This is a genomic window from Anaerococcus urinomassiliensis (assembly GCF_900128425.1).
Taxonomy (GTDB): domain Bacteria; phylum Bacillota; class Clostridia; order Tissierellales; family Peptoniphilaceae; genus Anaerococcus; species Anaerococcus urinomassiliensis.
On sequence record NZ_LT635782.1, the window covers coordinates 865,074 to 922,744 of the forward strand.

Consider the following 57,671-nt stretch of genomic DNA (forward strand, 5'->3'; position numbering starts at 1 on the left):
GTATTAGTTAATGGCGAAGCTCTTGATCCAAACAAAACATACTCAGTTGCAACAAACGACTTTATGGCAATTGGTGGAGATGGATACGAAATGTTTAAAGGTAAAACAAGAAGCGAAGAAAGAGGACTTATCTCTGATATCTTCGAAGAAGCTATCAAGGCAAATGGTACTATAAAGCCTGGCACAGATGGCAGAATGACAGATATAAGCAAATAGTTAGTAAAAGCTCTTATGAAAATAGGAGCTTTTTTGTTTTATTTATGATTTATATATAACTTTGACATTTGACCTTTTTAGAAATATAATTATCATCACAAAGGAAGAAAGGAGATTACGATGAATAAAAAACTATTAGCATTAGCTTTAGCAGGTACATTCGCATTTGCAGGTTGTGGAAACAACGCTGAAGAAAAACCAGCAGAAACAAAAACAGAACCAGCAGTAGAAGAACCAGCAAAAGACGAAGCTGACAAAGCAGCTGACGATGCAGCTGAAAAAGCTGATGACGCAGCAAAAGAAGCTGACGATGCAGCTGAAAAAGCTGATGATGCAGCAAAAGATGCAACAGACGCTGACGATGCAGCTGATGACGCAAACGGAAATAACTAATTTAAATAATAAATCAAAAACAAAGAGCTAGCAAGTTTTGCTAGCTCCTTTATTTTGTCCTTATCTTACAATTGTATGCATTGTATCATAGTTCATGGATTCTGCTATTCCCATCAGATACCTATCATCTTCTGAAATATCATCCTTTTGCCCATATAGGTATTCATCTATCACATAGGCCCTATTAAGCAGGCCATAATCATCAAAAATCGTACCTACCCAGGTGGTGTGATAAGTAGTATTTAAGATCTTTGCTTTTGTATCATTTTCTCCTTTATAGATTATTGTATCAACCAAAAGACCGTGCTCTACCCTATAGTCACCATCAAAATTATTGTGATTTTGATTAGAAACAAGATTACCTAGTGAATAATAAATTATTCCCTTTCTACCATCCTTAGCCTCATATTCTTCCCTTGGTTGGATTACGTGGGGATGGTTGCCAATAACCATATCTGCGCCCCAATCAATCATATCGTGGGCAAGTTCGATTTGATACTCTTCAGGGTAGGATTGGTATTCAACTCCCCAGTGAGGATAAATTATTATGAATTCTGCTCCATCCTTGATAGCATTAGAAATATCTCTTCTTATCAGAACACTATCAATCATATTTACTTTTGCTAGTTTATCAGCAGAATCTAGCAAGTATTCAAAACCATTTAATTGTTCGGCATAAGCAAGTATTCCTACCTTAATCCCATTTATATCCTTTATCAAATAGTTTTTATCTGTGCTATTTTTTTGTGTACCAACATTTTCTATACCAGCTTTATTTATTGCTTCAATTGTATAGTCCAAACCATCTAGACCAGTATCCATACAATGGTTATTTGCAGTTGTTATAACATCTACCCCAATATCACTTAAGGCTCTAAAAATATCCTCATTTGAATTAAATGTAGGATATCCTGAAGGTTCTAGGTCTGGATGAGTTGTAAATTCGCAATTTACCATGAAATAATCAGACTTTGCTACATAATCTTTTAACTTTTCAAAAGGCCTATCGTAGTTATATTCACCAGATCCATAGTTTCTAGCGTAATTATCAAAGTTAATGTGAGGTAATACATCACCAGCAAAAAATAAACGAGCCATCTTTACATCTTGACTTTGTGTTTCTAAGCTTTCTGCATTGGCTATGTTTAAATTGGCGAATGAAAATATACTCAGAAAACTTATAATAATGAATTTTTTAATTTTTTTCATAAGTAACCTTCCTAATAGGGTTTTATTTATTATATCACGGTTTTGTGGGAAATAAAAAACTGACCACAATATCTTTCGATATTATAATCAGTTTTATCTTGATTGATTATATACTTATTTTATCTATCTGGATTTTCATATCCTTTTTCTACGATTTGTTCACCATCACAAGTGTTGATTCTTTTACCTTCAAATTCGACAATACCACAGTTTTCGCCGTTGCTCATTGGAACGTCTTCGTTTGATTTTTTCGTTGCTGTTTGATTATCACCAGCTTCAAAAACTTTTTTTTCATTATCTACTGCCATAATATCCTCCTATGAATATTTAATTATTCTCTTATAGTCATTTTACCCATTTTTATGAAAATCACACAAAAAAAGACCCAACCGGGTCCTTTTCTAGTGTGTTGCTCCACCTGTAATATCCAAATCTTTCTTGTCATCGTATTTTACAATTGCTCTAATAGCTGCATTTAAACCTCTTACAATATCATCTAGGCTCATAGATGCTGTGTTAGGCTTGTCTAAAACTTGTTCTGTCAAAAATGGTACGTGGATAAATCCTGCTTTTATATCTCCATATTTTTCTGCTAGGTATAAGTCTTGGTACATAATGTGGTTACATACAAAAGTACCCGCTGAGTTTGATACACTTGCTGGAATGTTTTCCTTTTTAATTTCTTCCACCATAGCCTTGATTGGTAGGCTTGCAAAATATGCTGGAGCACCATCTTCTCTTATTTTTACATCTATTGGTTGGTTGCCTTCGTTATCTTCAATACGAGCATCATCTTCGTTGATTGCAACACGTTCTACTGTTATACCATATCTTCCGCCAGCTTGGCCAACTGAAAGGATTACATCTGGTTTTACTTCTTTGATTTTTGCTTCAACTACATCGCTAGCCTTGTGAAATACTGTTGGTATTTCAAGCTTTATTACCTCTGCTCCTTCGATATTATCATCTATTCTTTTTACAGATTCGATTGCTGGATTTGTTTCTTCTCCACCGAATGGATCAAATCCTGTTACTAATATTTTCATAATTACCTCCTAAAAGGCCCAAAATCTCATCAATAGTATATGAACTACAATCATAAGTATAGAGAATAGTGCCTGTTCTTTTATTACCCCATTTTTATCATCCATCTCTAGCAATCCTACAGGAAGCACATTAAAGTTTCCTGCCATAGGTGTAAGAAGAGTACCACAATAGCCTGCTGTCATAGCTAGGGCTGCTGCTATAGCTGGGTCTGCTCCTTGAGCTATAACAAATGGAACTCCAATTCCTGCTGTAATCACAGTGAAGGCAGCAAAAGCGTTGCCCATGATAGCTGTAAATATAACCATGCCTAGAACATAAGCAATAGACCCAGTCCATGGAGAAATAGTTGGTATCATACCACCGATTATTGATGCTATTACATCACCTACTCCTGCTGCTGCAAAGATCGCTCCAAGAGCTGCAAGTAATTGTGGAAGTATTGCAACTGCTCCAACTTGTTGGACCATCCTATCTGATTGTTTCATCATTCCTGCAAAATTTGTTTTTGTCATAATCATTATAATTACTAGAGCTACAATTGCAGTAAAACCAAGGATTGATGAGCTTGATTCTGGAATAAGTTTTGCTAATATTATAGCAAGAACTGCCATAACAATCACTGGTATGAAAATCTTGTTACCAAGTCTATTTGATCCTTCAACTTCTGTAGCTTCATCATTAGTTATGGCTCCTTTGACTACAATACCATTGATTAGAGAAATAATACCTATTACTACTACAAGTGCACCTGATACCATTGGTGGGATTAGCTTACCAAAGGCAAATAATACACCAAGTATTATCCAGAAAGTCATAGTTGTAGCTTTCTTATCATTGTCCTCTGCTCTAAAAACTCTGTAAGCAGTATAGAAAAATTGTAGGCCAATTAATACATAAATAAATTCCAAAAATTTCGCAAAGAATTCTTCAGCTGGCATTCCAAATATTGTCATTATTTGCCCCCTTTCATTCTCTTGTCATCAATGATGTTTTTGATAACACCGAGTACTAAACAGATTATAGCAATTGGTAGTGACTTGCCTGCAATATCAGCATTTGTCACAGGATATCCCAGGGACTCCATCTGCCCAACTATTAGTAGGACCCCGCCTGCACCAATAAAGGTATTTTGAGCAAAGAAGTTACCAAAGTTTTCCATGGCAGCTGCTCTAGATTTTAACTTCTCGCTGTCTTTTTTCTCTAATTTGCCATTTTGTTTCTCATATGAGGCCTCTGCCATTGGGAAGATGATTGGTCTTACAAATTGAACAAGGCCATAGATTCTCATTGAGAAAAATCCTGCAAGTTCCCTAAATAGTAGGTATACACTATACAAAGCTCCTGGTGAAAGGTTGTCGCGTTGTTTAACTATTTTTTCCGCAGATTGTTTTAGTCCAAATTGTTCTGATAAGCCTATTACCGGCAAGGTAATTATAAATAAGGTTACTATTCTCTGGTTGACAAATTCTTCGCCTAGTATACTAAGAAATTCTCCTATAGAAATGCCTGATACTAAAGCTGTGATAAATCCTGATAAAATAACTGTAAATACAATATTTAACTTAAAAATAAATCCAAGTACAATTATCAGAATACCAATTAGTTTTAAATATTCCATATTAATCCTCCTATAAAATATTTATATAATCTTAAAATGAAAACCAGAAAATGTCAATAATTATAATTTTATTTTAATTGTTTTTCACCATTAACATTATAGAATCTTCTAGGTTTTTTGTTAAGATTTTAACCTCTTGTAGCATATTTAGAAAATAAATACTACAGTATAATTATATTAAATATAAAGTCTAAATACAATAATAAAGAATATTATTTAAGGGAGGGAAAAATGAATTTTAAGGAAATTAGTGGAAGAGACTTAGAAAACAACTTGGATTCTTATATTATTTATGATGTTAGAAGCAAAGAAGAATACAAACTTGGTCATATCAAGGGAGCAATTAACACTCCCTACGATGAAGTTGCAGCTAATATTGATAAGTTCAAAAATTTAGATAAACCAATAGTCCTGCATTGTAGGACCAATAATCGCAGTTCCTATGCTGGATCAATCTTGCAAGCTGCAGGTATTGATGATATAACTATTGCACCAGGAGTTGCAAATTACGATTATAAATTAACAAAATAAGGAGCTGTTGCAAAACTATGAATGACTTTCGTCCCATTGCTAGAGGGTTCTTGTGGGAAATTTTTAGCATAGCCTGCCGGCTCATGGAGGCAAAATTTTCCTCAAGGTTCCTCTAGTGATTTGGGACGATTCATTCATTCTGCAACAGCCCCTCCTTTATCTACATATTAAAAAATTCTAATATATCTTCATAAACTATAGACCTATCTTCCTCATTAAGTATTTCGTGACGCATATGATCATACACTACATTATCAAAATTAGTATAGCCTGCTTTTTTAAGGGTATTAATACTATCTTCAAGGCCCTTATCAGATCCTGTGACTATGTCATCTGAGCCTGTTGCAGATAAAATCGAAAGATCTGGGTTTTTCACCATATATCTTCTAACTTTTGACATCTTATTATTCATATCAATAATTGTAACCACACCACGCTCTAAGAAAGTTTGAACTCTTTGCTTATCATTTCTCTTGTCGATAACATTGTCCATATTATAGGAAATCCAAGTATCATCACCCTTAGAACCTGGCAAAAGTGGGCTTAAAATAGCCGGCTGGTATTTATTGAAATAAAAGGTAATTATATTACCTAGAAACAAGCCAAATGCAGCTACTTTACTATGTTCAACAGTTCCAGTAAGAACAAGCTTATCTATAGTGTCGTCATATTTTTGTAGGTAAAGTCTTGATATCATAGAACCCATAGAGTGCCCAATCATATAAACTTTTAGACCTGGGTGGGTCTCCCTAGCAAATGAATTTACGGCATATACGTCATTTACGACTTCTTCTGTAAGTCTCATATAGCCTGTTGGATACTTTTCAGAAATACTCTTACCATGTCCTCTATGATCGTGGGCTATGACAGTAAATCCATTGGCATTTAGAAATTTTATAAAATCTATGTAATTATAAGAATGTTCTGCCATACCATGGATTATGTGTACTATTGCCTTTGGATCAGCTACTTCATAGAGTCTTATAAAGATATCGTGACCATCGTAATTTGTGAGATAAATCTCTTGGTGATCATCAAAATTTCTCTTATTTCTTATAAAATATTTTCTAGTATTTTTGACCTTTTCAAAGTCTCTAGTAATTTTATAGTAATAAAATTGAGGAAATAGAATCAATAATGCTATTATAATCCAAATTGTTGTTGCACTCATAATTCAACCTCCATCTTTTTAACATTGATAGCTGATGGCCCCCTTGGCCCATCTTCTCGATCAAAACTTACCCTATCACCTTCATCTAGTTTTTTGTAGTCATCATCAGATATAATACTTGTAAAGTGTACAAAATAATCTATATCATCATCTGACTTGATAAAACCATATCCTTTTTTATTATCAAAAAATTTAACTATTCCACTTTCCATATCATTTCCTTACTGCTTGAAATAGGATGCGCATTGTTTCATCATCTACAATGTCCATGTTATCTTCGTCAAACATTTTGACATCAGCAAATCCATTTTGAGCCAAAAGATTTTTAATGTAATATCTTTCATATACTCTCTCTTGTTGATATTCATAAATTCTTTTGTAGGATCCATCTTCATTTTCCACAAAAAAGTTTAGATGCATGTCAACTAAGTCATCTTCCATGAAATTATCCCGGGTATAAAATATATCCTCGTATTCATAGACGTAGCAGTTTGAACCAAAGATTTCTCGCATCTTATACTCGGAATTGATATCTAGAATTAAGAGTCCATTCTCTTTTAGGTTTTTGTAGCAATTTGCTATTAATTTCTCCAAGTCTTTAGGATTTGTCACGTAGTTTATAGAATCTAGGAGTATTACTATCAGGTCGTAGGCTCCAGAATTTTCATATTCTACCATGTCATAGTAAATCAAATTGACATTGTCATTGTCATATTTTTCTGCAAATACATTTAACATATCTGTTGATATGTCTAGGGCATCTATTTCTTTAAATTCATCAAAGAAAAAATTTGTAAGCATGCCAGAGCCTGCTGCAAGCTCTAGCATCTTATCTTTTTTTATATTATGTTTTTCTACCAAGCTTAAGATATTTTGAGCGTATTTCTCATATTCTATATCAAAGCTTAGTTTGTCATATATATAGGAAAAATCTTCATACATTACTTATCTCTAATCTCTTCTAGTGATATCTTAGTTTTTTCTAGTAAATCTTCATAGTTGGCAAGTTTTTCCCTCTCTTCATTTACTACAGCTTCTGGCGCTTTTTTTACGAAGTTTTCGTTATTTAGTTTGCCTCTTGCTCTTTTAATCTCGCTTTCTAATCTCTTGATTTCATCGTTTAGACGAGCTCTTTCTTTATCATAATCCATCAAATCATCAAGACTCATTAAAACTCTAAATTCATTAAATACTAGATTTACCAGGCCATCCTTATCGCTACCATATTCATCTTTTAGTAATACTTTTACATCACTAGAATTAGCTAGGTTTACAAATTGGTCCTTGACTTCATCGAGCAAAGCCTTATAGGAATCATTTTCTGCAAGAATTATTAGATCTTGCTTGGTTTTTGCACCAACATTTAGGGTTGCTCTTTGGTTTCTAATTGCTGTGATAGCTTCAATAGCAGAATTTACAGTTGCTTCTTCGTTAATGAATTCAAATTCTTCATTAAATTGTGGCCATTGTTCGATTATCAGCATATCTTTCTTGTCAGGAAGGGCTGAATAAATCTCTTCTGTTATAAATGGCATAAACGGATGAAGCAAGGCAATCATTTTGTTTAGAACATATAGTAAAACTTTCTTTACATCTGCCTTAGCTTCTTCGTCTTCTCCGTATAATCTTAGCTTAGCAAATTCTATATACCAATCGCAGTATTCTTCCCAGATGAAGTTTTCTATCCTAGAAGCTGCAAGACCTATTTCGTAATTTTCGAGATTTTTTGTAACTTCTTCGATTACATTATTTAGGCGCTTTAGTATCCACTTGTCCTCAAGTTCTAGATTATTAATTGTTGAGAAGGCTAAATCGTCGCCTTCTTCTATGTTCATTAGAACAAAACGACTTGCATTCCAAAGTTTGTTGGCAAAGTTTCTGCTTGCTACAATTCTTTTCTCATCATAGCGCATATCATTACCCGGGCTATTTCCTGTGATTAGAGTAAATCTTAGGGCATCAGCACCATATTGGTCTACTACTTCTATTGGATCAACTCCATTTCCCAAAGATTTACTCATCTTGCGTCCTTGTGGATCACGGATAAGTCCTGTAAATAACACGTGGTCAAAAGGCACTTTGCCTGTTGTGTAAAGGGATGAGAATACCATTCTGATTACCCAGAAAAATATTATGTCATAGCCTGTTACAAGGATATCTGTTGGGAAGAAATAATCTAGCTTCTCATTTTCTTCTGGCCAACCAAGTGTTGCAAATGGCCAAAGAGCAGATGAGAACCAAGTATCTAGTGTATCTTCTTCTTGGGTCACGTGAATTCCATCAAGCATCCCATTTTCATCTGGCTCGTCTTCTGATACTATTATTTCACCATCATCAGTGTAGTATACAGGTAATCTATGTCCCCACCATAGTTGACGAGATATAGTCCAATCGCGAATGTTGTTTAGCCAGTTCATGTAGGTTTTGCCAAGTGATTCTGGTATTAGCTTAAGGTCTTCTTTTTCATAGGCGTCTATTGCCATCTTAGCAAGGCCATCCATTTTTACAAACCATTGTTTGGATATAAGTGGTTCTATAACAACATTTGTCCTCTCACTGTAACCTACTGCATGAGTTAGGGTTTCGATTTTTTCTAAATATCCTTCTTTTTCAAGCTCATCTACTAAAGCCTTACGAGCCTCATATCTTTCTAGTCCAGAATATTTGCCATATCCATCTTTTATATGTCCCTTTGTGTCAATTACAACGCATTGACCAAGATTATGACGTTCTCCAACTTCAAAGTCGTTTGGATCGTGAGATGGGGTTATCTTAACACAACCTGTGCCATATTCCATATCAACATAGGAATCTTCTATTATTGGCAATTTCCTACCTACAATTGGAAGTATTACATTTTTGCCTATTTTATCCTTAAATCTAGGATCTTCTGGGTTTACAGCAACTGCAAGGTCGCCAAACATAGTTTCTGGACGAGTAGTTGCAATTGTTATATATTCATCGCTATCTTCAAAGAAGTATTTGATGTACCAAAGATTTCCTTCTTTTTCCTCATGGTAAACTTCTGCATCTGATATAGCTGTTTCTGCTTCTACATCCCAGTTTACAATCCTGTTACCTTGATATATTAGCCCATCATCGTACATTTTTTTGAAAACTTTTTTGACTGCACGAGTTAGATTTTTATCCATAGTAAAACTATCGTACTCCCAATCGCAAGAAACACCTATGGTTCTAAGCTGCTTTTTGATTGTTCCACCGTATTTATCTGTCCAAGCCCAGGCTTCTTCTAAAAACTTATCACGGCCAAGTTCTTTTTTTGTATGACCTTCGCTCCTAATTTTTCCTACAACTTTTGCTTCTGTAGATATAGAAGCATGGTCTGTACCAGGAATCCACAAGGCTTCAAAACCTGCCATTCTCTTATAACGAATGATTATATCCTGGATAGTGTTGTTTAAGGCATGGCCTAGGTGAAGTTGTCCTGTTACATTTGGTGGTGGCATTACTATTGTAAATGGCTTCTTGTCTTTGTTTACATCGGCCTTAAAATATCCACCATCTTCCCATTTGTGATAAATTTCTTTTTCAAATCCTAAAGGATTATATTTTGTGTCCATAATTTTCTCCTTAAAAAAAGTGGCAAGGCAATAGCTCTAGGACGAGTTATCGCGTTACCACCTAAATTTCTTTTTAATAAAAAAGACTCTCTTATGCACTTATGCGTGCCACATGAAATATGAATAAAAGCAACATTCAAAGGGTCAATTTAAAGATTTGCACCAACCATCTTCTCTCTTAAAAATCTTGCCTTCTACTCCTCTTTTAATATTTCCTATTAACTAAAAATATTATATTTCATTTATCTTTTTTGTCAAAAACTTTTACTTCTATGAAAATATTTGCAAGAATACACATATAAAATCTTTGCATGAAATTCTATTTTATGGTATTTGTTAATTTTTTTGCCAGCAATTGTTTTCATATTTTTATTTTGTGTTATAATATCAATAGGGTTAGAGAAAGGTGAAATTTATGGAATTATTTGTTTACATTATTTCCGATACAGATGGGGTAGGTATTACTCAACTATCCAGAAATGCTATGGAAAAATTTAATGTTACTTATAAAGAAAACTTATATATAAATATCCATGATGAAAACGCTCTTAGAAATATACTCGAAGATGTTGGCAAAGATCGAGGTTTAAAGATTATTTTTAATTCTCTAAACAACCCAGGCCATAACAAAGCCCTAAAAGAATTCTGCAAGGACTATTTAATCTTATCAATCGACTTTACATCCTATTCACTAAATAAAATTAGCAATTATCTAGGTATTAACCCTACTAATGAGGAATATTTGGAAGATGATAAGATGCTACATAGTTCAAAAAGAATTGACGCTATTGATTTTGCTATCAAATATGACGATGGCAAAGATTTTAGAGGGCTAGAATATTGTGATATTTGTATAGTTGGAGTTTCAAGATCATCTAAGACCCCACTTTCAGTATATCTTGCTAGTATAGGCTACAAAGTTTCCAACGTTCCACTTGTTTTAAACTCTAAGGTTCCAAAGGAACTTTTTGAGATCGATTCTAATAAAATCTTTGGTTTAACTATGGATTATAATAGATTGGTTCAAATTAGAGAAGCTAGACTAAATGTTATGCATTTATCAAAAAGCTCAACTTATAGTGACGAAGAATACATCAAGAAAGAACTAGCCTATGCTGAAGAAATAATGAGAGATTTGGATTGTAAAATTATAGATGTAACTAATCAATCAATAGAAGAAACTTCAGATTATATCATCAGTAATATTGAAAAAGTTATTAATTGAAAGGAGATAATATGGCTGATAAATTTGTTTATAATTTTAATGAAGGAAACAAGGAGATGAGAGCCTTACTTGGTGGTAAGGGTGCTAACTTGGCTGAAATGACCAATTTAGGTATACCTGTTCCATACGGATTTACCATCACAACAGAAGCTTGTACAAGATTTTACAAAGAAGATAAGGCTTTATGGGAAAGCTTAAACGAAGAAGTAACAAATCACATCAAAGACTTAGAAGCTGCTAACGAAAAAACATTTGGTTCTACTGAAGATCCACTATTAGTTTCAGTAAGAAGTGGTGCACCAATTTCTATGCCAGGTATGATGGATACAATCCTTAACTTAGGTTTAAACGATCAAGCTGTTATTGGTCTTGCTAAAAAAACTGATAACGAAAGATTTGCTTACGACTCATACAGACGTTTTATCCAAATGTTTTCAGACGTTGCAATGGAACTTGACAAAAACAACTTCGAAAAACTTCTTACAGCTAAGAAAAAAGCAAAAGGTGTAGAACTTGATACAGACCTTGATAGCAATGACCTTAAAGAATTAGTTGAAGAATATAAAGCAAAATATAAAGAATTAAAAGGCGAAGATTTCCCACAAGAACCAAGAGAACAACTAGACCTTGCAATATCAGCTGTATTTAGATCTTGGGGTAACGAACGTGCTATCCTTTATAGAAAATTAAATGACATAGATGATGCAATGGGTACAGCAGTTAACGTTCAAACCATGGTATATGGTAACATGGGCGATACATCTGGTACAGGTGTAGCATTCTCCAGAAACCCAGCTACAGGTGAAAACCGACTATTTGGTGAATACCTAATCAACGCTCAAGGTGAAGACGTAGTTGCTGGTGTTAGAACTCCACAAGAAATTCACACCCTAGAAAAAGCAATGCCTGAAGTTTATGAAGAATTTGCTGCAACAGCTAAAAAACTTGAAGACCACTACCAAGACATGCAAGATATGGAATTTACCATCCAAGAAGGTAAATTATTCCTACTTCAAACTAGAAATGGTAAGAGAACAGCTCAAGCTGCAGTTCAAGTAGCAGTTGACCTTGTAAATGAAGGACTATTAGACAAAAAAGAAGCGGTATTAAGAGTAAACCCAAAAGACTTAGACGGTCTACTCCACCCTACATTTACAAATAAAGCTAAGGATTCAAATGAAGCAGCTGCAACAGGACTTGCTGCATCTCCAGGAGCTGCAGTTGGTAAGATTTCATTTACTGCAAAAGACGCTGCAAAGAGAGCATCTGAAGGTGAACAAGTTATACTAGTTCGTGAAGAAACATCACCAGAAGACCTTGAAGGTATGGTATCTGCTCAAGGTATACTAACAGCTCGTGGTGGTATGACAAGTCACGCTGCAGTAGTAGCTCGTGGTATGGGTAAATGCTGTGTATCTGGAGCAAGCGACATCCACGTTGACGAAGACGAAGGAATCATGAGAATTGGTGAAAATATCTATACTAAAGAAGATACAATCTCTATCGATGGTTCTACAGGTAAGGTTTATATTGGAAATCTTGAAACTCAATCTCCACAATTAGAAGGTAACTTCGAAACATTTATGGGATGGGTTGACGAATATAGAGACATGAAAATTAGAACAAATGCCGATACACCAAGAGATGTAAAACAAGCTCTAGAATTTGGTGCAGAAGGTATTGGTCTATGCCGTACAGAACACATGTTCTTCAAAGAAGACAGAATCTTCCAAGTAAGGAAAATGATTCTTGCAGCAGATATTGAAACTAGAGAAGCAGCACTTGATAAAATCCTTCCAATGCAAGAAGATGACTTCTATCAAATCTACTCACTAATGGGCGAAAGACCAGTTACAGTAAGACTTCTAGATCCACCACTACACGAATTCTTACCAAGAGGAGAAGCAGAAATCAAAGATCTAGCTCATGACTTAGGTATTGAACCAAACCGTGTACGTGAAAGAATTGCTGAACTAGAGGAAGTTAACCCAATGCTAGGATTCAGAGGTCTAAGACTAGGTGTAAGATATCCAGAAATATCTAAAATGCAAGCTCGTGCTATAATCCAAGCTGCTATCCACTGCCATGAAGATGGAATCAAAGTTATACCAGAAATAATGATTCCACTTTCAAATGATGTTCGTGAATTAAAATACGTTATAGACGAAGTAAAAGATGAAATCGAAAAAGTATTTGAAGAAAAGGGTACAAAAATTGACTACCTAGTAGGTACAATGATTGAAATCCCAAGAGCTGCAATAACAGCTGACGAAATAGCTCAAATCACTGACTTCTTCAGCTTCGGTACAAACGACTTGACACAAATGACCTTTGGCCTTTCAAGAGATGATGCTGGTAAGTTCTTGCCACTATATCTAGAAAAAGATATCTATGAAAAAGATCCATTCCAAGTACTAGATCAAAAAGGCGTTGGTTTCTTAGTAGAAACTGCTGTTGAAAAAGGACTAAGCACAAACAAAGACCTACACTTAGGTATTTGTGGTGAGCACGGTGGTGAACCTAACACTGTAAAATACCTATACAATGTTGGACTTGACTACGCTTCATGCTCTCCATTTAGAGTTCCAATAGCAAAACTAGCTGCTGCACAAGCTTCTATAGAAAAAGAAAACAAATAAAAAATAGCCAGTAAATTTTGAAGTGAACCAATAATTTAGGTTCACTTCATTTTTTATGACTATTTTAAATGCTTTCTGTATAGTTTTACTAATAGAGTATTTCCATCTAAATTAATATAAGCATCATCCATCAAGTATCCTATAGTCTTAAATTCCTCCATATCTGCAGTATTCATCAAACCTTCGTAATAATGGTCGTACTCACTTACTCTGGGATTCATAAATACACTTTCTAGCGCCCATGTATCGACATTTCTAGGATTAACTTGGCCTTCTACTACAATCTTTGTCCTTTCTTCATCTATTGAAATATCAACATTTATATGAGAGTATTCGTGGTAAGTATAGTACTGCATTATAAGATCTACTATTCTACGTGCGTTTTCTCTTTCTTTATTCATCCTTATACCTCTCAATTAAATTTCTAAATAATGGTACCAAAACTGCAGCAACAAATCCTCCTGCAAGTCCATTATTATATAAGTTTATGCCACCGTGAATAAAACCAACATTTGTAGCAACAGCCTTATGTGAGAATCCTGCAAAAAGACCGGCTAATATTCCAAACTCTCCAGCAATAGGTGCAATCGTAGTTGAAAATAGAGCTGTTAATATGGCTGGTGTTCCAGAAGGATCATACTTATTAAAAATACTAGCTATTAGAACTCCAAGCATTATAGGTAGGATATTTTTAGGATGTTTACCAAAAACACTAAATCCCATGACAGTGAGTATACCTCCTAATATTGGTCCATTTATAACTCCCCCACAGATTTTGACGTATAATATAGCAATAATTCCAGTTATGCCAACATTAAAAATTACCAAGTATTTATTAAATAAAATAGTGAAGTCGCTTACTAGTCTACCACTTTGTTTGAGCAATTTACCGTAACCCTTTAGTCCTTTGTTTTTTACCAGACCATAGCATGCAAATATAGTACATATGATTAATAAAAACACTAAAGGATACAAATCACTGCCTGTATATATTATATTAACTTCTGGAATAAGCCTATCAAACATCCTCAAATTCCCAGCAATGATTATTCCTATTATACCAAGGCTAAATCCAACATTGTATAGTGAATACCCATCATGAAAGCCAATCATATTTGCTGAAATAGGAATTATTATAAAACCTACCAAGATACCGACAATAGTGCCTAAGATAATGCCTGTGATTATGTTAAAATTTAATCCAAAGTAAAACAAAGATACTACTGGGCTAATGCCTGTTACAAAACACATAACATGCATATAATTTGATACTTCTAGATTTTTATACTTACAATATAAGTAGACTCCCAACATTAATGGAATTGTATTTAAAATATTCTTACCAAAAAAAGAAAATCCCAGCACAGTAAATAAGCCAGATATGAGGGCACCTGTAAGCCTTGCCCCACTTTTATCAGCAACAAAAGCAGAAAAAACTAGCATCAAACCAGCGTTTACAAAGGCTGCCCCCATTCCTCCTATTTCCATATAATCAGAAACTAAAACAGATGGAGAAGTCAGAATATTGATAATCCCTTGGTATATATTTGTAAAAGAATCTAAAGATAGACCAAATAGAACAAATATCAAACTTGCTAAATAAAAATCTCTATACCTAAAATCACTCAGTCGACTCATCTGTATCCTCATTATTTAACTCGTATTTTTCTAAAAAATCTTTTACTATTTCCATATACTTACTATTATCATCTTTTGGGAACGAAGCATGTTTGTAACCATCCACTAGTTTAAGTTCTTTTTTATCATGGCTTATTGCTTTGTACAAATCCTCTGCCATATATGGAGGCGTCAATGTATCGTTATTTGAATTTGTAATAAGAACTGGCTTTGTTACGTTTTTGATCCACTTTAAACCATCAAAATCACTAAACTTAACGCCAAGAGCAAATCTAGAATACCAATCTCCTGCCGCCATTAGATATGACATAGGTATATCTTGATCTTTTGTAGCATCTTCCATCACTTCTTTAAGTAGGATTCTGCCATCAGATATAGAAGAATCCAAAATCAAATAATCTATATAATAATCCTCGCGACCTGCAGCAATAATGCTTGTAAGTCCCCCATACGATTCTCCCCACAAAATTGACTTGGCATCTTCGTATTTATCCTTATATTGTGGAACTATATAAGATAAAACAGCAAGAGTATCATCAGATTCTAGAACTCCAAAAGTATTGTAATCTGCCATATTTTCGCCTGAATTTCTTTGATCATAGGCAAGAACATCATAACCAATATCCAAAAACCCTTCTACCAAAAAAGCCATAGATTCTTTTGTTCCACCCATGCCGTGAACAAGGATAGCTATGTTATGATTGCCTTCTTTTTGAGCTAAAAAAGCTGGTACTTTTATATCTGAATTATCCTTTGAAATGTATAGCTTAGAAATCTTATACTTATCCAAAATTTCATCATAGGATTTTTTGCTATAGGAAATATTTTCTATGGTCTCATCTCGAGAACTAGCATTGCTGTAACCTTGGAAAACTTGCCTACCAACAAAGGCTGAAAGGGCTAAGAAAGCAAGAACTACTAGTCCTAGTAAAGCTAGAAGAATATTTTTTACAATTTTTTTCATATTTTACTCCAAACATACAATTGATTTCAATTAGATTATAACAACAAGATATTCTATTAGCTATATTATATAAAATTTAATATTTATTGACAATATAATAAAATTTATATATCATAGTAGTAACTAGTTACTATTATAGGAGGACTGATATGGAAAACATAAAAAATAAGCAATTCATATTTGCAAATATTTTTATCATTGCAAATAGGCTTCAAACTGCATGTGAAAAAATCCAAACAGATATAACAATGAAGCAATGGCTTATGCTTGCAATCGCATCATCAACAGATGGTATCCAAAGCCTAAGTGAAATAGGCAGGCTAATGGGTTGTTCTAGGCAAAACATTAGAAAACTTGCAAATCCCCTAATAAAAGAAGATTACATAAGGCTTGTAAAAGGCGATAATAATTCTATAAACATAATTCCTACTGAAAAATTTGAAAGTTATTCAAAAAAAATGGAAGATAGAAATCTTATGACCTTAAATTTACTTTTTGAAAATTTCACCCAATCAGAATTAGTAGAAGCATGTAAATTTATAGGTAAATTTTATGAGGGCCTGGAGAAGGTTGAAAAATATGGAGAAGATTTAAATGAAGGGAAGTAAAAATATAATTATGGTAGTTTTGGGAATTTTAATTATAGTAATTGGAATTTTTCTAATTTATTTTAACATATCCTATTCCCCACTTAAAAATAATTTTAATAATGATTTTAAGGCTTTAGATACTGGTACGAAGAAGAAAAATGAATATTTTACTAAAGAAGATTTCTCAGATTTTCCTAATCCTATAGTAAAATATATGGAAAATAATGGTTTTATAGGTAAACAAAAAATGGACTATGCATATATGGAATATAAAAATGTCAACTTTGCTCAAAGCCCTGATCGTAAATTAAAGATAGACTATAGCCAGTACAATTTTGCCCATAGTCCAAACCGTATAGCTCTTGTGGAAAGTGGTATCTATGGTATTCCTTTTGAGGGTTATGACTACTACATAGATAGTAGAGGTGGCATGCATGGTATGCTTGGAAAAATGTTAACTCTATTTCACCAAAAAGGTGACAAAATGGACCAGGGGGCACTTTGTACATATCTTTCTGAATCTTTGTTTGTACCTTCTAGTATTTTATATAACAAGAATATCAGTTTTGAAGAAATAGATCCATTTAATGTTAAAGCTAGCATTACAGATAACGGGGTTACTGTAAGTGGTGTTTTTACCTTTAATGAAAATTATGAAATGACCAGATTTTATACTGAAGATAGGCCTGCTATCAAAGATGATGGGAGTGTAGATTATATTCCTTGGTCTGCAAATATACTTTCATATAAGAAATATAACCAAGGAATCAATTTTATCGACCATGTTCAAATTATTTGGCACTATCCTGAGGATGATTTTGTGTATTTTGATGGTAGCATAGACAAGTTAATATTTAAATAAAAAATAAGCCTCTATGGACTTATTTTTTATATCCAACCATTCTTTTATCTCCCCAATAAAATACTGCCAAGGTTCCTGGACCTATGTGGCTACCTATGGTTGGGCCTATATTTGAAACTTTGATTTCCTGATCTAGTTTTTTAAACTTTTCTTTAATTAATTCTATTAGTTCTTCTACTATCTCTATATTATCAGCATGGGATATATAAATCTGATCATTATAATCTAGGCCATTCATGGCATTTGTTGCCATTTTATCCACTATAGTTTTTAATAGCTTTTTTCTGGTCCTAATTTTTGAAGTAACAATCATGTGGCCAGTCTCATCAACTTCTATAAGGGGACTTATGTGGAGCATACCACCTATTGAGGCAGCAGTTTTTGATATCCTGCCTCCCCTAGCAACATATTCTAAGTTTTCATTTGAAGTGTAATTTATTACATGTCTTTTATTATTTTCAGCCCATTCATATAAGCTATCTATATCCATGCCTTCTTTTTTTAGCTGGGCAAGTTTTGCAGTAAGCATGCCAAAACCAGCTGATGCCATCAAAGAATCTACAGCATACATCTTTCTTTCTGGAAACTCTTCTTTTAGCAATTCAAATGCATGAACTAAAGAATCAAATTGGCTGGACATGCCAGATGAAAGGCATAAGTGAATGATATCTTTGCCATTTTCAAGTATCGGTTTAAAATATTCTACATAGGCATTGGTATTTATCCTAGATGTGCTAGGACGTGCGCCCTTTCTCATATTGTAATAAAAAACTTTCATATCTAAACTTTGGCCAAAATCATCAAGGTATACTTGGCCATTTAATTCATAGTTCGCATTAATAATACTAACATCAAGTTGATCAACAAAAACAGGATCTAAGTCTATGGTTGATTCAGAGCTTAAAACATAATCTGACATGAAATCCCCCTTTTCAGATTCATTTCAATACCTAATATTTTATCACAATTTGCAAATTAGTCTATATAAACAGTATTATATGTTGGTATAATTTATATATAGTATAGTATTTTAAAAGGAAAGGAATAATATGCATTATACAGGACAAGTATATAGACCACCCTTAGAAGCTTATACCCCACTTTTAGAAGTAACTTACGGGTGCTCACATAACAAATGTGCCTTTTGCACAATGTACAACAAAACAAAATTTGGCATCTCACCATTAGAAGATGTTGAAGAAGATATAATAGAACTTTCAAAATCGCCTATGAGAGCATTTAAACCAATGGATAGGATATATTTATTAAATGGAGATCCATTTGTCTTGGATACTGAAAGGCTGCTTACAATCTCTCAATTAATAAAAAAACATATGCCAGAAGTAGAGACTATTACAGCTTATTGCTCCTTTTATAATTTAGAAAACAAGACTAAAGAAGATATGATTAAGCTAAAAGATGCTGGTTACAATGAACTGTGGTTTGGTGTTGAGACCGGTTATCAAAAAGTCTTAGAATATATCAATAAAGGAACTGATTTGGATGGATATTACAGGGGCCTAGATAAGATGAAGGCTGCTGGAATCGACTACCATGCAATAATCATGCAAGGCATAGCTGGAGCTGGAAAATCAAAAGAAAATGCAATTGAAACTGCCAAAGTACTAAATTACTATCCTCCACTTGGAGTATATGTGATGAGTACTGCTGTTATGGAAAATTCTCCCCTATATTATATGAGAGAACGTGGAGAATTTGTAGAAACTACAAACAGAGAAAATTTAGAAGAGCAAATTTGTTTGCTTGAAAACCTAGACTTGCCAGATACAGTACTTTACTCATCTGGCCACATGGTAAATATGGTAAATGTCAGTGGTCATTTGGATAAAAAAGATAAAATGATTGGCAAATTAAAAAACGCCCTAGAAACTATAGATCCAGAAATATTAGATATGACCAACCAAAGAATTGCCATGTAAACTCCCGCTAGCTACGGGAGTTTTTCATATCTATGATGACAGCTATTACAATAGAAATAATAGATCCAATTATAGCTCCAAGGGCTGGAGTAAATATAATCATTGAAAAAACTGTAATTAATAAGGTATAAAGGGGTTTTAAACCAACACTTTTACCTAAAAGAATAGGTTGTAGGATTTGCTCTATTAAAAATGTTAGAACAAAAACTATTATCAAAATAAAGGCTAGCTTTGTATTTGATGATATCAAAGAAATTACAGCCCAGGGAATAAGAATGATTCCACTTCCTAAAACTGGTAGCATATCAACAGCTGCAATAACAAATGCAACAAGGCCAAAGTATGGTACTTGACCAACATAAAGTCCAATCAAAAGCAAAACAAAACATACAGCTGATGTTATCAAAGATGATTTTATATATTCTCTTATTCCAATTCCCGTCTTTCTCAAAAATTCTTTAAATAATTCCATTTTCTTCCTCTAGATTCTTTATAATTTCAGAATTTGCTATATTCTTTTCAAAACTTATACCGTTAACTTCTATAACAAAATAATCGACTTTTATTTGGACACTTGGATAGAAATGAGCTAATGAAACTTTAATATCCCCTATTGTCTTATCGTATTCCTCCGTAAATAATCCCTTTACAATGTACTGAGCAAAGGGGTAATGAATCTTATCATCATCCATATAAGCTAGTCCAAGCTCAAATGGTTTTTCTATGTCTATACCTAAAGAGTCAAAATACTTTGATAAATGCTCATAAGTTTTTCTAATATTTTGCCTATAAATTTTGCAATAAATACAATTACATATGTCATAAAAGCTTTTATAAAACAATATATTATCATTATAGTTAATATTCATATTTCCCTCACTTAAAGTAAGTATACCTCTTTATTTGTTAAAAAAATTTTACAATTTAATAAACTTTAAATCCAAAAAATATTGTATAATATTATTGAATTTAATTTTAGGAGGAATTATGAAATTGAAAAAGTCATTTTCATTAGCTTTATGCTTAATGACTGCACTTACATTTGCTTCTTGTGGCAATAATAACTCTGCAAACACTGAAAACCAGCCAGCAGAAACAAAACAAAGTGAAAGTGCAAATGTAGAAGAAAACAAAGAGAACGATAAAAAAGCTAATAAGGATTCTGAAAATAAAAATGATGAAAAAGATGAATCTACTGCTTCTCAAAAAATTGACAAATTAACTGTACAATTTGTTCCATCTCGTGAACCTGAAGAAATTATTACCGCAACAGAACCACTAAAAGATATGCTAAAAGAAGAGCTTTCTAAAGAAGGTTATGATGTGGCAGATGTAGACATATCAGTTGGTACATCTTTTGAAGCAACAGGTGAAGCTATGAGTGCTGGAACTGTTGATATTGGATTTATCCCAGGTGGAACCTACGTAACTTATGATGATGGAGTTGAAGCTATCCTTACAGCAACAAGAAATGGTCTATCAATAGAATCAGATAATCCAAAAGAATGGAATGATAAAGCACCAACAGAAAAAGTAGAAGATCAAGTTACTTTCTACAGGGGACTCATTCTTGCTGGCCCATCTGAAAAAGGTAAAGAACTTGCTGCAAAAGTTAATAATGGCGAAGAACTTACTTGGGAAGACCTTAACTCTGCAAATTGGGCAATTATGGGACCTACATCACCAGCAGGTTACCTATATCCTTCCCTATGGCTAAAAAATAATTACGATCATACAATTACAGACCTATCAAATGCAGTACAAGCTGACTCTTACCCTTCATCATTTGCTAGACTTGCTACAGGTCAATTAGATGTTTTAGTAACTTACGCAGATGCAAGACTTGATTTTGTAGATAAATGGAAAAGTGAATTTGGTGGTAAAGATGATATATTCAAAGATGTACAAGTTATTGGTGTAACTGACAAGATGATGAATGATACAATATCTGTATCAGAAACTTCCGAAAAAATGACACCAGAACTAATCTCTGCCCTCCAAGATGCTTTTATCAATATAGGAAATACAGAAGAAGGTAAGGAAGTTATATCCATCTATACTCACAATGGATACGAAAAAGCTAACCCTTCTGACTATGATTCAGAACGTGAAGTTCAAAAGATGGCTAGAGATAAATAGTAACTAATAAATTTAAAAGCTAATAAGACCTATACCCAAAGGGGTTTTAGGTCTTATTTTTTACTAAAGGATTATAATGATAGAATTTATAAATGTTTCAAAGACATATGAAGGTGGATTTCTAGCCCTAAAGGATATCAACCTAAGCATCCCAGATGGACAATTTGTATCAATAATAGGTTCTTCAGGAGCTGGCAAGTCAACCCTCATACGCACAATAAATAAAATGCACGATATATCAAATGGTAGTCTTCTTGTAGATGGTAAAGATATATCCAAATTAAAAGGACAAGATCTCCGTGATTATCGCCGAACCATAGGTATGGTCTTCCAAGACTTTAATCTCGTAGAGAGGATTAGTGCCCAAAAAAATGTTCTAGCAAGTTTTGTTCCAGACCTTAACTTTTTCCAAAAACTTTTTGGTCTATACACAAAAGAAATGAAAATAAAATCTCTAGAAGCTTTGGATAGTGTCGATATTTTAGAAAAGGCTTATTCTAGAACAGATGCCCTTTCTGGTGGTCAAAAACAAAGAGTTGCCCTAGCTCGCACTATAGCTCAAAATCCAAAGATAATTCTTGCTGATGAACCAATTGCAAGTCTTGACCCAGTATCTAGCCGCCAAGTAATGAACTATTTCAAAAAGCTTAACCGCGAAAAGAAAATTACAATTCTAGTAAATATCCACGATGTTGAAACCGCCTTGGAATTTTCGGATAGAATTCTTGGCATTAGACATGGAGAGCTTGTATTTGATGGTCCAGCTAGTGAAGTTGATGCAGAGGTCATAAGAAATATATATGGCCAAGATCCAAAAGATATAGTTGTGGAGTAATATATGGGAAAATTATTTAAGCCTAGAAGCCTAACTCTTTCAAATGGAAAAGTAGTAGAAGAAGAAAAGTCAAATTCTTTGCTTATATCTCTAATTCTCCTAATTTTCTTAATTATTTCCCTTAGGGTTACAGGTTTTAATACTTCAATACTTGCTCGAAATGGTCATAATTTAATGGTAATATTAAAAGACTTATTTAATCCAGAGTGGGAATATCTACCAAAGGTGATAGGTCCAACTTTTGATACCATAAAAATGTCATTGTTTGGTTCATTTTTAGGAGCCCTTATTGCCCTTCCATTTGCATTCTTGGCTTCGTCAAATATGATAACAAGCAAAATCATCAACTGGATTTTCAAATTTCTATTTACTCTATTTAGAACACTACCTACCCTTGTAATTGCACTGATAGCAACTTATGTTTTTGGCCTAGGAACCCTAGCTGGTACTGTGGCAATTTTTATTTTTTCTTTTGCCTATGTAGGTAAGATAATGTATGAAGAGATTGAAACCCAAAATTTAGGTGCATATGAGGCTATGATTTCTATGGGTTATAGTAAGCCTATGGCCTTTTTAAAGGGGATCATACCATCAATTATGGCAACATATATATCCACTTCTCTATTTAATTTTGAAGGAAATGTACGTTATGCTTCAATATTAGGATATGTTGGTGCTGGAGGCCTTGGCCTTTTGATTAATGAAAATATTGGATGGCGTGATTATAACAGGGTTGGAGCAATATTATTTGCCCTGGTAATTACTGTATTTATTATAGAGTTAATCTCTAGAACTATAAGAAAGAAACTTTCTTAGGAGACTCTCATGGATATAAAAATAGAAAAAGTTTTAAAAGAAGAGCCAAATTATAGGCTTGTTCGTACAATTTTATCAGTTATTACCATTGGGATTTTAGTATGGTCTTCTAGTGTGATGGATTTTTCCAATACAAGTTCAAAGGGTATAGAGATTATAAAATCTATAATCGGTGGTTTGCTTAGCCCAGATTTTAGCCTTTTAGGTAATTTTGCAAAGGGAGGCTTATGGTATTTGGTTTTTGAAACCATATGTATAGCCTTTGTTGGAACTTTGATAGGAGCTTTAATCTCTCTTCCTCTAGCGTTCCTCTCATCACATAACATTGTTCCAAGGGTAATTGCAGAAATTTTTAAGCTCTTAATCCTACTTATAAGAACCATACCAGCCATAGTTTATGGTCTTATGTTTATTAGAGTTACAGGTCCTGGACCCTTTGCTGGGGTTATGACTATGACATTTATATCAATAGGCATGCTTACAAAATTATTCCAAGAAACTATAGCAAATATCGATACTTCTATACTTGAAGCATTCGAATCACTTGGTATAGGCAGATGGGGTAAAATTCGTTTCGGTATATTTCCCCAACTATTTGCAAGCTTCCTATCTACAATTATATATAGGTTTGATATGAATATAAGAGATGCAACAACCCTAGGTCTTGTTGGTGCTGGAGGAATTGGTGCACCACTTATATTTGCCATCAATTCTTATAGGTGGAATGAAGTTGGGATAATCTTATTAAGCTTGATGATCTTAGTTTTAATTGTAGAATTACTTTCAACTCGATTGAGAAAAAGACTATCCTATGGCTATTAAGGGGTTTTATGAAACTAACAATAATAGAAACATCAGATGTTCACTCATATATTTCAACTGACTCTTTTAAAGTAAGGGGTCAAAAAGAGCAACACTCGCTTTCAAGGGCAAAGACATATTTGGATAAAGTACGAAACGAAAACAAAAATGTGATTTATATAGACAACGGGGATAATATCCAAGGATCTCCCCTTGCTAGTTTATATCACAGAACTAATAGCATTGAAAATTTGAGCAAGTCCTATAACCTTTTAAAACCCGATGCTATAGTCTTAGGAAACCATGATTTTAATTACGGAAAAGACTATCTTAATTCATATATAAGCCATCTATCATGCCCAGTTTTATCAGCAAACACCATACAAATTGATGATCAGATTCTTGATATCAAGCCTTATATAATTAAAGAATTTTCTAATATCAAGGTTGGCATTCTTGGTCTTGTAACACAATATATCCCCCACTGGGAAAATCCTAAAAATATTGAGGGACTTAAGTTCCAATCAGCTCTCGAAACAGCTAAGTATTATGTGCCATATTTAAAACAGAAAGAAGCTTGTGATATTGTCATTATCTCTTACCATGGAGGTTTCGCCAAGGATTTAGAAAGTGGAGTAAATATTTACCAAGAAACAGGGGAAAATGAGGGATATGATTTACTATATTCAGGACTTGATTTTGATGTTCTTCTAACAGGGCATAATCACCAAGAAATAAGTGGTATCTATAATGACAAGATCGTTTTACAACCAGGCTATGCTGCTTCTAAACTTGGAGAAGTAATTTTTGAAATAGATGAAGATAAAAAAATAAAAGACACTCAGGTTAACTTAGTAAATCTAGGCGACTTTAATCCTAGCCAAGAATTGGAAGATATGATACTGGAAGATATGTCTAAGACCCAGGATTTCCTAGATGCTACTTGTGGCAAGTTACTTACTAATGCACAAATAAAATCAGTTCTAGACGCACAATTACATGGCCACCCTTATATAAGTCTAGTTAATCAAATTCAAATGCATTACACACAAACTGATATAGGAGGAGCTTGCATATTTTTGCCTGATGCCAAAGGTCTTTATGGCGAAGTCTCTATGAGAAATATTATTTCAAACTATATGTTTAATAATACTCTTATGAAGGTTGAGGTAAGTGGCAAAGAATTCAAACAAATTCTTGAATTTAATTCTCATTATTTTGATATAGATGGTCATGGAAATATAGTTATAAATCCAGAATATTTCCTATATAACTACGATATATATTCCGGAGTTGATTACAGCTTTGATATTTCAAAGCCAAGAGGTCAAAGGCTAGTAAGTGCTATCTATAAGAATCACGAGATTACTGACGACGAGAAAATCACCTTTGCAACTAATAGTTATAGGGCTATAGGCGGAGGAGATTTCCCCGTTTTAGATGGATCTCAAATAATCTGGGAATCAAGTCAAGATATTCCACAGTTTATTTTTGATTATATAGAAGAGAAAAAAATAGTAGAAATCAACGATTACCCAAGTGTAAATGTGATAGGTTAATAAAATAGCCATAGGATTATCTCCACAATCCTATGGCTAATTTTTTGGTTATATATTTTTATCTATTTTTTCGATTTTGAAGATTTTTGCAAAAGTCCAAACTATACCAAAAGTTAATATTACATGTCCAAGACCAGAAATTCCTGAAAGGGCAGCCTGTTTTACTATTTCTTCTCCATTTGATGTTACTTCATAAATTCCAATAAGCTCCATTGAAATTAAAGTAAGTATTAATCCTGTTAGATAGATCAAATATGGTTTTTTGACTACTGATATTTTTTCTATGTCATAATTTCTAAACAATAGGTAAATAACTAAAATAGTCAAGAATCCAAGGACTAGAGTGTGGGTGTGAACTATGGACATATAAGTCTCTCCTTCAAAATCCATATATTTTGTAAATTCCCTATAAAATGCACCTGCAATTAGTCCCATAATAAGGAAGGTAAATGATGTTGCCAGTAATGACTTTGCATTAAATTCTCCCACAAAGTATTTATATCCAAGTATAACTATAAATAAGTAAGCAAGAGTTTTTGGCATCATTAGTGCCCCAACTGCAGGAATTGTATCAGCAAAGAGTACTACAGGTATATAAAATGCAAAGCTAAGTAAGATTAACCACCACATATTTTTAAGTCCTGGTTGTGATTTTTCCTTGTATGACCAGATTATTAATAATATTCCCATTATTAAAAATGGTATATTTCTGTATATACCCCAGGCATATGACTCATTTGCTCCACCCCAATTATTTTGTGGCATTAACACTAGGACAATTCTAACAATTGCAAGGGCAAATATTAGATTTCTTTTATTATTGTTAGTATCCCCGCTTTGAGACCTATAAAAATAATAATATAAAACATAAAATATTGTCATTGTAATACTTGTGACAAATTTGCCCCAAGATAGTGCACTGATATTTGCCTCAAAGCCTCCTGGAGAAAAGTGTGATACCACTCTTGGTAGTAAGTGGAAACTGTCTCCAAGTCCCAAAAGTATTGCCATAATACCAAATAATTTTGCTTCTTTACTATTTTCCAATAGTAATCTTATTCCTAAGGCTACTACTATGGCTAAGTAGCCTATATCAAATAAACTTTCACCTATTTGCATTAAAAATTCCTTTCTTAATCCAATCCATGTGGATTTTATATTTTTCTATAAAAGTGACTTTGTCCCATTCTTCTCTAAAATTTCTTTCAACTAGGCTATGTACGACAGCTCGAAAAAAATATATCTTCTCCAAATCAACATTCATCTTATCTGCCTTATCAACAACCTTGTCATAATTTTGGTGGCAGTTAATCCAGTCTTCATTTAAGCTCTCATTCCAGAATAAAAACCTATTTTTATAAAGGTTGTAGCATTCATCTTTGAAAATATTGTCAGCAATATTTAATCCAAAATCATTTAGTGAAGTAATAATGTCTCCATCATTTTTCATAAGTGATGTCATAAAAAGCATATGCATATCGTGAGTTTTTTTATCAAGTATATAAAAATAGCTATCCTCTAGGTCTTCAAAATACTGATAAAAACTTCCTCTTGCAATTCCAAGTCTTTCCACAATAGCCTTTACGCTGACTTTTTCAAATGGTTTTTCAGAAAATTCTGATATCAAAACTTCAGTAATCTTTGATTTTTTATCCTGGTCTAAATTATAAAAAGTTTCCTTTGGCAAAAATACCTCCTTATAAATGACAGTGTGTCACCAGAATATTATAAGTGACACTGTGTCACTTGTCAAGTAAAAAAATAAGGAAGTTAATCCTTATTTTTGTTTTTGTCATCTTTTGTCATTAAAGTTCCAACTAGTACTCCAACTATTAGCCCAAGCCCTACTCCCATTGTGATATTATTTCTAATAGATCCTATTGCTGCTCCAAAAACAAGCCCAAGGGCTACACATGTACTAAATTTACTATTCATATTTCCTCCTAATTTATAATTCTTTCTTAAAGCAAATAATCCTATTTACCTCTTCAAATCCAATAGATAAATGAAAGGCTAAACTGTCTTTGTTAGTAAGCGTACAATCACTAGCAAATTCTTTTATTCCCTTATCTTTTACCCATTTTTCACAAGCTTCTACTAAATCTCTAGCGTAGTTGTTTTTCCTATATTCATCTTCTACATATATACCCTCTAGGTATCCAACGGGGCTTGTTTCACACCCTTCTACATAATCATATCTAATAGAAACATTAGCAAATCCAACTGGCTTATCATCTACGTATTTAATAAAAGAAGCCATATTGGGATCATCTGCAAATTCTTCGAATTCCTTTACAAGGTCATAAAGATTATTATCTTCCCAAATTTTCATAGCCATTTTTCCAAGTACTTTTGAATCTTTTTTTTTAGCTTTTTTTATCATAATACCCTCAATTTAGTTATTAGTTTATCTTAAGTCTAAAATCATATAATCAGTATCATAGTACATACCATCAATTTTCATATCTGCTGGCAATACGCCTGTTTTTTTAAATCCAAATTTATCGTATAGGTTAATCGCCCTTTTATTACAGTTTATTACCTTAAGTTCAATAATTTCAAGATTTATATCTTTTGCAAAATTGATAAGACTTTTCATCAGTAAACTTCCCACACCTTTATTCCGATATTTTTTCTTAACGATTATACCAAGCATTCCCTTATGTTTCATTCTTTCTGATTTATTAGTAGAAATATTTCCAATACCTATTATTTCTTTATCCAGCTCAGCTACTAAAAATATAGATCTATCTGATATTGTAGTATTTTCCAATATTTTTCTTTCTTCTTCAACTGATAAAGATAATCCCTCACTTCCATAAGTCATATAATCAGTCTCTCCACCTACAATCTTGCAATATTCTAATATATTTTCTGCATCATATCCAATAGCTTCTCTAATTATGAGATTTCTCATATTTCTACTCCATAATATATTTATAGTAAATACTTTATATAAATCTGACAAGGGTTCCAAGAATCCCACATATCTGGAAAACACTCAAGCTCGACATATCCCATTGCCTTATAAAATTCATTTGTAGTATCATACTCAAGGTAGTGACCACTTTGAACAGTCTTAACTTGGGAATATGTAAATCCGGATTCAATAGCAAGATTCTCGTAAGCATCATTTAATTTTTTTCCAACTCCTATCCTGTGGAATTCTTTTTTAATCCCCATTACAAATATATCAGCAGTATCATCACTTGTTGCATTCATTACTATAAATCCAGCAAGTTTATCATCTACATAGGCCACAAGATATGGCATATCTTTGGAGTCAGATATATAACTTTCGGTAGATTCTGGCAATCCAAACCATTCTGGCAGGCTATAAAGAATTTCCCTAGCAACAGTCTCCTTTTGCTTATAATTTTTTACTTCTATTACTTTTATTTCCATCTATAAATACCTTTTTTTAGAATAAATCAATGTTAGAAAAGAAGCTAGCCTGGTTGCCATTTTCTCTTATTAAATCCATCAAATCTGTCACTTTAAGCCAAATAGTTGCTGTATTTTCATTTGGGTGGCAGGCTATTAATTGGTCCTCCTTGTCAAAATACTTGTCTAGATAAAATTCTACTTTATGGTCTTTGTCGTTTAATATACTTAGTGGACTTACTGAACCTTGGACAACTTTTAGAACTTCGGATAATTGTTCATCGTCAGCAAAGTTTAGAGATTTGATTCCATGATCTTTTTTGAATTTTTTAAGATTCGCTTTTTTATCCCCATGAACAGTTATTAAATAATATTTATCATTCTTTTTGTCATAAACAAATACATTTTTGGCATCAGCATTAGTTACAGGCAAATCCATGCCTACCAAGTCGTCCATAGAAAAGACTGGCTCATGATCTAATCTCACATATTCAATTCCCTTTGAATCCAAAAATTTAAATACTTCTTCTTTGTTCATTTTTACCTCCTACATATTATCCTTGACACCAACGGCAATAATTCTTGATTCTGCTCTCTTTTCTCCACGAACTTCCATGGTCATATTTACTATTGCTTTTCTGTCGGTAAGTTCTTCCAAAGTTGATATTACAGTTATTTTTTCATTCATTGGTACTGGTTTTTTGAAATCTACTTCAAGCCTTGCGGTTATATATCTTCCTATTACAGTTTCTTCTGTAAGGTCTAATCCCTTGTTTTTGTGATTGAAGTATGCTGCTGAAGCAGTACCATGGCAATCAAATATCATGGCTATCATACCACCAAAGAGGTTTTGAGGTACTCCTCCCGTAAATTTCTCATCAGGAATAACCTTACAAATCACACTTTTCCCATCTTCGCTTGGATAAGATTTCAAATGCATACCAGCTTCATTTTGTGGTCCACAACCCCAACAATGTTGGAAACGTTCCCCGTAGGTGTCTTGGATAGCTACTTTGTTTTGTTTTTCTTCTTTCATATTCTCCCTCTTCTAATTTTATCTTATATATGTTTTTAATGGACAAGTTTTATTATTATCTGTCATTCCCATGGCTTGGTAAAAATAATTTGACCTGGCATCTTCAGCATCAGTTATTAGCAAAAATGTTCGTACATCTTTGAAATGATTAGAGGCTAGGGTATATAGTTTTTTTCCTATTCCTTGCCTATAATAATTAGGATCTACTATTAAATCTTGTATAAATACTATATGTTCTCCATCACCTACACATCTGATAAATCCGGCAAGTAATCCATCGTCAAATGCTCCAAGTACATATATTGAATTTTCAAATGATCTTTTTAGTTTTTCTACATCATCAAGATAGGCTGTCCATCCGTTTTTTTCATAGATACTTAACACTTGATTTATCAGTTCAGTATCAAATGTTTGATAATTTATTTCATCCATTTTCATCTTCCAAGCCTATATGTCTCATATTCATCAAGTGACTCACCCTTTATCCACTTTGTTGCCATTGTTGCTCCTATTTTCGAGTAAACAGTACCATTTCCACCTACACCACATATTACAAAAATATCATCATTTTCTGGATCTATTCCCATGTATGGTAAGTTGTCCTTGCTTATACCAAAAAGTGCTGCGTAGGAATATTCAACATCTAGGTCATATTTATCAACCAGCATTGAATTAGCTCCTTTTATTAAATCTCTATCTCTTTTTCCAACATCTTTATCTTTGATATTGTCTGATTTTTCGTCAAATCCACCTATCATTAATCTACCTTCGAATGTTTTCTTAAAGTATGTATATGCATCTTTGACTTCCCATACGAGCAGATCTTCATAGTTTTTTTCTTCTAATACTTGACTTACTCCTACATAGGTTTTATAAAGTTCCATATTTTCTAGGTTTTTCTTAAATTGATCAGGTGGATTGTAACCCGTTGCAATTACAATCTTTTTGTAAGATTTATTTATTTTCTGTCCGCCTATTTCAAGGCTAACAATGTTTTCATCATTTATCTTCTCACATTTTATAAATTTTAGACCCTCTACAATTTCTAAATTATAATTATCAACAGCAGTTTTTAGTAAACGAAGTACAAAAGCATATGGATTTAGGTTAATATCTGGTCCACATAATAGGCCACCATATGCTTTCAAATTGTAATCAGCAAGCTGGTCATAGTTTAAATATTTAACATCATAACCAATTTCTTTTTGCATCTTTGTTTCATCTTTGACGTCAGAAGCTTTTTTCATCTCCGTAGCCAAAATTATGCTGTTTTCTTGGATAAAATTTTCTTGGTCAATATTTACCAATTCATCGTTAATTTTAATTAAATGATCTACTGCCTTTTTTGATTGATTGTAAAATCTAATTGCCGCATCCTCTCCAATTTGATCAGCAAATTTTTTGACACCTTGGTCTGACATATATTGGATAAGACCAGTGTTTGCAGAAGTTGATCCATTTGCTATCCTGCCTTGATCAATTAATGTCACTTTATAACCAGCTTTTGATAGTTCATAAGCTGACAAGGCACCAGACATACCTGAACCTACTACAAGTACATCCGTATTAGGCTCAAAATTATTGTGGATCTCTAAGAAAATATCCTCAGTATTTGCAGGCCAAAATAAATTTCCTTTGTGTAATTTCATAAATCCTCTTTTATAATATTTTATTTAACGTTTGCATAATCTTCTTACTCAAATTATTATCTAAAATACCAGTTTTAACCCCGTCGACTAATAAATCTATTAATTCTTGTGGAGGCGCAATTCCTTCATTTGCCATATATTCCATCATATCTAGCATTTGCAACACCTCATCATCACTAATTACATCAGAATCATAAGTCTCATCTGGCAACTGTGAATCTAGATAGTCAAACAATTCATTTTTTACTTCATCTAAATCTATTAAATTATCTTTGACCAATATTTTAATATTACTACTAGCACAAATTTCTTTAAGTAGATTAAAGGTTCTTTGGTCTGGTACATTGATTACTTCTGGGATTAAATCTATATTTAATAACATTTCAAAAAAACTATTTGCAATCTCATTTGGATTCTTAGTGTAGTCTTCCACAGGTTCTGTACTAATTGCTTGACCACTTATCTTATCTACAGCCAACAAAGTTTGAGGATAATAGGGCACAAAATCACTATTTTCTATAGCTTCTGGTAAAACCAGCAACTGACATTCCATTTGTCCAGATTTTTTGGATTTTTTAATCTTCTTTAAGGTAGATATATCGATTATATTTGCTACAGGATAAATATTTTCCTTATTCCAATCAACATTCACGCTATCCTTAGCTTTGTAACTTTCACCTTCTTTTTCAAGAAGTACAATACTAGGCTTATCATAAATGCTACAAATATCTAAATGATCTGCGTTTGTATTGGCTAATATTTTTGACAAATCAATACTAGCACTAATAGCTTGCTCTATATAACTATAATCTTTCTCATTATCAAATTGTTTTAGTGGCGAAAATTTTTCTGATTTTCTAAAATATGGAAATGTAAATGATCCTGTTATTTTTATACCATGTTCTTTTTTATACTTCCTAACTGCTTTTACTTCATTAGGATTCAAGTCACCCATATTACCAAAAATTAGTTGATGATTTTCCAAAAGTAATGTTGAAACAAAATAATCATAATCTGAATAATCCATGTTATTATCTATAATTTTTACAAATTTTAATAAATTCTCATCACCAATTGTAAGATTTATAGCATTATATTCATTTCCTGCTCCCATGATATTAATAAAACCTATTTGACCATCAAAAAGTTTTATTGCAAAAAATTGGTCTTCAGATATCTTCTTCCATAGCTTAGTTTTTCTGTATTTATAGGCGAGTTCGTAAAGTTTGTCCATAATTGTTCCTTTAACTTTTTCTAATCAGTGTTTTTTTATAAGATTTTTCTAGGTTAAGTATTTTTTTGACATCATACATAGAAACTTCTTCTAATGATTTGTGTGCCCAATTAGGCTTGTTATCTTTGTCTATAATCTTTGCTCTAATACCTTCATTTATTCTCTTTTCTTTCATTGAATTTTGGATTATCCTTAGATCTCTATCTATAACTTCTTCATATGTTAGGTTTTTATCAGAAAAATATTTTTCAAATTGAAGAGCCAAGCTAAAAGGATCTCTTTCATTTAAAATAGCAAGTGTATTTTTTGCGAAATCATCATTATTTTCATTTTCCTTAAGGTCATCAAATATTTCTTCAATGCTTGGATGGGAAAAATACTTGTCAATTTTTTCCATGTTTTTATCTATCTTGCTTTCTTCTAATTCCTGGCCAAAACTTTCAATACTTTTAGTAAATTGATTAAAAAGGTCCTTGCCATCATAATCTTTGGAAAGTGTAAAAAGATTATTAATAACATCTTCATAGTCGCTAGATTTTATATAAATATCTGCAAAACCGTACTTTATCAAATCAGAAGCTTCTAGACTTGCTCCACACAAACCAACATATTGTCCTAAAGCCTGTGGTAAGCTTGCTATAAATTTGCCTACACCCACATCTGGAGCAAAGCCTAGGCTTGTCTCAGGCATGGCCCAATTTATATTTTCCTCAACAATAATAAAATCAGAATTAATGCTAAGGCCTATACCTCCTCCCATGGTTACTCCAAACCAATGGCTAATAATAGGCTTCTTATAGGATGCTACATACTTATCAAGGTCGAACTCATTTTTCAAGAGTCCATCTTTTTCGTAAACAGAATCATTAACAAGATAATCGTAGTACATAGATTTAAGGTCACCACCTGCAGAAAAACCTTTATCTATAAGGCTGTCAAAAAGTACTGCCTTAACCTCATCATCTTGCTCAAACTTTTTTAAAATGTCTCTGATTCTATTAATAGAATTATCGTCCAGTGAATTCAATTGTTTGGGTCTATCTAAATAAATTATTCCAATGTTTTCTTTTATTTTTTCTTTAATCATTGTTCATCCTCAGTATTTTTCTCTATTAACAAAATTTGTCTTTATAGATAATATCTACCCTTAAAGGTCTATTTATATTGATAATTGGATAATTATATTAAATCAGGCGCAAAAAAGCCTCACTCTTATCAAAAGCGAAGCCTAATTAATTTTTATTTTGTTGTTTCAAGTACTATATTTATTGCCTTATCTATGTTAGTATTAGGGTTTAAGAATGCCAGCCTTAGGATTACTTCCCCATCTATACTTGATGGTATGCATAAGATTTTGCCTTCTAGAGCCAAATCATTTGACCATTTTGTATAATCGGTAAGCTCCCAGCCCTTTCTTTTAAATACGACTATTGATAAAGTTGGATCCATCAGTAGTTCCAAGTGGTCACTATCCTTTATTGCTTGTGCACATTTTTTTGCATTATCTAAGCATTTCTCAATAGCTTGAGAGTATTTTTTGCTACCATAGGTCACTAGTGAATACCATAGTGGAAGTCCTCTGGTTCTTCTGGATAGATGTATAGCCATATCAGATGGATTGCTTTGGCTGTGATCAACTCCTTCTAGATACTCTGCATGTTGTGAAAAAGTATTGTAAACTCTCTTAGGATCTTTATAAATCAAACAACAGCAATCGTATGGAGCAAACAACCACTTATGTGGATCTACAATGAATGAGTCAGCATCTTCTATTCCCTTATATAAGTCCCTTACACTTGGAGCTAATATTCCTGCTCCACCATAAGCACCATCTATGTGTAACCAAATATCATGTTTTTTGCAAACCTTGCTAATAGAATCAATATCATCAATTGTTCCTGTGTTTGTAGTACCACAAGTTGCAACAACTGCAAATACTCCATCATTATCTTCAATCAATTTCTTAACAGATTCGCCAGTCATTCTACCCTTATCATCAGTATCAGCAATTAAAACATCTACATCCAATACCTTTGCTATAGTTCTCACTGATGAATGAGTATCTTTTGAAATAATTAATTTGTAGCCATCACTAGGTCTTCCCTTTGGATAAATATTTTCATCTTTCCATTTATTTTTTGCATTATCTCTAGCACAAGCTAAGGCAGAAAGATTGCCGTAAGTACCACCAGACACAAAAGTACCAATAGCTTCCTCTGGCCAGTCAAGATTTTTTTTAAGCCAATCCACCACTTGGTTTTCAGCATAAATAGCACCAGCCCCATTTTCCCAGATACCACCAAAAACATTAGCTGCAGATACAACCTCATCAAAGGCAACAGCTGCCTTGGTAGGAGCACATGGGATATAGGCAAAATTCATAGGATCATCTGCTGAGCGAGTAGCCTTATTTAGAGTTTCAAAAATATCTAATGCTTTCTTTGGTCCAATACCATCCTCTGTTATAGTATCGCCAACACTATGTCTCAACTCCATGGCTGAAAGAGCAGTAGTTTTTGGATCCGATCCAGAAACAGTTCTCTCCTTAGCCCAATTCAATGCTAATTCTACAGATTCATCTTCATAATTCCAAAATTTATTATCCATAATTCACCTCTAGTATTAAGATTTATAGTTCTAAAATAACCTCTACTAGTAAAATACATAAAAATTTAAAACTACGCAAGCACACGGTATGAATCACTAAAGTAAACTACCAAAATATAACCTTTATTTATGTGGTTTTAATGAATTAATATAAAATAATTTCAGAAAACTACTACAAATTATAACACTATTTCTAATATAAACTAACCTATAAATATTATTGTGCAATAACTAACAAATCATCTATAAATTTTATTCTATACCAGCATCCTTAATAACACCCTTGATGATTTCTTGTTCTTTTAAGGGTTTTGTAGTAGTTGTGAAATCTTCTTTGACAACAATATCTGGCTTTGTCTTGTCTAATTCGTTTATAGAACCCGATTCTGTAAGGCCTAAGCCGTCTGAAAATCTTAATACATAACCTGTTCTTGGTAGATCCACTTGTAATGGGTCAAATCCTATTCCATCGCCTCCAGTTCTTGTGCCAACTAATGTTGCAATTTTCGTTTCTTTGCAAAATGATGCTAACATTTCCGCTGATGAATACACGCCTTCGTCTACCAATAGATAAATATTACCCTTAAAACCAATAGTATTCTCAGCTGCTTCTACATAATCTTCATAGGATAGGTAATAATCAAAGTCCTTTAGAATCTCTTTTGTCTTTTCATCATAATCAGAATTTTCTACAAAATATTCAATATCAGATCTATAGCCCTCTTGTTTTATAGCTTTACTATTAATCTTGCCTGATTTTATAAAGCTATAGTTTATTGTTTGGTAATCATTATCTAAAATTTTTGGAAGCAAAAACTCTTGCCAATATCTGGAGTCTCCTCCTCCGTTTCCCCTGATGTCTATTATTAAATTAGGGTAATCTTTAATCTCTAGCAAGAAATCATCTAAAACTTCCTCGTCTTTTTTTCTATACAGATCTTCCAGCATAGAATTTATTTTCATATAGGCTAACTTATCTTTTAAAATTATATCAGTTGTTAAGTTAGCTACATCTGAAGAATCCTCTCCTGCATAGTTCATATTTTCCTTTATATAATCTTTTATACTTTGGTTATTAATATTGTATCTTTTTCTAACATTTTCTTTTTCGTATATTTTTGAAAAATCATGGCGCCAATCAGAATTTGGAGTGTGATAATAGCTTATGTATAAGCTTTTTGCAAATGATTCATCTATTAAACTAGTGTGCCTATTGTTTAGCTCTGCTAAAACATCATTCATCCTATTATAAAAATCCCAATCGTTTTTGGATTCTCTTATGTAATTCTCGTACTCTTCTTTGTTATCAAGCCAATCTATGCCATACGCTATCTTATTAATTTCAAAAAATGGATAATATGTCTTTAATGTGTCATAAGCATAGTCAAAATCATACAAATAATCTTCTGTACTAAGGTCAAATTCTGTATCGTCTATTTCTTTTAAATTTATAGTATTTATATCATTTTCTTTATTTTGATTAATATTATTTACAAATGTTATTAGTATAACTACTACAGGTATTATTAATAGCAATTTTCTTTTTTTCATATAATCTCCTGGCAAATCATTAGATGATTTTACATTATAATTATAATAAATTTACAGGCATAATAAAAGCAAGCACTCAATCAAAAGCAAGGTGCTTGCCAAATATATCTATTTAATATTGTGTTTTTCCATTCTCTCTTTAAAAAGATCTGTTATTATTTTTTCTAACTCTTCACGTTCTTTTTCTGGCAATGCTCCTGGTTTCTTGGCCACTTCATACAATTCAGGATTCTCATTTGCTATTTTTTCTACTGCCTTAGTTGTTGCATGTCCTCTCACAAAAAATGGTATTTTCTTAATCCACTCTTCTGGTACAAGCGCCAAAATTTTTTTGCTTGCTTCTTTGTCTGTAAGTTTAGCTGTAGAGAGTCCTTTTTCAATTTGTTCTTGTTCTATTTTGGTAAAATCTGTTTTTTTCATATATCCTCCGTATAGTTAATTATATAAGCTTTATCTATTTTGTAAAGTTTAAATATAATGAAAAGTATATTGTTATAGGTCTTCTATATCCATCACTGTAACATTATTATCTAATAAAATTTGCGCAAAGATACCCTGACCTTTTATAAGATTGCCTGTAAAAGAACCATCATATATATTATTTACCCCACAAGATGGGCTTCTAGATTGGAGAATTACTAAGCCCACTTGATTATCAATAACTTTGTCTAAAGCTATTTGGGCACCTTTTTTGAACTCATAGTCTACTGACCTGCCATTTTCCAATTTGACTACTCCACCAACAATTTCTGCCGGCTTTCTTGGCGTAGGTAGACCTCCAAGCACTTCTGGGCAGATGCTTATAACTTGGTGGTTTCTTAAGAATTCTACTAATTTCTTGCTATAGTTATTTCCCCCATTGTATTTACAATTTTCTCCTAATAAGCATGCGCTGACTGCAATTTTCATAATATAACTTCTTTCATCAATATTTTTTTCACTAAGCTATTTTTTATTAACTACAAACCTACATTTTGGAAAGTTTGAGCAACCGATAAATTTCCCGTATTTACCGTTTCTTTCAACTAATTGTCCACCACATCTTGGGCAAATATGTTGTTTTATTTTTTTATCATTATCCCTCTTAATCTTTTTAATATCTCTAACATGTGAGAAATCACTTTGATGTGATTGATTTTTTTCTATTATTTTTTCAATATTTCTCACTTCATCAAAAGATATTATTTCTTCGGTGGATAAGGATTTAATAACATCACTTACATATGCTATTTTACAGACTTTCGAATTATTAACCTCAATTGAATCTAAGTTAGCTTCTCCAGAAAAGGCAATTATAGAATGATATACCATATTGGGGTAATGTAGACTTAATATTTCTTCCAGCGATTTTATATGGGCATAGTTTTGAAAAATAGGATTCATAAAATAATATTTTTTACCTGCTAGGTACTGGGTCCATTGGTTTGAGAATTCTTTACCATAAATCTTGCCCTTATATCCCTTTGTCTCTATACAAAATATTCCATAGCAAGAGATTACAATGTGATCAATTTGAGTAGTCTTCGTGTTATCACTTGGGTTCTTGAGCTTTATATCGTGAAGTTTTATATATTTATCCTTGTCTAGATTTTTTATAGAAAATGCCGTGGCTATCTCTCCCATATCCCCTTTAAATTTAGATTTGAAAACAGTAATTAGTAAAATGCATCCTATAAAAAATCCAATCGCAAATTTAAGTTCCATAGTATCTACTAATTTACTTCTTGTCTACTATTAGTCTCATTTTTATATGGGCTATACCATCAAGTAAAAATTCATCAGATATTTGTACAAAGCCTAGATTTTCATAGAATTTTTTGGCATAAGTTTGGGCTTCTAAGTAGATTGCATCGGCGTCAAAAAATTCTTTTGCTGCGATAATCCCTTCTTTTAATACCAACGTTCCAAGACCCTGGCGTCTATTCTTTGCTATGACTCTGCCTATTGCAACATCTTCACTTTCAATTCCTCTGTCTAAAACACGTAGATATGCTACAATTTCATCTCCATCTTTTATGTAAACGTGTATGGCCTCTTGGTCAAGATTATCAATCTCTGGGTAAAGGCATGTTTGTTCTAGGACAAATACATCAAACCTGAGCTTCAAAATTTCATACAATTCATTAGCATCAAGATTACTAAAACGTTTTCTATAAGTTTGCATAAATTAGTCCTCCCTCTTATACTTCTTCAATCTGAGCATATAAAACGTCTACTACCTTAGAAAATATATCAGTTGGCAATTTTTCAACATATTTAAATCCCCTTGCCTTTAAGTCTAGAGTCTTCATATGTTCACATAGTATGACTCCACTTGTTTCTGTTCTGTCATCTAAACGAACATGCAAGGGAAAATTGTTATCGGTATTAGTTATTGGACAGGCAATTACCAAGTTAGTTTTTTCATTAAAAAAATTATTGCTTACAATTAAGGCCGGTCCATAACCAGCTTGTTCATGTCCTTTTTGGGGATTAAAGTTGACCTTTATTATATCACCTTGATCTACCATATTTCATCTCCAATAGGATCTCCCCAATCAATTTCTAAGCTTTCATAATTTCCATCAAATCCTTCGAATAAATCCAAAATATTTTTTCTGGAATCAATTTTTTCAATTAATATTTTATTACCATCCGTTTTAAGTTCTAGTTCATCTTTTTCGTTAATATCAAGTTCATCAAGAATTACTTTGGGTATTCTAATTCCTTGGCTATTTCCCCATTTTTGCAATTTAACAGTCATGGTATTTCCTCCTATGTTTGTATATACTTAGTATATACCTAATTAGAGAATAGTCAATATAAAACAAATAAAAAACCCGCCAATTAATCATCAGACGAGTTTTTTAAAAATCTTAGCCAAGCATAATTTTTTCTAGTTCAAGTGGTTCGATGTATTGGTCACCCTTGTAGGCTCTCATATTTCCACCAGATATTTCATCTATTAGAGCAACTTTGCCATCTTTTATTCTACCAAATTCAAATTTGATATCATATAGGTCTAGTCCTTTTTTAGCTAATTCTTCTTTAACTATTTCTCCAATGTTTAGAGCTAAGTCAGTGAGTTCTTCGTATTCTTCTTCTGTCATAATATTTAGTAATGCTAGGGCATCTTTTGTGATTAGTGGGTCGTTTCTGTCGTCATCTTTTAAAGTGATCTCTACATATGGATCGATTTTTGTACCATTTTCTATATATTTGCCATATCTTCTGATGAAGGATCCTACTGCGTAGTATCTTACTATTACTTCTACACCTTGACCAAATACTTCTGCTTTTTTGACAACTGCTTCGTTTTTGTCTAGGTCAGCTGATACAAAGTGGGTTGTTAGTCCCTTATCATTTAGCTTTTCATAGAAGAATTTTGTCATGGCTACTGCTTGGTGGCCTGCACCCTCCATGGTAAGTCCAACGCTATTTGCACCTGGGTCAAATACACCATCATTACCTGTTACATCATCTTTAAATTTTAGTAAATATTCTTCATCATTTAGTTTATAAACATCTTTTGTTTTGCCTGTGTATACTTTTTCCATATTATTCTCCTTATAAATTAATTTTAATATCCTTGTTTCCCTCAGTAACCTGACCTATTTTTATAGCTTCATTGCCCAATATTTCCATAGTTTTCATCTCATCTTCTGGACTTACAAATACCACCATGCCTATGCCCATGTTAAAGGTATGGTACATTTCCTCAGTGTCTATTTCGCCCCATTCTTGGATTTTACTAAATATTGGATCTATTTCAAATTCGCCAAGGTCAAATTCTACTGACAAATCATCACTTAGTACTCTTGGTACATTCTCATATAGGCCACCGCCTGTAATATTGGCTATAGCCTTAACTTCTATATTTTCAGTAAGGTCTTTAATTTCTTTTGCATAAATTTTTGTTGGTGTAAGTAACTTTTCTCCAATACTTTGATTTTCATAATATTGGTCAGATAAGTTTATACCAGCTTGGTCTAAAGCTGCTCTCACTAGAGAAAATCCATTACTATGGATACCTGATGACTTCAAAGCTATGGCTACATCGCCCACTTCTAAACTTTCTCCGGTAATTATCTTATCCCTATCAACTATTCCTACTGCAAAACCTGCTAGATCATAGTCATCTTCCTTGTATATACCAGGCATTTCTGCAGTTTCTCCACCAATTAGTGCTGCTCCTGACTTTTGACAACCTTGAGCAACCCCACTTACTAAATCTGCCATTTTATTTGGGTTTAGTTTGCCAGTAGCTATATAATCTAGGAAAAATAATGGCTTTGCACCTTGGCAAATAATGTCGTTTATACACATAGCTACGCAATCTATGCCAACTGTGTCGTGTCTGTCCATTTCCATGGCAAGTTTTATTTTTGTCCCAACTCCATCTGTACCACTTAATAAGACAGGATTTTTCATGCCAGTTAAATCTGGAAGAAAGGCTCCTGCAAAACCACCTATGTCGGTTAGTACTTCTCTGCCATGAGTTTTCTTCACAATTTGTTTGATAAGCTCTACTTCCTCATAGCCCTTTTCTTTATCTACTCCAGCATCTTTATATGTGAGTTTTGCCATTATATTTCCTCAAGATTTTTGTCATCTTCTATGACTTTATCCAGCATTTCTTTCTTGTGATCTTTTAATTTTTGAGAAAGATTTTCATCAGATAGAGCCAAGATTTGAATTGCTAGTAGGGCTGCATTATCTCCACCATTTATAGCAACAGTTGCAACAGGTACTCCTTTTGGCATTTGTACCATTGATAAAAGTGCGTCTAGTCCTGCAGTATTTGTTCCGCCGACTGGAAGGCCAATTACTGGCTTAATAGTCATTCCAGCCATAACTCCAGCAAGATGAGCCGCCATGCCTGCTATACCTATATAAATTTTTGCATCATCTGCTGCCATTGTTTTTTCTAGGACATCTAGGGCACGGTGAGCAGAAATTACTGATACTTGGTAATCTATATCAAATTTCTTTAATATTTTAGTAACTTTTTTGGCAATTTCAACATCGCTTGCTGAACCCATTATAACTCTAACATCTGTCATTTTTTCCTCCTAGTTTTTGCTATAGTTTGGTGACTCTCTTGTAATTGTGATATTGTGTGGGTGGTTTTCTATGAGTGAAGCTGAAGAAATCTTGATAAATTTAGCTTTTTCATAAAGCTCTTTTAAGTCTTTGCTTCCTACATAACCCATACCAGATTTTAGTCCACCTAGTAATTGGTATACTACTTCTCCTACAGGACCCTTGTAGGCTACCCTACCTTCAACGCCTTCAGGAACGTATTTTTTGGTATTTGTTTGAAAATACCTATCTCCAGATCCATCTTTCATTGCAGCGAGGGATCCCATACCACGGTATTCCTTGTATTGTCTACCTTCAAATAATATTGTCTCACCAGGTGATTCTTCAGTACCTGCAAATAGGGATCCGGCCATTACTACTGATGCACCGCAAGCAAGAGCTTTAGTAATATCACCAGAATATTTGATACCACCATCTGCAATCACTGGTATGTCATATTTTTTGGCTTCATTTACACAGTTAATTATCGCTGTTATTTGTGGTACCCCTATACCTGTAACAACCCTAGTTGTACAAATAGATCCAGGTCCTATACCTACTTTTACAGCATCTACCCCAGCTTTTATCAAATCACGTGTTGCATCAGCTGTTGCAACATTGCCTGCTATGATTTGCAAGTCAGGATATTTTTCTTTCAAATTTTTGATAGCATTTATTACATTTCTAGAATGTCCGTGTGCTGTATCCACGGTTATTACATCGACATTAGCCTTTACAAGAGCATCAACTCTTTCAAGCATATCATTGGTAATACCTACTGCTGCTCCTACAACTAGCCTGTTGTTTTCATCTCTGGCTGAATTTGGATATTGTCTAGACTTTTCTATGTCTTTTATAGTTATAAGGCCTTTTAGTTTATTATCCCCATCTACAATTGGTAGTTTCTCTACTTTAGCTGATTCCATAAGCTTGATAGCTTCTTGCATCTTGATACCTTCATAACCTAAAACTAGATTATCCTTTGTCATAATTCCATCGATTTTAACACTTGGGTCATCTTGGAATCTCACATCTCTATTGGTTAGGATTCCCTTTAGATACATTTCCTTATCAACTATAGGCACACCGGATATCCTATAATTTTTCATAATGTCTAAGGCATCTTGCAAGATATTGTCTGGATATAGATAAAAAGGATCAGTTATAACTCCATGTTCTGATCTTTTTACAACGTCAACTTGTCTTGCTTGCTCTTCTATTGACATATTTTTGTGGATAATACCTATACCACCTTGTCTTGCCATAGCTATTGCCATTTGAGACTCTGTAACTGTATCCATGCCAGCTGACATCATTGGTATATTTAGTTTGATTTTTTGGGTTAAATAAGTTTGTGTGTCAACTTCATTTGGCAATACTTCTGATGGTCCTGGGACTAATAGAACATCATCAAATGTTAATCCTTCTCCTAAAAATTTCATTAATATTCCTTTCTAAAATAATTCACTGCATTTTCAAAAATTGCTTCTCTATCTACATCATAAACATTCTTGTATAGGTCATCATCCAACCTTTCGGCATGGCCCATCCTTCCTAGGATTTTGCCATCTTTGGATAAAATTCCTTCGATGTTATAATTAGATCCATTTGCTGATGATTCATATACAGAAAATATTTGATCATTCGCTAAAAGTTCTTTTAGTTTTTCTTCACTTACTACAAATCTTCCTTCTCCATGGGAAATAGGAATTCTATAAGTTTTGTCTAAATCAACTCCGACGGTCCAAGGACTGTTATTTGTCAATGTCTTGGTGTTGACAAAAGTTGAGATGTGACGTGAGCAAGTATTGTTAATAAGTGTTGGATCATCGTGATCTGGTATCATGACTTTACCATAAGGCAAAAGGCCTGTTTTGACCAAAGCTTGGAAGCCATTACAAATTCCTAAGATTAAGCCGTCATTTTCATTTAATAAGTAGTCAATTGCTTTTGATATCTTTTCATTGCGTATTATATTTGCCAAAAACTTAGCTGACCCATCTGGTTCATCTCCAAGTGAGAATCCACCAGGGATTACGAATATCTGTGACTTCCTTAATTCTTTATCAAGATTATCTATAGATTCTTTAATATCAGCTTCATTTTGATTTTTAAACACTAGTATATTTGCATCAGCACCAGCATCTACTAGTGTTTTTTGAGTATCCCATTCACAGTTAGTGCCAGGTGCTGCCAAGATTAGGGCTCTTGGTTTTTCACAAGGCTTTTCTGATTTAAGCTTTCTATGAGCTTTTCCAGGATGTAATTTCTGGTAGTATACCTCTTCATATCCTGGGAAAATTTCATCGAGACTATGAACATAGGAATCATATAGCCTATCTTTATCCAATTTTTGACCATTTACGATGATATCTTCGCTAAAATCTCCTATATTTTCTATAAAATCACGGTCATCTTTGTATTCTACAACAAAGGATCCAAACATAGGATTGTATAGGTTGTCATAATCTATAGTAAATCCAGTATTTCCAACTGCTTGTTCATAAATATCTGCTAGAAGTCCTTTTCTAGTCAAGGCAATAGCTGAAATAATATTGCCTTCTCTTATATCTTTTATAAGTTTATTGTAATTATTTTCCAATTCTTCTAAGTCTAAAGTGCCATCTTCTTTATAAGAGGTTCTTATAAGTCCAAGTTTGCATTTACCTTTTAGATCATTAGTAATAATATTTTCGATATCCTCAGTAGTTACAGCAAAGGAAATCAATGTAGGTGGAACCTTTATATCCTCAAAAGTGCCACTCATGGAATCTTTTCCACCAATTGGTGGGATTTCAAAGAAACTTGTAACTTCAAAGGCACCTATGAGAGCTTTTAATGGTTTTGACCAAGCCTTGGCACTATCCATCTTTTCATAAAATTCTTGGAAAGATAGCCTTATTTGATTTAGGTCAGAACCTGCAGCAACTAGCTTGGATATGGACTCAACCACTGCATAATATCCACCTAAATATTGGCTTGCACTAGAAAGATTGGGATCAAAGCCATAAGTCATAAGAGAAGCTGTTTTTGAAATGCCTTCTCTTACTGGGATCCTTGCTGCCATAACTTGGGATGGATTAAGAAGTTTTTTACCACCAAGTGGGTTTAAAACAGTATTCTTACCTACAGTTGAATCAAACATTTCTATTAGATTTTTCTTTGAAGCTATATCTAGGCTTGCTACTTTTTCATAAAACTTACTTGGATCATCATCTTTTTGACTAATAAGTTCAGGTAAAGATTCGCTCACTACTTGGACTTTTTCTGACCTATCAGCACCATTGGTATTGATGAAATCATAGGAAAGTTTGGCTATTACCTCATCCTCATAATACATAGTCATAGTATTATTATCAGTTACCCTTGCCACTAGAGTTGCTTCTAAGTTTTCACTTTTTGCAAGCTCCATAAATCTTTCTTTGTCAACACTATCAATTAATACTGCCATTCTCTCTTGAGACTCTGAGATAGCAATTTCGAATGGTTTTAGACCTTGGTATTTTAGTGGAACTTTGTCCAAGTGAATATCAATACCATCAGCTAGCTCACCTATAGCAACTGCTACACCTCCAGCTCCAAAGTCGTTACATTTTTTGATGAGTTTAGCAGCTTGTGGATTTCTAAATAACCTTTGGATTTTTCGCTCTTCTGGAGCATTACCCTTTTGAACTTGGGCAGATTCCGTTTGAATTGATGTTACCTTGTGAGATTTGGAAGATCCTGTTGCTCCGCCTATACCATCTCTGCCAGTTTTTCCTCCGAGTAATATTACAATGTCACCTGGCTTAGGTTCTAGCCTTTTTACATTTTCTGCTGGAGCTGCTGCAATTACCGCACCACATTCCATTCTTTTGGCCTTGTAACCCTCATTGTAGAACTCATCAACCAAACCTGTTGCAAGTCCTATTTGGTTGCCATAGGAAGAATAGCCAAGGGCTGCTTCGTGGGTAATCTTTGCTTGTGGGAGTTTGCCCTCTAAGGTTTGATCATAGGATTCTTTGATATTTCCTGCTCCAGATAATCTCATAGCTTGGTAGACATAGGCTCTTCCTGAAAGTGGGTCACGGATTGCTCCACCTAGACAAGTAGATGCTCCTCCAAAAGGTTCTATCTCTGTTGGGTGGTTGTGGGTTTCGTTTTTAAACATTAATAGATAATCTTCCAGACTTTCTTTGCCATCTCTTTGGACTTTAACCTTGGTATAAATAGAGCAAGCGTTGATTTCTTCAGATACTTCTAGGTCAGCAAAATTATCATTGGCCCTCATATATTTGGCAAGAATTGTACCAAAACTCATTAGATTAATTGGTTTTTTGATATCAAGTACCCTTCTCATTTGTATATATTTTTCAAATGAATCTCTGATTGCCTCATCTAATAGAGTAGCTGTATCAAATTCTATATCTAAAAATGTGTTAAATGTAGTATGTCTACAGTGGTCTGACCAATAAGTATCCAAGATCTTCATCTCGGTTTCGTTTGGATCACGACCTTCTTTGGCAAAATATTCTCTTACAAGTCTTATATCATCAAGGCTCATTGCCATGGAATTTTCTTCTAAAAATTTACTTAAGCTACTATCGTCAAAATTTCTAAAGCCACTAAAAACAATATTTTCCAAATTCTTATGATTATCTGATTTGAGTGTTGTTGGAATACCTAACAAGTTAACTTTTTGAGAATCAACAGGATTTATTAAGAATTCCTCAATCCTTTCTAAATCCTCGTCGTTAGCCCCAGATATTTCATAAACTGTCGAAGCTTTTACTAATAAATTAGAATCATCTATTATCAAAGAAGCTGTATCTATTACACCTTTTTCTCTAGGATTGAATTGACCTGGCAAATATTGGCTTACTATTGTTTTTCCAAAAGATGCTTGTAATTTGATAGCCTGATCATAAGCATAAACTTCATCAACTGGTGCTTCTGCCAGGACCTGATATAATAGCTTATCTAGATTCTCATCATTTGTTTCAAGGTCATATCTTTTGTAAATTTTGATGTCATCTAAGCCTATGCCCAAAGAATTTTTTATCTTTGTCTTAAGATTTCTGGATGCAAAATCATATTTGTCTTTTCTTTTTACATATACTCTTTTTACTGATGGACCAATATCTTTTCTGTAGTATTTATTCTCAAAATTTACTTTGCCAGCATCTTGGTAAACTTCCCTTATTGCTTGATCAAAAGTATCAGCTTTTGCAACTATATTTAATACTCTGCCTCCAGAAGTTAGTATTTTGCCATTTTCTTCTCTTGTTCCAGCATGGTATATTGTAGATTCTATCCCATCTTCAAATAATATTTCTTTATCTTTTTCATAAGATCCTGGATAACCATTAGATGCTAAGACTAAGCAAACTGCTTTCCTATCATTTATCTTAAGATTAATATCTTTTAGCCTTCTTTCAGACGTTGCTATTAATAAATCAAGTATGTCATTATCAATTAGTTCTAAAACCACTTGGGTTTCCGGATCTCCAAATCTAACATTGAACTCCAAAACATAGATACCAGATTCATTTATCATAAATCCTATGAATAAAACTCCTCTGTAGTCAATATTTTCCATGTTAAAGCCATCAATAATATTTGGAAGAATTTCTTTTTCGATTTTTTCTGTATAAGCTTCTGCTTCTATATTTGGTGCATAGGTCCCCATGCCACCAGTGTTTGGACCAACTTCTTTTTCAAATATTTTCTTGTGGTCTTTGCTTGTTGGTAATGGAATTATGGTTTGAGAATCTGTCAGACATAGTAGACTCATCTCGAAGCCATCTATATATTCTTCTATAATTACTTTTCCATCTTTGGTAATAATTTCATCAAGAGTATTAGTAAGATCTTCTACGTTATCTATTATTGATACACCCTTACCAGCAGCTAAACCATCTCTTTTTAAAACTACTTTGCCATTTTTTTCTAATAAATTTTTACCATAATTTTCTGCTTCTTTTTTATCTTCTGTGTTAAGATAAGCTGCAGTTTTTATATGGTATTTATTTAGAAACTCTTTGGTAAATCCCTTGCTTGATTCAAACTTAGAAGCCTTTTTATTTACACCAAATATTTTAAGATTATTTTTTTCAAACTCATCTACTATTCCTTGGCATAAGGGCAATTCTGGTCCAACTATAGTAAAGTCAATCTCATTATTTTTTGCAAAATCTACAAGCTTTTCAATATCATCTACTTCTATATCTATGTTTTCTCCAATATCAGAAGTACCACCATTTCCTGGTGCAAAGTAGATTTTTCTATCATTTGCTGAAATTTTCTTGCCAAGGGCGTGTTCACGACCCCCAGAACCAATAATCAGTATATTCATCAATGATTCTCCTTAATGTTTAAAGTGACGAGACTTGCTAAATACCATGGACATACCGTATTCATTACATTTGTCTATAGAGTCCTTATCTTTTATAGAACCACCTGGTTGAATGATAGATCTTATGCCCATTTCATGAGCAAGTTCTACTGTATCTGGGAATGGGAAAAATGCATCTGAGCCGAGTACTGCCTCTGAAAAATCCCTATCCTTAAAGTGGTCTCTTATGGATTCTAAGGCCCATACTCTTGATTGTTGGCCAGCACCGCAGCCTAGGGTTTGCATATCTTTTGCCACTACAATAGCATTTGATTTGACGTATTTTACAACCTTTTGAGCAAATAGTAGGTCCTTTATCTCATCTTCTGTTGGTTTATTCTCAGTTACAATTTCTACTTCATCCTCACCAAAATCTTTGCCTTGGATTAGGACTTTGCCATTTAGGTATCTGATTTCTTCCCTAACTGTTTCGTTGTCAAAGTTTACTCTTACTAACCTTACATTTTTCTTTTGTGTTAATATTTCGAAAGCTTCGTCAGTAAAGTCGCTTGCAGCAATTATTTCTAGGAAAATTTCATGCATTTTGCTAGCTGTTTTCCCATCAACTACTCCGTTGACTGCGACAATACCCCCAAAGATCGATTGGCTGTCACATTCAAATGCTTTGATGTATGATTCATAGATGCTATCTTTTTGAGCAACACCACATGGAGATTGGTGCTTTAATGCTACAACTGCATTTTCTCCTAATTCTTGGGCCAATTCTAGGGCAGGATTAAGGTCATTGTAGTTGTTATAACTCATCTCCTTGCCATGAATTACTTCCATATTTTCCATAAGACCTTTGACAAATGGGTCGTTATAGAGTGCAGCTTCCTGGCCAGGATTTTCTCCATATCTTAGATCGCTTTCTTTTTCAAAACCGTAGGTCTTGTATTTAGAGTCTTTGCCAGTTAACTTTTGAAAATATCTTGCTATTACAGAATCATAAAAGGCTGTAAGGCTATAGGCTTTCATGGCTAATCCTTGCCTATAGTCAAGGTCTATATCATTGTTTTTAAGTCTTTCCAATAATTCATCATAATCTGCTGGGTCTGTTACTATTAGGACGTCCTTGTGGTTTTTGGCAGCAGATCTGACCATAGATGGACCACCAATATCGATATTTTCTATAATGTCATCAGGGTTTCCCTTCTCAAGTGCCTTTTGGAATTGGTAAAGATTTACAACAACTATATCAATTGGCTTGATATCAAGGTCATTTATTGTATCTACATGACTTTTTTCATCTCTTTTGTAGAGGATACCCCCATGAACATATGGAGAAAGTGTCTTTACTCTACCTTCCAATATCTCTGGAAAGTTTGTTATCTGATCAATTTCAATTGCATCAACACCTGCATCTGTTATTTTTTTGTATGTACCACCAGTTGATACGATTTCTATTCCCAAATCGCTTAGACCTTTTGCTAAGTTTTCTATACCTGTCTTATCTGTTACTGAAATTAATGCGCGCACTCTTCCTCCTCCAATTTTTTAATAACTTCTTTTAGCGTCTTGTGTTCCACCTTCAATACTTCACTTGCAATTTCTTTAGGATTCTTGCAATTACTGATGTCAACTTTCTTTTGCACTATGATATCGCCATCATCTAAGTTTTCGTTGACATAGTGGACGGTTACTCCACTTATTTTTTCCTTGTTGGCAAATACAGCCTCATGAACGTGAATTCCATAAAATCCCTTGCCACCGTATTTTGGCAATAAGGATGGGTGAATGTTTATAACTTTAAAGTTATCCAGTATCTTTTTACTGATTTTAACTAGATAACCTGCCAATACTAACAGATCGATATCATAATTTTTTAGTGTATCAATGATTTCATCCTCGTTCTTGCTGATTAGATAATCTATGTTGTTATCCCTTGCATGTCTTAAGCCCGGTGCATCCTTATTAGCTACTATTATTTTTATTTGGCTTTCAAAATATCCGCAATTTTGTGCATCTATTAAGGCTTTGAGATTTGACCCACCACCAGAAATAAAAACTGCTAAATTCATATTTTTTCCTTAACAACTGGATAAGATCCAGTAAAACAAGCTGTACAATAATTATCAGGATTATTAGTCAACTTCAAAATATTTTCCAATGATAGAAATTCCAGGCTATCAGCACCGATTTTTTTCCTTATATCATCAATTGACATTTTTGCTGCTATAAGCTTATCTTTATCAGGAGTATCTACTCCATAATAGCAAGGATTGATAAATGGTGGAGAGGTTACCCTCAAGTGGACTTCCTTTGCTCCGGCCTTTCTTATCCTTTCGATAAGCTTTTCGCTGGTGGTTCCCCTTACTATAGAATCATCAACCAAGACTATCCTTTTGCCATCTATGACTGATTTTTGTGGATTAAGTTTTAGTCTTACAGCAAGTTCTCTCTCTTTTTGATTAGACTTTATAAAGGTCCTACCCATATACCTATTTTTAACTAGACCTGCTGCAAAAGGTATGCCAGATCTTTGGGAAAAGCCTATTGCTGATGGAGTTCCTGAATCTGGTACTGGGCAAACCAAATCAGCTTCTACAGGAGCTTGGTCATACAAGAGCTCTCCACTGCGTCTTCTAAACATATAGGCATTAGTATTTTCAATATTAGCATCTGGCCTTGCTGTATAAACATATTCGAAGATGCAAGATTTATAGGAAGCTTTTTCATCCATTGGATAAGATTTGATGCCATCTTTATCTACAACAACAATCTCACCTGCTTTGACATCTCTATAATTATCAATGTCTAGTATTTCAATAGCTGCATTTTCACTTGCTATTACTACATTTTCATCATCAAAACCTATCATTAAAGGCCTTATACCATTGTAATCTCTGAAGCCAACTATTTTATCTGGCATACAAAGAACACAAGAATATGCTCCTTTGATATCTTCCATGGCCCTTCTTACTGCCTTTACAATATCGCCTTCAAAATATCTAGCTATGAGAAATAAAATAAGTTCACTATCTGTTTGGGTATGAAAAACCATACCATTATTTTCTTCCTTGCTTTTTAGACCATAATAATTTATCAAATTGCCATCGTGGGCAATGGAAAGTTCATTATCTTTAACAAAACTTAGCAAAGGTTCGACATTATAGTCTCTATTGCAACCCTCTGGTGCACTTCTAACATGGCCTATGCCAATTTTCCCATCGTGGTATTTAAGATTATTATCATTAAAAACCTCATTGACCAAACCCATTGCTTTGACTCTATACAGATGAGATCCATCAGATATGTTAATACCTGCTGAATCTTGTCCCCTATGCTGAATAGAGCTTAATGAATAAAAAAGTTTTTGTACAACACTATCGTTCGATTTTATTGCAACTACGCCACTCATAGAATCCTACCCTCCTTGCTTTTTCAACAATATTACATACATAAAAAGAGAACCCTAGACAGGGTTCTCTTTTAAAGCATGGCAAAATACGCCAATTGGAAATCTTAATTTTTTGATGTAGGCAAAGATAGGGTATGAAAGTTCTAAAAAAACACTTCTATTAGCAAATGTCATAATGTTTAGACACTCATTGTTCATAATACCCCTCCATCTATCCCTTAAATTTTTATATAAGACTATTATAAATATTTTTAAAAAAATTTCAAGTCTAAATTTATATTATTTTGCAATATAGGTAAATTTTCTATAAATTAAAATAGACCAACAATCTCATTATTATCATCTAAATCAATATTATAAGCATTGGCTGCCTTAGGTAGGCCTGGCATAGTTAGAACATTTCCAGTATAAACTACCAAAAATCCTGCTCCTGCATTGACCCTAATATCTCTAATATTTATTTCATAATCATCACATGTAATATTTATCTTATCATCATCTGATAGAGAATATGGAGTTTTAGCTATACAAATAGGTAAATTAGAATATCCTAGTTTTTCTATTTTTTTGATTTCTTTTTCACATTTTTTACTATAAACTACTCCCTTGGACCTATAAATTTCCTTGGCAATAGTTTCGATTTTCTCTTTTATAGGCAAATCAAGTTCATATAAGTATTTAAAATCATTGTCATTTTCACATAGATCAACAACTTTTTGAGCTAGGTCGACTCCACCTTGGGCACCATCAGTAAATACTGTGGTTTCAATAGCATCAACTCCCAGTGTTTGTGTCAATTCTTTGAGTAACTTAATCTCATCATCTGTATCAGTTGCAAATTTATTAATGGCAACCACAATATTTTTGCCGAACTTTTTCATATTTTCAATGTGGATTCTTAGGTTTTTAAATCCGATTTTTAGATAATCCAAGTTTTCATCTGCTAGATTGTCAAAATCCATTCCTGCATGGTATTTTAAAGATCTGATAGAAGTAACGATTACGGTTGCATCTGGACTAAGTCCACCTAGTCGACATTTTATGTCGTTAAATTTCTCAGCTCCCAAGTCTGCGCCAAATCCTGCTTCTGTAACAGCATAGTCAGCAATGCCCAAAGCAGTTTTTGTCGCAAGTAGAGAGTTGCATCCATGAGCTATATTTGCAAATGGTCCACCGTGAATTATTGCTGGAGTGTTTTCTGTTGTTTGAACTAGATTTGCCTTTAGGGCATCTTTCATTACAACTGCAACAGATCCTGTAGCTCTGATGTCATCAACTGTAACAGGCTTATTGTCGTAGTCAAAGGCAACAATCATTTTGCTTACCCTGTCTTTGAAATCTTCAATACTTGTTGCAAGGCACAAAACAGCCATCATTTCTGTAGCAACAGTTATATCAAATTTGTCCTCACGAGTAACGCCGTCAGTCCTATTACCCATTCCAATTACAATATTTCTCAAAGCTCTATCGTTAAGGTCAACACATCTTCTCCAAACAATTTGTTTTGGATCAATGTTTTTTTCGTTGCCTTGGTAGATATGATTATCCAAAATTGCAGCAACTAGATTTACAGCAGATGTTATAGCATGAAAGTCTCCAGTAAAGTGCAAGTTTATCTCATCCATCGGTAAAACTTGGCTGTAGCCACCACCTGCAGCACCGCCTTTTCTACCAAAAGAAGGTCCCATAGATGGTTCCCTTAAAACTGAAATGGCATTCTTGCCGATCTTGTTTAAAGCCATTGATAAGCCTATATTTAGAGTTGTTTTTCCTTCTCCACTTGGAGTTGGATTAGTAGCAGTAACTAAGATCAACTTAGAATTTTCTTTTTTCTTATTTGCATATTCTAAGCCTAACTTAGCCTTGTATTTGCCATACTTCTCATAGTCACTAATGCCCAAATCATGGCAAAGGTCATCAATATCCCTAAGTTCAATCTCTTTTGCAATTTCAATATCAGTCTTCATAAACCAGCCTTTCTCTAATATGTATTATTTAAGCAACAAACGTTTGACTTTAATATACCATATGCTTTTAAATTTTAAAATAATGTGTGTGATTAATGTATAATTGTGATTTTAGATAAAAATATGGCTTCTAGTATTTATTTAAATCCTAAAAGCCATTTATTCCAATATATTATTAAATTGTTCTTATAAGTTCTACTGTTGGTTTATCAAGGATTCTCTTTAAGGAGAAATGATAGATTAACAAGTTTGCAGCGTATACAACTATCGAAAATCCTAAGAACGCAAGGTGATTGTAGTATTTTAAGAATACGTAAAAATTATATCTAGATGAAATTATTGACATGATTGTAATAACAAAAAAGGTCACTAATATTGCTAAAGCAAATGATTTTATTTGTTCAAATACAAATTCTTGTTTTAATAATTTTTCTAAATCAGTTTTTTCCATTCCTATAGAATACAGGTTGCCTATTTCTTTTTTTCTTGCCATCAAACTAGAATTTATAGAAGCATATCCATTTGTGAAATTTAGTGCAAGAATTATAGCTGCTAGGATAAAGTTTATGCTTAAAAGACCACCCAAGAATTTATCATCCTCCTCACTCCTATCACTGTCACTATAAACTTCATAGCTTTCATCAGTTCTAGGATTCTTATCCAAAAAATTCTTAATAGATTCTTTGCTATCAGAAATTTGATCAGGATTTACATCCATTTTTAGAGTAAAAGGATAATTTACTAGATTTCCATTCCCAGTAGACTCCAATAGTTTAAAGTAGGTATCAAAATCTGTAAAAATGTAGGCACCACCTCGATTAATTTTTAATGTTATATCTTTTAAATCATCTATATTCTTGCTTATATCAATAGATGTTTTCTGTCCGCTAGCTGTTATTAAGTCTAATTTTTTAGGGTCTTTGAAAAACTTAACCATCTTAGCATCTCTTAATGGCTCATTAGGGTTAGACTGGATCATATTATATAAAATAAATTCTCCTTTATTGCCTCCTAAGTTATTAAGGTCTTCTTCCCTTAGTCCTACAATATTTCCTGAAATTGAATTTTCTTCAGTATCACTATTATATTCTGAAAAAAATTCTTCCAAATTATTAGTAAAAAATTCTTCAGAAAATTCAAGATTATTTTCAATAGATAAATTTCTTTGCTGATAGATAAATGATTTTTTAGAATCAATTTTTTTATCAACTTCTATTAGATTATTAGGAAGAATAGGATCATTACTATAATAATCAACTGTCAAGTTATAATCATCTTGATAAAAGCCTAAATCTACCGCATAACTTGAAAAAGATATAAAAATAAATAAGACTGAAATTATCAAGACTCCTATTGTTGAAATATATGATTGAGACTTAATACTCGCAAGGTTATTTATCCTTAGTTCTTTAAAAATAGTACTAGCTCTTTTCTTTTTTGATTTTTTAAAGTTTATTAGACCCTTTAGACCATCTATAATCTCTATTTTCTTTATTTTCCTCAAGGTAATTGCAAGCGATATAAATATTATTAGTAAGGAAATCAATATTATAAGAAAGCTTAATATAATATTAAAGTCTACATAAGATGGAACATCAATACCCATATTACTATTAATTAGGCTAAAATATTTTTTAATTACTGCATAGCCTAAAATATGTCCTAGCAATAAGGGTAAGATTGATATAATAACCGCTTCTTTAAAAAGCAAAGAAAGTATTTGTGAATCTGTGCTTCCTATTGATTTATACATGGATAGGACCTTGATTTTCTCTAAAGACCATACTAAAAATATATTTTTATTAAAAAATACAAATATTCCTATGGCTAAAATCACAAGAAAAATTGTTGATAATTGTTTTAATATTCTTCCCACATTACTTTCATATAAGTTATAATAATCAACAATTGCTGGTTCAAATTCAACTTTAATTTTCCTACCTAGTTTATTTGACAAATCTTCTTCGATTATATCTTGATTGTCATAGGCTTTATAAAGTGATTTAAATCTTATGGCTGTAAGTTTATTTTCATAATTTGAGTTAATAAGAATATTTGCACCACTTATATTATTAGGATTATCCTTAATAATTCCAACTATTTTCATTTCCTTACTTGTTGTTTTTATAAATTCTTCATCACTTGTAGGCTTATATGTTGGATTTACAATTTTGCCATCTATTGTTCTCTTTCCGAATTCAACGTTTACTTTATCCAATATAGCTAAATTTTTGTTTTTTATAAGGCTCTCACTAAGGGCAATTTCATCTAAATTATTAGGATACCTTCCTTCTTTTAATTTATAATCACCCTTCATATTGGCAATAGCTTTGTCAAATAGAGATATGGCTAAAATCTTATCTTCAATTTTTCCAGATATGGAATCACTTGACTCGAAACCTGCCTCTTTAACATATTCATTACTATTTATAATAGGCAAGTCATTTTCTTTTATATCACCTTCTATAAAGGCATCTTCATAATATTCACTCCTAAATTCTCTATTTGTAAAAGATATGCTAGAAAATGAATAATAAAATATCACAGTGAAAAACAAGGAAACAATAAATACTGATATGAAAATAGGAAAATTCTTCTTATTCATGTTTCTCATCTCCCACAATTTTTCCATCAACAATGGTCACGATACGACCTGCCTCTAGGGCGATTTTTTCGTCGTGGGTGATTAGGATTATTGTTTGTTTTAAGGTCTTATTAAAATATTTAAAGATTTCAATTATTTCCTTGGAATTTTTCCTGTCTAGGTTGCCTGTTGGTTCATCTGCTAGGATTATTGATGGTTTGTAGATAATACTTCTCGCTATGGCAACTCTTTGTTGTTGACCTCCAGATAGTTCACTTGGAAAGGCATCAAGTTTACTTTCTATACCAAGTTTTCTAACAGTATCAAGCAAGATTTCTTCATTGATTTTTCTCTTATCCAATTTTAGGGGAAGCTCTATGTTATGCCTTACTGTTAAATTTTGGATTAGATTATAAAATTGATATATTAAACCTACTTTTCTCCTACGAAAAAGAGCTAGTTCCTTTGAAGTATACTGAGAAATATCATTACCTTCTATATAAACTTTGCCCTCACTTGGACTATCTACTCCTCCTATAATATGTAAAAGAGTTGATTTACCAGAACCACTAGGGCCTACAATGGCTACAAATTCTCCTCTTTCTATTGTAAGGTCAACTCCATCTAAGGCCACCACCTTGGAGTTTCCCTCTCCATATTCTTTTCTTAAATTTTCTACTTTTAAAATTTCCATACTTGCCTCCTTTTTCTTATCTTAAGGTAAGTATATAAAAGTAAAGTGATTTTTAGGTGACATTGTAAAATTTCATTTCAAATCTCGCTCCAGAATCTGTATTTGAGACAGAAATCTCCCCGTTATTTTTCTCGATAATTGTCTTTGCCATAGCAAGGCCTATGCCAAAACCATTTGAATCTGGTGTTTTATAAAAGCGTTTAAAGATTTTTTTGATATTTTCTTTTTCTATTCCTCCTCCATTATCTTCTATAATTAAGCTGGTATAGAGTGGATTTTTGTAAGATGAAATTGAAATTTTATCGCAAGATGGTCTATTATCAGCGTTCTTTAAGATATTGATTATAGCTTCTGCTAGCCAATAAAAATCTCCACAAATAAAATTATTTTTTAAAC

The 57,671-nt window shown here is 33.1% G+C and carries 61 protein-coding genes and 1 other annotated feature (2 of these 62 cut by a window edge); of the genes, 13 read left to right on the plus strand and 48 right to left on the minus strand.

Annotated elements, in window-relative coordinates; translation table 11 throughout:
- Together BQ7474_RS05185 and BQ7474_RS05190 are read left to right on the plus strand one after the other, a co-directional pair.
- Positions 1-216: the 3' end of a bifunctional metallophosphatase/5'-nucleotidase gene (locus BQ7474_RS05185; RefSeq protein WP_073997911.1), read on the plus strand. The gene continues 1,719 nt to the left of window position 1, outside the view; the window shows 216 of its 1,935 coding nt (coding positions 1,720-1,935); its start codon lies beyond the left edge, outside the window; its stop codon occupies positions 214-216.
- 120 nt (positions 217-336) lie between these two features.
- On the plus strand, positions 337-609 hold the full coding sequence (locus tag BQ7474_RS05190; RefSeq protein WP_073997912.1) for a hypothetical protein: 273 nt from the start codon (positions 337-339) through the stop codon (positions 607-609).
- Positions 610-669: 60 nt separating this feature from the next.
- Here the strand turns inward: BQ7474_RS05190 and BQ7474_RS05195 are convergent, their stop codons facing one another.
- The 5 genes from BQ7474_RS05195 to BQ7474_RS05215 all read right to left on the minus strand — a co-directional run bounded on the left by BQ7474_RS05195 (position 670) and on the right by BQ7474_RS05215 (position 4,483).
- The gene (locus tag BQ7474_RS05195) at positions 670-1,818 is read right to left on the minus strand and encodes a CapA family protein (protein WP_073997913.1); all 1,149 of its coding nucleotides are present in this window, start codon (positions 1,816-1,818) and stop codon (positions 670-672) included.
- Positions 1,819-1,937: 119 nt separating this feature from the next.
- Positions 1,938-2,126: a hypothetical protein gene (locus BQ7474_RS05200; protein WP_073997914.1), complete on the minus strand. Its 189-nt coding sequence runs from the start codon at positions 2,124-2,126 to the stop codon at positions 1,938-1,940.
- Positions 2,127-2,219: 93 nt separating this feature from the next.
- Complete coding sequence (gene pcp / locus BQ7474_RS05205; RefSeq protein WP_073997915.1) at positions 2,220-2,864, minus strand: pyroglutamyl-peptidase I; 645 nt, start codon at positions 2,862-2,864, stop codon at positions 2,220-2,222.
- A 9-nt stretch (positions 2,865-2,873) separates the two neighbouring features.
- Positions 2,874-3,818, minus strand: coding sequence for a 5-oxoproline transporter, DUF979 family subunit (locus tag BQ7474_RS05210; RefSeq protein ID WP_235821478.1), 945 nt, complete (start codon positions 3,816-3,818; stop codon positions 2,874-2,876).
- Complete coding sequence (locus BQ7474_RS05215; RefSeq protein ID WP_073997916.1) at positions 3,818-4,483, minus strand: DUF969 domain-containing protein; 666 nt, start codon at positions 4,481-4,483, stop codon at positions 3,818-3,820. Before BQ7474_RS05215 ends, BQ7474_RS05210 begins: the two co-directional genes overlap by 1 nt.
- A gap of 231 nt (positions 4,484-4,714) precedes the next feature.
- On the opposite strand from BQ7474_RS05215, the gene BQ7474_RS05220 reads away from it, so the two are divergent.
- On the plus strand, positions 4,715-5,014 hold the full coding sequence (locus BQ7474_RS05220) for a rhodanese-like domain-containing protein (RefSeq protein ID WP_073997917.1): 300 nt from the start codon (positions 4,715-4,717) through the stop codon (positions 5,012-5,014).
- A 160-nt stretch (positions 5,015-5,174) separates the two neighbouring features.
- On the opposite strand, the gene BQ7474_RS05225 is transcribed toward BQ7474_RS05220, so the two are convergent.
- From BQ7474_RS05225 to BQ7474_RS05240, 4 genes are read right to left on the minus strand one after another with little or no spacing between them, the layout of a single operon-like run.
- A complete protein-coding gene (locus tag BQ7474_RS05225; protein ID WP_073997918.1) occupies positions 5,175-6,185 on the minus strand; it encodes an alpha/beta fold hydrolase in 1,011 nt (336 codons plus the stop codon).
- Positions 6,182-6,397 (minus strand): cold-shock protein, encoded by a 216-nt coding sequence (locus BQ7474_RS05230; RefSeq protein ID WP_073997919.1) that lies wholly within the window; start codon positions 6,395-6,397, stop codon positions 6,182-6,184. Before BQ7474_RS05230 ends, BQ7474_RS05225 begins: the two co-directional genes overlap by 4 nt.
- A 1-nt stretch (position 6,398) precedes the next feature.
- Positions 6,399-7,127, minus strand: a complete 729-nt coding sequence (locus tag BQ7474_RS05235; protein ID WP_073997920.1) for a class I SAM-dependent DNA methyltransferase — start codon at positions 7,125-7,127, stop codon at positions 6,399-6,401.
- Complete coding sequence (locus BQ7474_RS05240; RefSeq protein ID WP_073997921.1) at positions 7,127-9,766, minus strand: valine--tRNA ligase; 2,640 nt, start codon at positions 9,764-9,766, stop codon at positions 7,127-7,129. Before BQ7474_RS05240 ends, BQ7474_RS05235 begins: the two co-directional genes overlap by 1 nt.
- A 34-nt stretch (positions 9,767-9,800) precedes the next feature.
- Positions 9,801-9,980, minus strand: a binding site (T-box leader).
- Positions 9,981-10,181: 201 nt separating this feature from the next.
- Here BQ7474_RS05240 and BQ7474_RS05245 point away from each other — a divergent pair.
- Both BQ7474_RS05245 and ppdK read left to right on the plus strand, forming a co-directional pair.
- Complete coding sequence (locus BQ7474_RS05245; RefSeq protein ID WP_073997922.1) at positions 10,182-10,991, plus strand: pyruvate, water dikinase regulatory protein; 810 nt, start codon at positions 10,182-10,184, stop codon at positions 10,989-10,991.
- 11 nt (positions 10,992-11,002) lie between these two features.
- On the plus strand, positions 11,003-13,630 hold the full coding sequence (gene ppdK / locus BQ7474_RS05250; protein WP_073997923.1) for a pyruvate, phosphate dikinase: 2,628 nt from the start codon (positions 11,003-11,005) through the stop codon (positions 13,628-13,630).
- A 59-nt stretch (positions 13,631-13,689) separates the two neighbouring features.
- Here the strand turns inward: ppdK and BQ7474_RS05255 are convergent, their stop codons facing one another.
- The 3 genes from BQ7474_RS05255 to BQ7474_RS05265 are packed head-to-tail and all read right to left on the minus strand — an operon-like array spanning position 13,690 to position 16,232.
- Positions 13,690-14,031, minus strand: coding sequence for a hypothetical protein (locus tag BQ7474_RS05255; protein WP_073997924.1), 342 nt, complete (start codon positions 14,029-14,031; stop codon positions 13,690-13,692).
- Positions 14,024-15,268, minus strand: a complete 1,245-nt coding sequence (locus tag BQ7474_RS05260) for a DUF1576 domain-containing protein (protein ID WP_073997925.1) — start codon at positions 15,266-15,268, stop codon at positions 14,024-14,026. Before BQ7474_RS05260 ends, BQ7474_RS05255 begins: the two co-directional genes overlap by 8 nt.
- Positions 15,252-16,232, minus strand: coding sequence for an alpha/beta hydrolase (locus BQ7474_RS05265; RefSeq protein ID WP_073997926.1), 981 nt, complete (start codon positions 16,230-16,232; stop codon positions 15,252-15,254). Before BQ7474_RS05265 ends, BQ7474_RS05260 begins: the two co-directional genes overlap by 17 nt.
- Before the next feature lie 149 nt (positions 16,233-16,381).
- Between BQ7474_RS05265 and BQ7474_RS05270 the strand changes: the two genes are divergently transcribed.
- Together BQ7474_RS05270 and BQ7474_RS05275 are read left to right on the plus strand one after the other, a co-directional pair.
- Positions 16,382-16,840: a helix-turn-helix domain-containing protein gene (locus BQ7474_RS05270; protein ID WP_073997927.1), complete on the plus strand. Its 459-nt coding sequence runs from the start codon at positions 16,382-16,384 to the stop codon at positions 16,838-16,840.
- Positions 16,827-17,684, plus strand: coding sequence for a DUF6544 family protein (locus tag BQ7474_RS05275; RefSeq protein WP_082187891.1), 858 nt, complete (start codon positions 16,827-16,829; stop codon positions 17,682-17,684). The genes BQ7474_RS05270 and BQ7474_RS05275 overlap by 14 nt, the downstream gene beginning before the upstream one ends.
- Before the next feature lie 19 nt (positions 17,685-17,703).
- Here BQ7474_RS05275 and BQ7474_RS05280 read toward each other — a convergent pair whose 3' ends face one another.
- Positions 17,704-18,603 (minus strand): DegV family protein, encoded by a 900-nt coding sequence (locus BQ7474_RS05280; RefSeq protein WP_073997928.1) that lies wholly within the window; start codon positions 18,601-18,603, stop codon positions 17,704-17,706.
- A 130-nt stretch (positions 18,604-18,733) separates the two neighbouring features.
- Between BQ7474_RS05280 and BQ7474_RS05285 the strand changes: the two genes are divergently transcribed.
- The gene (locus tag BQ7474_RS05285; protein WP_073997929.1) at positions 18,734-19,624 is read left to right on the plus strand and encodes a radical SAM protein; all 891 of its coding nucleotides are present in this window, start codon (positions 18,734-18,736) and stop codon (positions 19,622-19,624) included.
- A 7-nt stretch (positions 19,625-19,631) separates the two neighbouring features.
- Here the strand turns inward: BQ7474_RS05285 and BQ7474_RS05290 are convergent, their stop codons facing one another.
- Together BQ7474_RS05290 and BQ7474_RS05295 are read right to left on the minus strand one after the other, a co-directional pair.
- The gene (locus BQ7474_RS05290) at positions 19,632-20,096 is read right to left on the minus strand and encodes an AI-2E family transporter (RefSeq protein WP_073997930.1); all 465 of its coding nucleotides are present in this window, start codon (positions 20,094-20,096) and stop codon (positions 19,632-19,634) included.
- Positions 20,083-20,493: a hypothetical protein gene (locus BQ7474_RS05295; RefSeq protein WP_073997931.1), complete on the minus strand. Its 411-nt coding sequence runs from the start codon at positions 20,491-20,493 to the stop codon at positions 20,083-20,085. The genes BQ7474_RS05290 and BQ7474_RS05295 overlap by 14 nt, the downstream gene beginning before the upstream one ends.
- 118 nt (positions 20,494-20,611) lie before the next feature.
- On the opposite strand from BQ7474_RS05295, the gene BQ7474_RS05300 reads away from it, so the two are divergent.
- From BQ7474_RS05300 to BQ7474_RS05320, 5 genes are all read left to right on the plus strand, one after another.
- Positions 20,612-21,763, plus strand: coding sequence for a phosphate/phosphite/phosphonate ABC transporter substrate-binding protein (locus tag BQ7474_RS05300; protein WP_073997932.1), 1,152 nt, complete (start codon positions 20,612-20,614; stop codon positions 21,761-21,763).
- A gap of 76 nt (positions 21,764-21,839) precedes the next feature.
- Entirely contained in the window at positions 21,840-22,598 is a 759-nt protein-coding gene (phnC, locus tag BQ7474_RS05305) for a phosphonate ABC transporter ATP-binding protein (protein ID WP_073997933.1), read from the plus strand.
- A gap of 3 nt (positions 22,599-22,601) precedes the next feature.
- Complete coding sequence (gene phnE, locus BQ7474_RS05310) at positions 22,602-23,414, plus strand: phosphonate ABC transporter, permease protein PhnE (protein ID WP_073997934.1); 813 nt, start codon at positions 22,602-22,604, stop codon at positions 23,412-23,414.
- A gap of 9 nt (positions 23,415-23,423) precedes the next feature.
- Positions 23,424-24,236, plus strand: a complete 813-nt coding sequence (phnE, locus tag BQ7474_RS05315; RefSeq protein WP_073997935.1) for a phosphonate ABC transporter, permease protein PhnE — start codon at positions 23,424-23,426, stop codon at positions 24,234-24,236.
- 8 nt (positions 24,237-24,244) lie between these two features.
- Entirely contained in the window at positions 24,245-25,774 is a 1,530-nt protein-coding gene (locus tag BQ7474_RS05320) for a bifunctional metallophosphatase/5'-nucleotidase (RefSeq protein WP_073997936.1), read from the plus strand.
- A 48-nt stretch (positions 25,775-25,822) separates the two neighbouring features.
- On the opposite strand, the gene BQ7474_RS05325 is transcribed toward BQ7474_RS05320, so the two are convergent.
- From BQ7474_RS05325 to BQ7474_RS05475, 33 genes are all read right to left on the minus strand, one after another.
- A complete protein-coding gene (locus tag BQ7474_RS05325) occupies positions 25,823-26,893 on the minus strand; it encodes a DUF2871 domain-containing protein (RefSeq protein WP_073997937.1) in 1,071 nt (356 codons plus the stop codon).
- Entirely contained in the window at positions 26,880-27,461 is a 582-nt protein-coding gene (locus tag BQ7474_RS05330; RefSeq protein ID WP_073997938.1) for a TetR/AcrR family transcriptional regulator, read from the minus strand. The genes BQ7474_RS05325 and BQ7474_RS05330 overlap by 14 nt, the downstream gene beginning before the upstream one ends.
- A gap of 83 nt (positions 27,462-27,544) precedes the next feature.
- Positions 27,545-27,709 (minus strand): glycine zipper domain-containing protein, encoded by a 165-nt coding sequence (locus BQ7474_RS10505; RefSeq protein WP_143179984.1) that lies wholly within the window; start codon positions 27,707-27,709, stop codon positions 27,545-27,547.
- A gap of 13 nt (positions 27,710-27,722) precedes the next feature.
- Positions 27,723-28,157 (minus strand): aminoglycoside 6'-N-acetyltransferase, encoded by a 435-nt coding sequence (gene aac(6') / locus BQ7474_RS05335; RefSeq protein ID WP_073997939.1) that lies wholly within the window; start codon positions 28,155-28,157, stop codon positions 27,723-27,725.
- A gap of 24 nt (positions 28,158-28,181) precedes the next feature.
- Positions 28,182-28,691 (minus strand): GNAT family N-acetyltransferase, encoded by a 510-nt coding sequence (locus tag BQ7474_RS05340; protein ID WP_073997940.1) that lies wholly within the window; start codon positions 28,689-28,691, stop codon positions 28,182-28,184.
- A gap of 20 nt (positions 28,692-28,711) precedes the next feature.
- The gene (locus BQ7474_RS05345; protein WP_073997941.1) at positions 28,712-29,179 is read right to left on the minus strand and encodes a GNAT family N-acetyltransferase; all 468 of its coding nucleotides are present in this window, start codon (positions 29,177-29,179) and stop codon (positions 28,712-28,714) included.
- Between the two features lie 16 nt (positions 29,180-29,195).
- Complete coding sequence (locus BQ7474_RS05350) at positions 29,196-29,696, minus strand: YbaK/EbsC family protein (protein ID WP_073997942.1); 501 nt, start codon at positions 29,694-29,696, stop codon at positions 29,196-29,198.
- Positions 29,697-29,705: 9 nt separating this feature from the next.
- Complete coding sequence (locus tag BQ7474_RS05355) at positions 29,706-30,194, minus strand: hotdog fold domain-containing protein (protein ID WP_073997943.1); 489 nt, start codon at positions 30,192-30,194, stop codon at positions 29,706-29,708.
- 18 nt (positions 30,195-30,212) lie between these two features.
- Positions 30,213-30,626 carry a GNAT family N-acetyltransferase gene (locus BQ7474_RS05360; RefSeq protein WP_143179985.1) on the minus strand — a complete coding sequence of 138 codons (414 nt, stop codon included), beginning with the start codon at positions 30,624-30,626 and terminating at the stop codon, positions 30,213-30,215.
- 2 nt (positions 30,627-30,628) lie between these two features.
- A complete protein-coding gene (locus BQ7474_RS05365) occupies positions 30,629-31,843 on the minus strand; it encodes an NAD(P)/FAD-dependent oxidoreductase (protein ID WP_073997945.1) in 1,215 nt (404 codons plus the stop codon).
- A gap of 10 nt (positions 31,844-31,853) precedes the next feature.
- Complete coding sequence (locus tag BQ7474_RS05370) at positions 31,854-33,077, minus strand: DUF6930 domain-containing protein (protein ID WP_073997946.1); 1,224 nt, start codon at positions 33,075-33,077, stop codon at positions 31,854-31,856.
- Between the two features lie 10 nt (positions 33,078-33,087).
- Positions 33,088-34,164 carry an enoyl-CoA hydratase/isomerase family protein gene (locus BQ7474_RS05375; RefSeq protein WP_073997947.1) on the minus strand — a complete coding sequence of 359 codons (1,077 nt, stop codon included), beginning with the start codon at positions 34,162-34,164 and terminating at the stop codon, positions 33,088-33,090.
- Positions 34,165-34,316: 152 nt separating this feature from the next.
- On the minus strand, positions 34,317-35,684 hold the full coding sequence (locus tag BQ7474_RS05380; protein WP_073997948.1) for a pyridoxal phosphate-dependent decarboxylase family protein: 1,368 nt from the start codon (positions 35,682-35,684) through the stop codon (positions 34,317-34,319).
- Positions 35,685-35,936: 252 nt separating this feature from the next.
- Positions 35,937-37,235, minus strand: a complete 1,299-nt coding sequence (locus BQ7474_RS05385) for a S41 family peptidase (RefSeq protein ID WP_073997949.1) — start codon at positions 37,233-37,235, stop codon at positions 35,937-35,939.
- A 108-nt stretch (positions 37,236-37,343) separates the two neighbouring features.
- On the minus strand, positions 37,344-37,655 hold the full coding sequence (locus BQ7474_RS05390) for a hypothetical protein (RefSeq protein WP_073997950.1): 312 nt from the start codon (positions 37,653-37,655) through the stop codon (positions 37,344-37,346).
- A gap of 72 nt (positions 37,656-37,727) precedes the next feature.
- Positions 37,728-38,144, minus strand: a complete 417-nt coding sequence (locus tag BQ7474_RS05395) for a 2-thiouracil desulfurase family protein (RefSeq protein ID WP_073997951.1) — start codon at positions 38,142-38,144, stop codon at positions 37,728-37,730.
- Between the two features lie 36 nt (positions 38,145-38,180).
- On the minus strand, positions 38,181-38,939 hold the full coding sequence (locus BQ7474_RS05400) for an NERD domain-containing protein (RefSeq protein WP_073997952.1): 759 nt from the start codon (positions 38,937-38,939) through the stop codon (positions 38,181-38,183).
- A 13-nt stretch (positions 38,940-38,952) separates the two neighbouring features.
- Positions 38,953-39,399, minus strand: coding sequence for a GNAT family N-acetyltransferase (locus BQ7474_RS05405; protein WP_073997953.1), 447 nt, complete (start codon positions 39,397-39,399; stop codon positions 38,953-38,955).
- Between the two features lie 16 nt (positions 39,400-39,415).
- Positions 39,416-39,745: a type II toxin-antitoxin system PemK/MazF family toxin gene (locus BQ7474_RS05410; protein WP_073997954.1), complete on the minus strand. Its 330-nt coding sequence runs from the start codon at positions 39,743-39,745 to the stop codon at positions 39,416-39,418.
- Positions 39,739-39,978, minus strand: coding sequence for an AbrB/MazE/SpoVT family DNA-binding domain-containing protein (locus BQ7474_RS05415; protein ID WP_073997955.1), 240 nt, complete (start codon positions 39,976-39,978; stop codon positions 39,739-39,741). The genes BQ7474_RS05410 and BQ7474_RS05415 overlap by 7 nt, the downstream gene beginning before the upstream one ends.
- A gap of 112 nt (positions 39,979-40,090) precedes the next feature.
- Complete coding sequence (locus BQ7474_RS05420) at positions 40,091-40,771, minus strand: phosphoribosylaminoimidazolesuccinocarboxamide synthase (RefSeq protein ID WP_073997956.1); 681 nt, start codon at positions 40,769-40,771, stop codon at positions 40,091-40,093.
- Between the two features lie 10 nt (positions 40,772-40,781).
- Positions 40,782-41,801: a phosphoribosylformylglycinamidine cyclo-ligase gene (gene purM, locus BQ7474_RS05425; protein ID WP_073997957.1), complete on the minus strand. Its 1,020-nt coding sequence runs from the start codon at positions 41,799-41,801 to the stop codon at positions 40,782-40,784.
- The gene (gene purE, locus BQ7474_RS05430; protein ID WP_073997958.1) at positions 41,801-42,277 is read right to left on the minus strand and encodes a 5-(carboxyamino)imidazole ribonucleotide mutase; all 477 of its coding nucleotides are present in this window, start codon (positions 42,275-42,277) and stop codon (positions 41,801-41,803) included. The genes purM and purE overlap by 1 nt, the downstream gene beginning before the upstream one ends.
- Before the next feature lie 9 nt (positions 42,278-42,286).
- On the minus strand, positions 42,287-43,738 hold the full coding sequence (guaB, locus tag BQ7474_RS05435) for an IMP dehydrogenase (RefSeq protein ID WP_073997959.1): 1,452 nt from the start codon (positions 43,736-43,738) through the stop codon (positions 42,287-42,289).
- The gene (locus BQ7474_RS05440; RefSeq protein ID WP_073997960.1) at positions 43,738-48,630 is read right to left on the minus strand and encodes a phosphoribosylformylglycinamidine synthase; all 4,893 of its coding nucleotides are present in this window, start codon (positions 48,628-48,630) and stop codon (positions 43,738-43,740) included. Before BQ7474_RS05440 ends, guaB begins: the two co-directional genes overlap by 1 nt.
- A gap of 12 nt (positions 48,631-48,642) precedes the next feature.
- The gene (purH, locus tag BQ7474_RS05445) at positions 48,643-50,148 is read right to left on the minus strand and encodes a bifunctional phosphoribosylaminoimidazolecarboxamide formyltransferase/IMP cyclohydrolase (protein ID WP_073997961.1); all 1,506 of its coding nucleotides are present in this window, start codon (positions 50,146-50,148) and stop codon (positions 48,643-48,645) included.
- Complete coding sequence (purN, locus tag BQ7474_RS05450) at positions 50,136-50,690, minus strand: phosphoribosylglycinamide formyltransferase (protein ID WP_073997962.1); 555 nt, start codon at positions 50,688-50,690, stop codon at positions 50,136-50,138. The genes purH and purN overlap by 13 nt, the downstream gene beginning before the upstream one ends.
- Entirely contained in the window at positions 50,687-52,030 is a 1,344-nt protein-coding gene (gene purF, locus BQ7474_RS05455) for an amidophosphoribosyltransferase (RefSeq protein WP_073997963.1), read from the minus strand. Before purF ends, purN begins: the two co-directional genes overlap by 4 nt.
- Before the next feature lie 54 nt (positions 52,031-52,084).
- Complete coding sequence (locus tag BQ7474_RS10600) at positions 52,085-52,228, minus strand: hypothetical protein (protein ID WP_159429549.1); 144 nt, start codon at positions 52,226-52,228, stop codon at positions 52,085-52,087.
- A gap of 113 nt (positions 52,229-52,341) precedes the next feature.
- The gene (locus BQ7474_RS05460; RefSeq protein ID WP_073997964.1) at positions 52,342-53,997 is read right to left on the minus strand and encodes a formate--tetrahydrofolate ligase; all 1,656 of its coding nucleotides are present in this window, start codon (positions 53,995-53,997) and stop codon (positions 52,342-52,344) included.
- A 175-nt stretch (positions 53,998-54,172) separates the two neighbouring features.
- Positions 54,173-56,602 carry an ABC transporter permease gene (locus tag BQ7474_RS05465; RefSeq protein WP_073997965.1) on the minus strand — a complete coding sequence of 810 codons (2,430 nt, stop codon included), beginning with the start codon at positions 56,600-56,602 and terminating at the stop codon, positions 54,173-54,175.
- Positions 56,595-57,275 carry an ABC transporter ATP-binding protein gene (locus BQ7474_RS05470; RefSeq protein ID WP_073997966.1) on the minus strand — a complete coding sequence of 227 codons (681 nt, stop codon included), beginning with the start codon at positions 57,273-57,275 and terminating at the stop codon, positions 56,595-56,597. The genes BQ7474_RS05465 and BQ7474_RS05470 overlap by 8 nt, the downstream gene beginning before the upstream one ends.
- Before the next feature lie 52 nt (positions 57,276-57,327).
- Positions 57,328-57,671 carry the final stretch of a sensor histidine kinase gene (locus BQ7474_RS05475; RefSeq protein WP_073997967.1) on the minus strand. Its footprint extends 511 nt past the window's final position, so only the last 344 of its 855 coding nucleotides appear in the window; its start codon lies off the right edge, out of view — the gene reads right to left on this strand; its stop codon occupies positions 57,328-57,330.

Excerpts from the sequence above, each read along its gene's own strand:
- BQ7474_RS05190 (WP_073997912.1), top strand. The coding sequence starts at position 337 with ATGAATAAAAAACTATTAGCATTAGCTTTAGCAGGTACATTCGCATTT.
- BQ7474_RS05195 (WP_073997913.1), bottom strand. The coding sequence starts at position 1,818 with ATGAAAAAAATTAAAAAATTCATTATTATAAGTTTTCTGAGTATATTT.
- BQ7474_RS05200 (WP_073997914.1), bottom strand. The coding sequence starts at position 2,126 with ATGGCAGTAGATAATGAAAAAAAAGTTTTTGAAGCTGGTGATAATCAA.
- pcp (WP_073997915.1), bottom strand. The coding sequence starts at position 2,864 with ATGAAAATATTAGTAACAGGATTTGATCCATTCGGTGGAGAAGAAACA.
- BQ7474_RS05210 (WP_235821478.1), bottom strand. The coding sequence starts at position 3,818 with ATGACAATATTTGGAATGCCAGCTGAAGAATTCTTTGCGAAATTTTTG.
- BQ7474_RS05215 (WP_073997916.1), bottom strand. The coding sequence starts at position 4,483 with ATGGAATATTTAAAACTAATTGGTATTCTGATAATTGTACTTGGATTT.
- BQ7474_RS05220 (WP_073997917.1), top strand. The coding sequence starts at position 4,715 with ATGAATTTTAAGGAAATTAGTGGAAGAGACTTAGAAAACAACTTGGAT.
- BQ7474_RS05225 (WP_073997918.1), bottom strand. The coding sequence starts at position 6,185 with ATGAGTGCAACAACAATTTGGATTATAATAGCATTATTGATTCTATTT.
- BQ7474_RS05230 (WP_073997919.1), bottom strand. The coding sequence starts at position 6,397 with ATGGAAAGTGGAATAGTTAAATTTTTTGATAATAAAAAAGGATATGGT.
- BQ7474_RS05235 (WP_073997920.1), bottom strand. The coding sequence starts at position 7,127 with ATGTATGAAGATTTTTCCTATATATATGACAAACTAAGCTTTGATATA.
- BQ7474_RS05240 (WP_073997921.1), bottom strand. The coding sequence starts at position 9,766 with ATGGACACAAAATATAATCCTTTAGGATTTGAAAAAGAAATTTATCAC.
- BQ7474_RS05245 (WP_073997922.1), top strand. The coding sequence starts at position 10,182 with ATGGAATTATTTGTTTACATTATTTCCGATACAGATGGGGTAGGTATT.
- ppdK (WP_073997923.1), top strand. The coding sequence starts at position 11,003 with ATGGCTGATAAATTTGTTTATAATTTTAATGAAGGAAACAAGGAGATG.
- BQ7474_RS05255 (WP_073997924.1), bottom strand. The coding sequence starts at position 14,031 with ATGAATAAAGAAAGAGAAAACGCACGTAGAATAGTAGATCTTATAATG.
- BQ7474_RS05260 (WP_073997925.1), bottom strand. The coding sequence starts at position 15,268 with ATGAGTCGACTGAGTGATTTTAGGTATAGAGATTTTTATTTAGCAAGT.
- BQ7474_RS05265 (WP_073997926.1), bottom strand. The coding sequence starts at position 16,232 with ATGAAAAAAATTGTAAAAAATATTCTTCTAGCTTTACTAGGACTAGTA.
- BQ7474_RS05270 (WP_073997927.1), top strand. The coding sequence starts at position 16,382 with ATGGAAAACATAAAAAATAAGCAATTCATATTTGCAAATATTTTTATC.
- BQ7474_RS05275 (WP_082187891.1), top strand. The coding sequence starts at position 16,827 with ATGAAGGGAAGTAAAAATATAATTATGGTAGTTTTGGGAATTTTAATT.
- BQ7474_RS05280 (WP_073997928.1), bottom strand. The coding sequence starts at position 18,603 with ATGTCAGATTATGTTTTAAGCTCTGAATCAACCATAGACTTAGATCCT.
- BQ7474_RS05285 (WP_073997929.1), top strand. The coding sequence starts at position 18,734 with ATGCATTATACAGGACAAGTATATAGACCACCCTTAGAAGCTTATACC.
- BQ7474_RS05290 (WP_073997930.1), bottom strand. The coding sequence starts at position 20,096 with ATGGAATTATTTAAAGAATTTTTGAGAAAGACGGGAATTGGAATAAGA.
- BQ7474_RS05295 (WP_073997931.1), bottom strand. The coding sequence starts at position 20,493 with ATGAATATTAACTATAATGATAATATATTGTTTTATAAAAGCTTTTAT.
- BQ7474_RS05300 (WP_073997932.1), top strand. The coding sequence starts at position 20,612 with ATGAAATTGAAAAAGTCATTTTCATTAGCTTTATGCTTAATGACTGCA.
- phnC (WP_073997933.1), top strand. The coding sequence starts at position 21,840 with ATGATAGAATTTATAAATGTTTCAAAGACATATGAAGGTGGATTTCTA.
- phnE (WP_073997934.1), top strand. The coding sequence starts at position 22,602 with ATGGGAAAATTATTTAAGCCTAGAAGCCTAACTCTTTCAAATGGAAAA.
- phnE (WP_073997935.1), top strand. The coding sequence starts at position 23,424 with ATGGATATAAAAATAGAAAAAGTTTTAAAAGAAGAGCCAAATTATAGG.
- BQ7474_RS05320 (WP_073997936.1), top strand. The coding sequence starts at position 24,245 with ATGAAACTAACAATAATAGAAACATCAGATGTTCACTCATATATTTCA.
- BQ7474_RS05325 (WP_073997937.1), bottom strand. The coding sequence starts at position 26,893 with ATGCAAATAGGTGAAAGTTTATTTGATATAGGCTACTTAGCCATAGTA.
- BQ7474_RS10505 (WP_143179984.1), bottom strand. The coding sequence starts at position 27,709 with ATGAATAGTAAATTTAGTACATGTGTAGCCCTTGGGCTTGTTTTTGGA.
- BQ7474_RS05340 (WP_073997940.1), bottom strand. The coding sequence starts at position 28,691 with ATGAGAAATCTCATAATTAGAGAAGCTATTGGATATGATGCAGAAAAT.
- BQ7474_RS05345 (WP_073997941.1), bottom strand. The coding sequence starts at position 29,179 with ATGGAAATAAAAGTAATAGAAGTAAAAAATTATAAGCAAAAGGAGACT.
- BQ7474_RS05350 (WP_073997942.1), bottom strand. The coding sequence starts at position 29,696 with ATGAACAAAGAAGAAGTATTTAAATTTTTGGATTCAAAGGGAATTGAA.
- BQ7474_RS05355 (WP_073997943.1), bottom strand. The coding sequence starts at position 30,194 with ATGAAAGAAGAAAAACAAAACAAAGTAGCTATCCAAGACACCTACGGG.
- BQ7474_RS05360 (WP_143179985.1), bottom strand. The coding sequence starts at position 30,626 with ATGGATGAAATAAATTATCAAACATTTGATACTGAACTGATAAATCAA.
- BQ7474_RS05365 (WP_073997945.1), bottom strand. The coding sequence starts at position 31,843 with ATGAAATTACACAAAGGAAATTTATTTTGGCCTGCAAATACTGAGGAT.
- BQ7474_RS05370 (WP_073997946.1), bottom strand. The coding sequence starts at position 33,077 with ATGGACAAACTTTACGAACTCGCCTATAAATACAGAAAAACTAAGCTA.
- BQ7474_RS05375 (WP_073997947.1), bottom strand. The coding sequence starts at position 34,164 with ATGATTAAAGAAAAAATAAAAGAAAACATTGGAATAATTTATTTAGAT.
- BQ7474_RS05380 (WP_073997948.1), bottom strand. The coding sequence starts at position 35,684 with ATGGATAATAAATTTTGGAATTATGAAGATGAATCTGTAGAATTAGCA.
- BQ7474_RS05385 (WP_073997949.1), bottom strand. The coding sequence starts at position 37,235 with ATGAAAAAAAGAAAATTGCTATTAATAATACCTGTAGTAGTTATACTA.
- BQ7474_RS05390 (WP_073997950.1), bottom strand. The coding sequence starts at position 37,655 with ATGAAAAAAACAGATTTTACCAAAATAGAACAAGAACAAATTGAAAAA.
- BQ7474_RS05395 (WP_073997951.1), bottom strand. The coding sequence starts at position 38,144 with ATGAAAATTGCAGTCAGCGCATGCTTATTAGGAGAAAATTGTAAATAC.
- BQ7474_RS05400 (WP_073997952.1), bottom strand. The coding sequence starts at position 38,939 with ATGGAACTTAAATTTGCGATTGGATTTTTTATAGGATGCATTTTACTA.
- BQ7474_RS05405 (WP_073997953.1), bottom strand. The coding sequence starts at position 39,399 with ATGCAAACTTATAGAAAACGTTTTAGTAATCTTGATGCTAATGAATTG.
- BQ7474_RS05410 (WP_073997954.1), bottom strand. The coding sequence starts at position 39,745 with ATGGTAGATCAAGGTGATATAATAAAGGTCAACTTTAATCCCCAAAAA.
- BQ7474_RS05415 (WP_073997955.1), bottom strand. The coding sequence starts at position 39,978 with ATGACTGTTAAATTGCAAAAATGGGGAAATAGCCAAGGAATTAGAATA.
- BQ7474_RS05420 (WP_073997956.1), bottom strand. The coding sequence starts at position 40,771 with ATGGAAAAAGTATACACAGGCAAAACAAAAGATGTTTATAAACTAAAT.
- purM (WP_073997957.1), bottom strand. The coding sequence starts at position 41,801 with ATGGCAAAACTCACATATAAAGATGCTGGAGTAGATAAAGAAAAGGGC.
- purE (WP_073997958.1), bottom strand. The coding sequence starts at position 42,277 with ATGACAGATGTTAGAGTTATAATGGGTTCAGCAAGCGATGTTGAAATT.
- guaB (WP_073997959.1), bottom strand. The coding sequence starts at position 43,738 with ATGAAATTTTTAGGAGAAGGATTAACATTTGATGATGTTCTATTAGTC.
- BQ7474_RS05440 (WP_073997960.1), bottom strand. The coding sequence starts at position 48,630 with ATGAATATACTGATTATTGGTTCTGGGGGTCGTGAACACGCCCTTGGC.
- purN (WP_073997962.1), bottom strand. The coding sequence starts at position 50,690 with ATGAATTTAGCAGTTTTTATTTCTGGTGGTGGGTCAAATCTCAAAGCC.
- purF (WP_073997963.1), bottom strand. The coding sequence starts at position 52,030 with ATGAGTGGCGTAGTTGCAATAAAATCGAACGATAGTGTTGTACAAAAA.
- BQ7474_RS10600 (WP_159429549.1), bottom strand. The coding sequence starts at position 52,228 with ATGAACAATGAGTGTCTAAACATTATGACATTTGCTAATAGAAGTGTT.
- BQ7474_RS05460 (WP_073997964.1), bottom strand. The coding sequence starts at position 53,997 with ATGAAGACTGATATTGAAATTGCAAAAGAGATTGAACTTAGGGATATT.
- BQ7474_RS05465 (WP_073997965.1), bottom strand. The coding sequence starts at position 56,602 with ATGAATAAGAAGAATTTTCCTATTTTCATATCAGTATTTATTGTTTCC.
- BQ7474_RS05470 (WP_073997966.1), bottom strand. The coding sequence starts at position 57,275 with ATGGAAATTTTAAAAGTAGAAAATTTAAGAAAAGAATATGGAGAGGGA.